Below are 57671 nucleotides of genomic sequence, written 5' to 3' on the forward strand. Positions count from 1 at the left end.
TTGAACAGATAAAACCAGGAACGATTTCATACAGGCCAGTGTCAGCAAACAGGTTCTTCCAGAAAATAACCACGACTGCACCCACAATCATACCTGCCAAAGCGCCATTCAAGGTCATGCGTTTCCAGAACAGTGACAGGATAATTAAGGGACCAAAGGCGGCACCAAAACCTGCCCAGGCATAGGCCACTAGACCCAGAACTTTAGATTCAGGATTACCCGCCATCCAGATCGCCAGCAAGGCAATCAGTAGCACCATCAAACGGCCAACCCAGACCAGTTCTTTTTGTGAGGCATTTTTACGCAGGAAAGATTTATAGAAGTCTTCCGTTAGAGTACTTGAGCAGACCAATAGCTGACAGCTTAAAGTACTCATTACTGCGGCAAGAATGGCAGCAAGCACCACACCGGCAATCCATGGATTAAACAGGATTTTGGTCAGTTCCATAAATACCGTTTCAGGATTGGCATTCACTGCAGCGGCCAGTTCCGGATGCTGCTGGAAATAGGCGATCCCGAAGAAGCCGGCTGCCACCGCACCACCCAGACATAGAATCATCCAGGTCATGCCAATACGGCGTGCATTTGGAATGGATTTGACTGAATCTGCAGCCATGAAGCGCACCAGAATATGCGGCTGGCCAAAGTAACCCAGACCCCAGGCAAGCAGAGAAATAATCGCAACAAAGCTCAGATCACCCAGAATATTCATTGCTTGAGGACGAGCAGCTTCCAGTGCCAAAGTCACCTGCGACATATCCGAGAACGCCATCAACGTCACGATTGGCGTCAGCAACAGGGCAAAGATCATCAGACCGGCTTGAATGGTATCGGTCCAGCTCACAGCCAGGAAGCCACCAATAAACACATAGCTGATGGTGGCAATGGCACTGATCCAGAGTGCGGTGCTATAAGACATGTCGAACATGCTTTCAAACAGGCGTGCACCTGCGACCATGCCGGAAGCACAGTAAATCGCAAAGAAAATCAGAATCACGAAAGCCGAAACAATACGCAGGATTTTCTTCTGGTCGTTAAAACGATTCGAGAAATAATCCGGCAGGGTCAGGGCATTGTGCTGGACTTCGGTATGCACCCTCAGACGGCCAGCAACCAGCAGCCAGTTGAGCCAGGCACCAATAATCAGGCCGATGGCAATCCACATTTCAGACAGACCGGAAAGATAAATCGCACCCGGTAGCCCCATCAGCAGCCAGCCACTCATGTCGGAAGCCCCTGCAGAAAGTGCAGTTACGAAACTCCCTAAACGTCGGCCCCCTAGGATGTAATCGGAAAAGTTGCTTGTCGCGCGATAAGCCATCAGGCCGATCACCACCATTGCGACAATATAGAAAAGAAAAGTAATTAAGGTTGGATTTAGGGAGCTCATACGGTATCCATTTTTAAGTTGGACAGTAGATCGAAACAAGGAATAAGACAGCTGCGAAAAGCTTTAATCCGAAAGCCAGGCAACATCAAATCCAGTAGATTTTAAAAATAAACGCGAAATTTAACCATAAATTCACATTTTTTGCTGAGATTTTCTTGCACGAATAAAAATAGGCAACCCTCGGGCTGCCTATGTATAAAGTCAAAAGATAAATTAGTTAGGACGGCCCATGACACCACGGATCGTATTTAATACATCGGCTGGAAGTACTACTGTCTTGGCATTTGGCGATTTGGCCATATCCTGCATGGCTTTAATATACTGTTCACCGAGTAAATAGGCGACCGGAATTTCATTATCACCAATGGCAGAAGTCACCATGTCAATTGCACGTTGTGAAGACTCAGCCAGCACCACTTGTGCTTCAGCATCACGGCGTGAGGCTTCCAGACGGCCATCCGCTTCCAGAATCGCGGCCTGTTTTTCACCATCAGCTTTGGTGACGGTTGCACGACGCTGACGTTCAGCAGCGGCCTGTTCTTCCATCGCTGTTTGCATAGTGATTGAAGGTTTAATATCCTGAATTTCTACAGTTTTTAAGGTAATACCCCAGTCCGAGATATCATCGGAAATACTGGATTTCAAGCGTGCCTTAATATGATCACGCGAAGATAAAGCATCATCCAGATCCATTTCCCCGACAATCGAACGCAGTGAGGTTTGCACAAGGTTCTGAATCGCCCAGGAATAGTTTTCAATCCCGTACACGGCTTTTTCTGGTGTGGTCAGATTAATATAAGCCACGGCATTCATCAGCAGGACCGCATTATCACGGGTAATCACTTCCTGTGAGGGAATATCCAAAACGATATCTTTAGTTGTGACTTTATAGGCGACTTCATCGACATAAGGAATGACAAAATTCAGGCCCGGATTTAGGGTGGTGTGGTATTTACCCAGACGCTGTACAATCCATTTGTAACCTTGTGGCACAATCCGCACACCTTTAAAAATGGTAATCGCAACAAAGGCCAGAAACGCGATAACAATGATAGAACCACCAGACATAGCTTATTCACCTTATTGATTTTGATAATTCGTGCTGTGAGGTTGTACGACCAGGTCATTACCCAGAATATCCACGACGCGAACGCGGTCTCCGACCTGAACTGGGTCCAGAGTTCGGCATTCCCATTCATCCGAACCTAAAACTGGCATCGGAAAGCGCACCCGGATTTGCCCATGATCCAGATTAGTCTGAATCACCATGCCCACCTGACCAATGGTCGCTTCACGCGATAGACCGGCTTTGGTCTTATCAATGGAAAGTGGCTTGATAAACTTAAACCAGAGCAGCGTACACAGAATAGAAAGTACGATCCAGGTCAGGAGCTGGGTCGTCAGTCCCATCATCGGGAACATCCAGTACAGGACGCCAACCATGATGGCACCGATCCCGAACCACAGGGCAGCAAATGCGGGCAGTAGTAATTCCGATAGAATCAGAAGGATGCCTAATACAAACCAGTGCCAAGGTTCAAGAACTAATTCCATATCGTGACCTATATCGCTAAGTATTTAATTAATCATCATCTTTATATGATTGATCTTCAATGTAGCAGATGCGGCCGCAGATGAATATAAAAAATTCATGCATCAAAATTTTGCCGGACGTGGCGGTTTAAATGCCGCGGGAGACTGCTTGAAGTTGCTAATGGCTTTTTCAATAGTACGGATTTTCAGCTGAGCAGCCTTTTCACCTTCCAGAATGGTGGCATTGCTGGCTTTCAGGTCTAAAGTACCAATATGGCCGACTTTGGGCTGGATCACCACATTGGCCTGACTCAGTTCCTCATGAATGCTTTGCTGTCCCATAATGTTCAGGGTCTGATCCAGTACACCCCACATGTTCAGGGCTTTATTGCCATCTGGGCGTGCAGAAATATCCACAGCAATCACAATATCTGCCCCCATATCTTTGGCGGTCTTGACCGGAATCGGACTGACCAGACCGCCATCGACATATTTGGTGCCGCCAATCACGGCAGGCACAAACACATTCGGAATACTGCAGGACGCTCGGACCGCCTGTCCGGCATTGCCTTTAATAAAGTCAGCTTTACGGCCATTGTCTAGGCGAGTGGCAACTGCAGCAAAACGAATCGGGAATTGCTCAATCGGTTTGTTCGCTACATTCTTGTTGACGAAATCCTGTAGTTTTTGTCCGGCAATAATCCCTTGTCGATTTAAAGTTAGGTCACGGATATCCGACTCTTTAAAATTCAGGGCAATCTGCTGTAACTGATAAGGCGATTTGCCACTGGCATACAGGCTACCGACAAAACTGCCGGCACTGGTACCGGTGACGATTTTCGGTTTGATGCCGTGTGATTCGAGCACTTTAATGACGCCAATATGGGCAAAACCTTTGGCACCGCCGCCACCGAGGGCAATGGCGACGACAGGTTCACGGGCTTTTAATGGCGTGGCAGGCGTAGGTGTTTTAGTGGCTTTGTCACAGGCTGCAAGACTGAAACCAAGGCAGCCAATTAAGGCATAACGGGCTAATTTCATTATAAAAACTGGTGATTAAATCAACAAAATTCAGGCTATCACATCAAAAAAAGCCGTATTTGCCTAGTCTTTTTTCAAAAGCTTTTGTAACGGCTTGGCCACCCAGTCCGGATTTTTGGCCGAGAATTTACCTTGATAATGCTGATAAATCTGTTCCAGATCGTATTCATAATCACCGGTCAGATGGTAGACGCCCAGGATATGAATGGTCTTGATATCATAATCAAAGGAAAACATCACAATCGGCAAATGGGCCGCCTTGGCAATATGATAAAAACCGCTTCGAATTTTTTCTGGTGCCTTACGTGAACCTTCCGGTGCCATACCGACCCAGATCTGCTGCGATTTTTCAATGATGTCTACAATCTGTCGGGTATGTTCTTGTGGACTATCTCGGACGACAGGAACCACACCAATCCATTCCAGAACCGGTTTGAGTGGAGTGTGAAACAGGCTGTCTTTACCGAAAATTGTAATCTGAATACCGAGACCAAGCAGGGCATTAAAACCCAGCCATGCATCAATATTGGAAGTGTGCGGGGAAATAATCGCCACAGCTTTAGGTAAGTCTGGAAATTCGCCTTCCAGACGCCAGCCCTGTGCCAAAAAAAGCTGCCTAAAAAAAGTCCGGCTCAGTTTGCTGCCACGAGCCGGGACATGCGGCGGGAGTTGGGGGAAACGTATTTGGGCCATTAGTTTTGTCTCTTCCTGAAACTAATTTTTCTTTATTTTTTATTATATTAGACTGTTGTAAAATCCGGATCATTGGCAAAATGTATAGCATCTTAAATGCTGGTGATGCATTTTCACCTTAAGGACTTGGCCTGCATATGCGGAATACCTATATTTTACTGTTTTCCCTATATTGGGCACAGGGGCTTCCGGTCGGATTTATGACGCATGCCTTACCGGTGATTCTGCGGGCTGAAGGGGTATCGCTGGCGCATATCGGTGGTTTTGGCCTGTTAATGCTGCCTTGGTCGATTAAAATATTCTGGGCACCTTGGGTTGATCGTTATGGGAAGAAATCCCAAGGTCATTACCGTAGCTGGATTATTCCCTTGCAATGGCTGTCAGTTGCTGTATTGATTGGGCTCTCATTTCTACCGATTCAGGCCTTGAATCAGCCGCTGTATTTAGCGCTGTTTTTTATCACGCTTTTACTGATGAATGGCATTGGCGCGACGCAGGATATTGCCACCGATGCACTGGCAGTCAATATTCTGAAAAATGAACAGCAACACTGGGGCAATACCTTTCAGGTTATCGGTTCGCGTCTGGGATTCATTGTCGGAGGCGGGGCCATATTATGGTTGTTAGATCTGCTGCAATGGCAAGCCACCTTTCTATTATTGGCGGCTTTGGTCTTTCTTAATACTTTACCCATTTTACTTTTTAGAGAACCTCAGCATTCAATAATTATCACGCCATCTAATAAAGGACCTGTGCTCAGTAATATTAAAACCTATTTTCAATACTTCTGGTCAAATATAACCTTGGCGAGGTGGCTTCTGGTTTTACTGACCTTTAAAATCGCCGATGGTTTATCCGGGCCTTTATTAAAACCTTTAATGGTAGATCTCGGACTGAGCTTTAGCCAGATTGGCCTTTATGTCACCATGCTGGGAGCCTTGGCTTCCTTGATTGGAGCAGGACTGGCGGGCTGGTGTCTGAAGTACTGGTCTCGCAGCTCGAGTTTGATCGTTTTCTCAATTTTAAAAATATTAAGTTTAATGGCTTATGCCTGGCTGGCTGCGCAGTATGATGCTCAAAACAAAGTACAAAACTGGATGATATATCTGATCAATGCGGCCGAAGACATGATTTCTGCCATGCTCTTGGTGGTCATGTTGACCTTGGTCATGCAATACAGTCGCAAGCATCTGGCAGGGACAGATTTCACCTTCCAGGTGGCGCTGATGGCCACGGTGAGTGGGGGACTTTATAGCCTGAGTGGCATTTTGGGAGATACTTTAGGCTATCAAAATTATCTGAATCTGATCGTGATCGTAGCAATTATGTGTTTAATTCCAATTTTCCGATGGATGAAAGTTGCAAAAAAAGTATAAAATTTCTAAATAATCAACTATTTGGTTAAATGTTAGCCTAAAGTACTAAATAGAATATATAAATATTAATTTAATAATTTTGTAATATAAGCGCCGTGTGTATTATTTGTTACAAAATAAATTAAGGATATTTTTGATGAAAACTAAGTTAGCAACAGCAATTGCATTCAGCCTTTTGGCGGGGACAACTTTTGCAGCACCAACTTTCTATGGTGAGATTGATGCGTCAGTAGATTACTTACCTGAAGATAATGCCAATGGTAATCGTGATGTTGTGGAAGTAAACAGCAACAATTCATTTCTTGGTTTAAAAGGCGATGAAAAACTGACTGACCGTTTAAGCGCACTTTATCAAGCTGAATTCACTTTCTATACAGATGATGGTGAAAATGTATCTGCGACGGATGATGACGCATTTGTTCCAAGAAATATTTTTGTAGGTATTAAAGATGCAAAACTTGGTACATTAAAAGTGGGTAAAATTGATACTCCTGTAAAACAGCTATCTTCAGTAGTAGATACTTTTAACAACTATATTGATAATAAAGCAGATATGGCAGGTATTTTTACCGGTGAAAATCGTGTTGATAATGTAGTTGTTTATGAGTCACCAGCGTTCGCAGTTGCAGGTGGTAAGTTAAATGCTAATTTATTGCTAGCAACAGGTGAAGCAGATGGTATTGATAAGTCAAAAGGTGGTGTGAAAGTTGCGGGCCGTGGTTTAGGCGATGCTTTCTCTACTTCTCTTATTTATGATAATAAAAAAGTAGTGGCCGGTCTTGGTTATGATAAAGCGATTCCATCTAACTTCGCAGGTCGTGGCTTCGTAAATGCTTCTACTCCAGAAGTAACAGGTGGAGTAGCAGGTAGTGCGTTTGCTGCTGCAAATACGATTCGTGCGATTGGTCGTGTAAATTTGGATAGTGGTTTAGCACTTAAAGCATTATACCAAACATCAGAAGTTGAAGATGTTGCAGGTAATGACGCTGCAGCAGCATTTATTGATGATCAACAAGCTTGGTTAATTGGAGCTGAATACAATCTGCCAACAGCAAAAGCATGGACAGTAAAAGGTCAATATAGTCAAAGTACAACCGAATTTACTACTGCCAAAGCTGATTATGAAGCTCAACAAATTCTAGTTGGTGCAGACTATGCATTCAGCAAGCAGGTGAAAGCATATATTATGCGGGCTACCTAATGTTAGAACAAGGTTCAAATGAAACGGATCAGCCAGTTGTAGGTACAGGTGTTGAATACAAATTCTAATTTAGATTTTGTACTCTAAGAAAAGGCGATGCTTTGGCATCGCTTTTTTTATGCTTAAAACAACAAAACTTAGCAATTTTATGTCTGATCTAACAAGTTTCGGACTGTTAACATGATTGAAAGTTTCAGCATTTCGTTTTAAAAATTATGCCTATTCAAGCTGTTTTATTTGACCTCGACAATACCTTGACCCATCGTGATCTGACTGCACAGGCTTATAGCCGTTATCTGGCAGAATACTATGCGCCAGCATTGAAACAGGTCGATTCAGATAAAATTATCGAGATTGTAAGACGCATCGATAATGGCGGTTATCCTAAAAAGGAACTGCTGACGCATGGTAGTATCGGGGCTTCGGCTGCTTATGCGTTGTTGCAGGAACTGTCTTGGTTAAATCCCCCAACCATAGATGAACTGGCCCAATTCTGGTTTAGCCAGTTTGGCCGTTTCGCCGTAGAAATGCCGGCAGCAGAGCAAGTATTAACGCAGCTGAAAGATGAGGGTTATCAGCTGGCCATTGTTTCCAATGGCGGACATGACACCCGTTTAAATACGATTCGGGGTTTGGGTATTGAAACTTATTTTGATGAGATCATCAGTTCGGGACTAGTAGGTTTTAACAAGCCGCAGCCGGAAATATTCCAGATCACTGCAGAGCGTCTAAGCGTGCAGCCTACACAGTGCCTGTATATTGGCGACCATCCAATTAATGATGTACAGGGAGCTACAGAGGCCGGAATGCATGCATTATGGATGCAAGGCTTTCATGCAGATGCTGAACATATCCAATATAAAATTCAGCAACTGCCGGAAATTTTTGCCCATTTGCAGTTATTAAATCGTGCTTAAGTAATTCTTAAACAGTCAATCGTTTCGGCCCATTGCGAAGAATCACAGCGCGGACATTGCTGGTTGGCATGTGAAAGGGTTTGTACCTGTCCACAGTAAATGCAAGCATATAATTGCCCGGCCTTGACCTGTTGGACTATAGAGCAGGTTTTAGGAAAAAGTGGCAGCCCAGGCCGGACCTCATCCGATTTGAAAAACAGGATACTGAACTTACCGTCAGTTTCCAGTAAACCGGTGCGTACCTGACCCAGATGTTCTACGCCTTGCTGGCGCATTTCGGCAAAGAATTCATCATGTGACATTTTACCTTTTTTAATCTCTTCAACGACCAGCACGCCATCTTCTACGATATAAATCGGTTTACCTTCCAGCAGGTCTTCGAACCACTGATATTTCATCATAAGCCAAGTGGTCAGACGGTACATGATAATAATCACCGACATCACCAGAACTGCCTGAATCAGGGGAATATCTTCGGTAAACATCGGGTCACCAGCAATCGAACCCAAGCTCAAAATGATAGCGACTTCGAAGATGGAAAGCTGACGTACCCCGCGTTTTCCAGTCAGGCGAAGAAACAGGATAATCATGGTGTACATCAGGGCACAACGCAGCAAAATTTCTGCAGTAAACTCCCAGGTGGTGTCATGTATAAATATCGTGGCCCAGTCCATTTAAATTCTTTATCCTCATTTTGCTCTTTGGCTCGAGTCTAGCAATATCGGTATTTTATTTGCTGCTGTGTTTATGTAAGTTTATGAATAAAGATAGATTCTATTTAAAAAAGAAGCTTGAGCTTAAAAATACAGCTATTTAATTTATTCAGAATAAGATAGAGATTTCATGTAAATAATGCATAAAAAATCAGCAGATTAAATTTGAAGGAGATCACATTCTTTGCTGTCTATTTTTAAATCTATAAATTTTTTATCCATTTGAAATTTATCAATATAAGTTACGAATAACTTATTTTGAATATCTAGTAGTATTTAGAAATTTGTAAGCAAATCACCTCATTTCTATAAACATCTGTAGTTTGTGGCCTGAAAAATAGAGTGATTACACCAGGTTAATAAACTGTTTTTAAATTAGAAATTGTGATTTTGACTTCCAACAAGGGATGTATTGTGAAAAAAATATTCACGCTTTTAACGGTTATGGGTTTAAGTACAGCGGTCTGGGCAGATGCGGATTGGGATTATACTCAGCCTGAGCAATGGTCGACTTTGAGCCAGAAATATTCGGCCTGTAATGGTCTGAACCAGTCACCAATTAATATTGAGCGAACAGTGAAAGCAGAACTGGAACCGCTCAAGTTCAGCTATAACACCATGATTCATGCGATCGAAAATAAAGGTCATACCGTTCAGGTGGATTTTGCGCAAGGTGGTGAATTGCAGCTAGATGGCGATACCTTTGTACTGAAGCAGTTTCATTTGCACAGCCCGAGTGAAAACCTGATCAAGGGTAAAAGCTATCCACTGGAAATCCACTTTGTCCATGCCAATGCCAAAGGTGAGCTGGCTGTGGTGGGGATGATGTTCGAGCAGGGTGCAGAAAGCCAGATGCTCAAACGCATGTGGAATCGCCTACCAAAAAAACAGGGTGAAAAAGTGGTTTTGAAAACGCCACAAGCGGTGAACCAGATGTTGCCTAAGAATCTGGATTATTATCGCTTTAGCGGCTCGCTGACCACACCTCCATGTTCGGAAGGAGTACGCTGGCTGATCCTGAAAGATATTCAGCAGGCTTCTGCCAAGCAGATTTCGGAATTTGCCAAACTGATGGGACACCCAAATAACCGTCCGGTGCAGTCATTGAATGGCCGTGTAGTGCTGGAATAATCAATATGAGAGCGAAAAAGCAGACTTTGATCTGCTTTTTTTAATTCTGATACAAATTTCGAAAGGGCACACTGAAAAGGACTTTGTGACGAAAGCTGAAAGATTTAAGATAGATATTATTTCTTCTTTGACCTTCTCCTGCCATGCTCTTTGACTTAAAAACCATGATTCAGCCATTCACAGCGCTTTCGCCACAGCAGAAGAAGCTGGATCATCTGATTGATAAAATCGAGCAACAGAAACAGGAATTACAACAATGGCAACAGGCTGAAGAAGAGCTGCAGCAATATACCCATAAAACCTTCATGCCGGTCTATCATGAATTGCATGGTGTACTGTTCAAGCAGCTGGAACAGCTCTGGAAGCACCTGCAGGAAACCACATTTTCCAAGGCAGAACTGGTGGTGCTGGATGAAAAGATTCAGTACCTTGCAAATTATCTAAAAGACTCTCAGGCGATGTCGGTGCAAAAAAACCATAAAGTGAATGAAATTTTCACTTACTATCAGCAACGTGCCGAACACACCCAATTCAGAAAAAGCCAAAAGAAAATAAATGAACTGGAAACATTCTTTAAAAATGAGAATCTCTCAGATCTTGCAGATGCAGAAGTATTTGAAGAATGGGAATCAGATCATTTTCAGCAGGCACGTGAGCAAGCCAGATTAAAACGCCAGCAGGAAAAACAGGAACAGGCAACAGCAATGGCAGAGCAGTCATTGAAAACCGTTTATTTAAAAATTGCTGCCATCATTCACCCTGACCGTGAAGTGAATGATGTCAAAAAAATCAAGAAAACTGAATTACTGCAACGTGCCAATGAGGCGTATGCAGAGCAGGATCTGTTTACGTTACTGCAAATGCAACTGCAGATTGAACAAGATCAGGATGTTTCAAAAAAAGGTTTAAGCGCAGAGCAACTCAAGTTTTATCAACTGGCTCTGGATGCACAGAGTCAGAAATTACAAGAGCAGATCGATACATTGATTCATAGATTGGTCTGGTCATCGAAAACCAGAATTGCAGTGAAAAAGGCGAAGGGCAAGGTCCAGATTGCAGACCTGTATAAGCAGATTGATGAAGATACTTTAGCCATTAAACAGCAGATTAAAGTAGAAAAAGAACGGTTGATGTATATCAAAAAGGTAAGTGGCTTAGAGATGTTTTTAAGGCATGGAATGCTTTAAAGTTTTTCTCCCTCTCCCTTTGGGATGAAAAGCACTGCTTCGCAAGGGGGTGAGGGTTAATCATCTAAATCATCATCTTTTCCATTAGTTTTAGCTTCTATATTTTTCTTAAACATTTCTATTAATTCTTTTTCCTCTTCTGAAAGAACAGAATGATCAGCAGAGTCAATTATGTTTGATATGCGTGGAATATCTAAAAAATTTTCTACAGTATCAGCTTTAATTTTTTTTGAAACATTCGATATTGTATAAAAATCATTGGATGATCGAGTCACTTGAATCATCTTGCTGAGTATTTTTAAGACTCCATTTATATCTTGAGTTTGTTTTTCGAACCAAGTGAGTACATCAGAAGAATTCCCCCATTCTTTCCAACGATACATGAGTGAAAGGAATGATGTATTTTTTAATAGACTTTCAGGATTTGAATTAGCGAATTGATTTAATTGATTTATAAAATCATTTTTGAGTTGTTCAAAATCATATTCTTCGAATATTGTTTCATTATTCTTTTCTTTGTTTTGATGTTCTGCGGTTAGAATGTAATCAATAATTGAAAAATTAGAATTTTGATTAATGTAATTCTGTAATATTTTAGCCCGAAATTTTATATCGGGTATATCTTCTAAGGACCAAGAGCATAATCTGAATAAATAAGTTTGGGCTGAAAAACCAAAAAATTTACTAGATTCATGATTAATTTCATCACCAGCATCTAACATTGCGTAAATTTATGAATTAATATTTTCTTGAGGAACTTGTTTACTATATGCTTCAAATTTGGATAGAAAGTCTTCAAGTAAATTTCTGGCATCTAGGGCAAGAATTTTCTCTTTAAGCTGTTCTCTATTAGCAGTTAGTTGCAGGAAATTTATAAAGTCTGACGTAGAAAAATCTTCGCTATCAAAACTAAGTTTGAAATATTTATCAAAGTGGTCTTTATGGCATACTCTGAGTTGAGTAAACCATTCTTGATATGAACTATGATCATGATAATAGTTACTTATGATCCACTGAGTAGTAGGAAAGAGGGTTTTCAAAATACCTTCGACAGATTCTCTATTGTTCTCAGATGCGCTCTTGAAAATATCTTCAATTATTCGTGAATACTTTACTTTATCTGTTTGATTGTTACTTGAGACAGAACGTAAAGTGGTAAAAGCTTCTTTAGAGTTGGAGAGTTTGCTATAAACATTCGGCTCAAACACTCTTAAGCATTCAATGGCTATCAAATCTATTGGATCTGCTTCGAAAATATCATTATTTTTAAAAAGATTGAAGTTAAAGCATAGAGTCGAGTTGAATCTATAGACATTTCTTAAATTATTGAAATAGTTTTTTAAACCGTTATGATAAATTTCCACCCATCTTTTTTGATCAAATTTTTTGTCTGCATCAGTATGACTATTTATCACATCTTCTAGTAGATTAACTAGAACTTCATGGACTTGTTTTAATTGAATTTGTGGAATTGTAAAAGGTATTTGAATAATTTTTTCTAGATAGTTCTCGCCAGATTGCGTAGTATCAGTGAGCTTTTTTTCAACTATATCTTTCTGAAATAAAAGTAAAAATATTACATTAGGAAAATCAGTATTTGCTTTAATTAATTGAAAGATCATTCGCAACTCTACAGTTGTTAAGCGATCAATATCATCCATAACGATCAAAAGAGGAGTTGTCCTACTCTTCAAAGCGGTAATTAATTCCTCACGAATTTCTGCTAAGGTTTTTTCATTCAGTTTAGCCTTTTGACTAGAATTTTCTGACATTTTACCTAGTATGTCACTTCCTTTCTCAGTAACTGACATAAGGATAGGAATGAGTGATGTTAAGGTCGTAATGAGTAACACTAATTGTGTATTATCAGTAAAATAGCTACTTACTAGTCCTGTACCTAAAATTGCAGTAGTTAATAAAGGAACGAAAAGATTAGCACTTTTAAAAATCGTGTGAGCTGTAGAAAGGTGATTACCATACTTAGCAAATATATTTGCCAAATTTTGATCTTCTTTAGATGAGTCTTTCCTTCCAATAGATTTTGATATTTCATCAAAAAAAGCTTGAACAATCTTATCCTGAGCTGACCATTCCCAAGGTGAAAACTCTATAATTGTGGGTGAGTTATCTTGCTTTTTTGAATAAGACAATGCCATATTTTTAATTGATGATTTTCCTGAGCCCCAATCTCCATGCAACGCAATAACTAGACTTTCATCACCTTTCCATTGAGAAATAGCATCACTTAAGTTTTTTGCAAAATCAGCTCGACCTAATAAGTCTTGTTCTAAATTTCTAATTGGTCTATCAGCAGAAAATGCGTATTTATCTATATTTGTCATGTTGGGGTATTTATAAAGTTTTAATCAAATAATTCTATCAAATATCATTATGATTTTAAAAAAAAATCCCCTCACTAAGAGGGGATCTTTTTGAATCAAACTACAGCATTAAAGCGCTGCAATTTGCTCCATATTCGCTTTAATCGTCGCTAACTGATCCGCAAACTCAGCAAGTTTTGCTTTTTCGCCTTCAACCACAGCAGCAGGTGCTTTCGCCACAAAACCTTCATTAGCAAGTTTAGTTGCAATTTGGTCATGCTGTTTTTGAACCTTGTCTAAGTCTTTTTGTAGACGACCCAATTCCGCTTTAGGGTCAATTAAACCCTTCATTGGAACGAACACAGATACGTGACCGACTACAGAAGAAGAAGACAATGGTGGTTGTTCGCCATCCGCCAAGAAGGTGATGCTTTCAACTTTTGCCAATGCTTTAAACAACGGCTCAATACGAGAAATTTGGGCAGTTTCAGCTTCAGTGGTGTTCTGTAAAAGTACAGGCAATAAACGCGCATTGCCTAGACCCATCTCACCACGGATGTTACGTACCGCACCAATCAAACCTTGCAGCCATTGCATATCTGCTTCAGCTTGGTCATTAATCAATGCTTGGTCAGCAACCGGGTACGGCGCCAACATAATGGTTTCGCCAGTAATACCGAGTTTAGGCGCAAGCGTTTGCCAGATTTCTTCAGTCAGGTAAGGCATCAACGGATGCGCCAAACGTAAAGACGCTTCCATCACAGAAAGAAGAACACGACGTACTTCAGCTTTACGCTCTTCCGATACATTTTCATCATTCAGAACCGGTTTGGTTAACTCAACATACCAGTCACAGTATTCATTCCAGATGAACTCGTAAATCGCTTGCGCAGCCAGATCTAAACGGTAGGTTGCAAATGCTGTTTGCACCGCTTGTTCCGCTTTTTGCAGACGGCTTACGATCCATTGTTCAGGCAATTCCCAAAGGTCTTGACGTGCTTCTGAACCAATCGTTTGACCTTCGACATTCATCATCACGAAACGCGTTGCGTTCCAGATCTTGTTGGCAAAGTTACGGTAACCTTCAACACGTTTCATGTCGAACTTGATGTCACGACCAGTGTTTGCAAGCGCACAGAAGGTGAAACGAACTGCATCGGTACCGTAAGACTGAATCCCTTCAGGGAATTCTTTACGCGTTGATTTTTCAATCTTCGCTGCCTGTTTCGGGTTCATCAAACCTGTAGTACGTTTTTGTACTAATGTTTCAAGATCCACACCGTCAATCAAGTCTAATGGGTCAAGTACGTTACCCTTAGATTTAGACATTTTCTGACCTTCGCCATCACGGACCAAACCGTGTACATACACAGTCTTGAACGGCACTTGTGGCGTACCATCTTCATTCTTCATGAAGTGCATGGTCAGCATGATCATACGTGCTACCCAGAAGAAGATGATGTCAAAACCTGTCACCAGTACATCTGTTGGGTGGAATGTATTTAAGAAGTAGTTTTCTTTGTCTTTTGCTTCATCGCCAGTCCAACCTAAAGTTGAGAATGTCCAAAGACCTGAAGAGAACCATGTATCGAGTACATCTTCGTCTTGGTTCAACTCAATATCGGCAGGGATGTTGTTTTTCGCACGCACTTCAGCTTCGTCACGACCTACATATACATTGCCTTCCGCATCGTACCAAGCAGGAATACGGTGACCCCACCACAATTGACGAGAGATACACCAGTCTTGAATGTTGTTCATCCATGCCATGTACATGTTGCTGTACTGTTCAGGTACGAACTTGATGTCGCCATCTTTCACAGCTTTAATTGCAGGTTCAGCAAGTGGTGCAATCTTCACATACCATTGGTCAGTCAGTAATGGCTCAACGATCACGCCTGAACGGTCACCGCGAGGTGGTTTCAGCGTATATGGTTGGATCTGGTCTAACCAGCCTTCAGCTTCAGCCTGTTCAACTATTTTTTTACGTGCTTCAAAACGCTCTAAACCAATGTAGTCTGCAGGTGCAGGAATGGTTTTAGAAATTTGTTCGCCCGCTTTTGCGATGTATTCAAACTCAGCCAGTACTTCAGCATTTTTGTTGAAGATATTGATGATAGGCAATTCACAGCGTTTACCTACTTCATAGTCATTGAAGTCGTGAGCCGGGGTGATTTTTACACAGCCAGTACCGAATTCTTTGTCTACATATTCGTCTTTAACGATTGGAACCGCACGACCAGTGATTGGCAGGATAATATTTTTACCCACCAAATCTGCATAGCGTTCATCATCAAGCGCAACGGCAACAGCTGTATCACCCAACAATGTTTCAGGACGCGTCGTTGCCACAACGATATAATCTTTACCATCGTGCGTGCGAAGTGATTTGTCTTCAAAGAAGTATTTGAAGTGCCAGAGTGAACCTGCTTCTTCTTTATCAGACTCAACTTCTAAGTCAGAAAGGGCAGTTTGCAGTTTAGGATCCCAGTTCACCAGGCGCTTACCGCGGTAGATCAGGCCTTCTTCATGCAGTTTTACAAACACTTCTTTTACCGCGTTTGATAAACCATCATCCATGGTGAAGCGTTCACGAGACCAGTCTACAGAAGAACCCAAACGACGAATTTGACGGGTGATGTTACCGCCAGATTGTTCTTTCCATTCCCAAACTTTTTCGATGAATTTTTCACGACCTAGGTCATGACGGCTAACCCCTTGCGCACCCAACTGACGCTCTACAACCATTTGCGTTGCAATACCTGCGTGGTCAGTACCCGGTTGCCATAAGGTATTTTTACCAGACATACGGTTAAAACGGGTTAAGGCATCCATGATGGCATTGTTAAAACCATGACCCATGTGCAGGCTACCAGTGACATTTGGTGGCGGAATCATGATACAGAAAGATTCGCCTTTTTCAGACGGCTTAAAGTAGCCACGCTCTTCCCAAGTTTGGTACCATTTTTTCTCGATCTCGGTCGGATCGTAGGTTGTCGCGATATTTTGCGCTGAGTCAGTCATAGTCTAAACAGATCAAAAGTGAATGAAAAATTGGCTCTATTGTAGCAAAAAAAATAGTGCATGCGGCAGCTTAACCAAATGCAAACTTTAGCCAATTGGCATGTATAGCAACTCATCGTATGATAGAACGATAAAAAAACGCGACTCATCGCAGCATATCAAAAAGGATAATAAGATGAGCTATAGCATTTCCCTGAAGCTTCAACCTGAAACTCATCAGCGCTTTAAAGACCTTCATTTCCGATTAAATGCGGGCGAGCAAAACAGTCTGGCCAGACCCTTAGGTGAAAATCTGGCCGATATGGCCTGTGAAATTATTGACCAGATTTTTGGTCAGGTGGTGCAACTGGCCAACTCACCGGACAGTGAGTCTGAAAAAGTGATTCAGCAGATTATTCATACAACGCGTAAATATATGCCCTGGTCGGTTTCCTTATTTGGCAATGAACGGCTCATGCCAATGGTGAATTACCTGCATCAAATGACTTATGAACAGGCCGGTGATGCTTTTATGCGTTATCCGGTGGAAAAGATGCTGGTGATGGAACTGCTCGGCTGTGTTGACCAGATGAAAAATGGTAATCACCAGTATGTATCACCCGCTTTAAAAGCTTTTACTCAGGTGGTCGATCAAGGGGTGACGCATTTAATCCGTGAACCGAAAAAAATGTTGAAATTTAATGTGGTGGTCGATAAAACCTTGAATGGGGTGATTCATTTAACCACCCAGTTAGGCTATAAACGTTTTGACAAGCTCGGTAGCATCTATGATGCCGATACCATGAGTTATTATTTTGAGCATTTGCTGGCATTTCTGGAAGATGAAATGCCGCACCATATTCATTAAAACAAGGGAAATAGGATTTCATGGCGAAAGTTGAAGACTTAAATGGAAAAGTGGTCTGGATTACCGGCGCATCTTCAGGAATTGGCAAGGCGATCGCACAGCAATGTGCTGCACTCGGAGCACAGGTGGTACTGACTGCACGCCGGCATGAAGAACTGGAAAATGTTCGCCAAAGTCTCACCAATCCGGGTCAGCATATTTCAGTCATTGCCGATATCACGGATGAAAGCCAGGTTCGTCATGCCTATGAACAGGTTTTGCAACAAAAAGGCCGGATTGACTGGCTGATTAACAATGCCGGACTTAGCCAGCGTGCCCTGATTGCAGATACCACCATGCAGACTGAACGAGCCATTATGGAAGTCGATTACTTTTCTCAGGTGTTTCTTACCAAAATGGTATTGCCAACCTTTCTGGCACAAAAATCAGGTCGTATCGTCTTTATTTCCAGTGTGGCAGGTTTGCTCGGCACCCAGTATCGCGCATCCTATTCCGCAGCCAAAGCAGCGATTCATATGTGGGCTAACAGCTTGCGTGCGGAAGTTGCTGATCAGGGTGTTCAGGTCTCGGTGATTTTTCCGGGCTTTGTTCAAACCAATGTCTCATTTAATGCTTTAAATGGGGAAGGCAAGCCACAAGCCAAGCAGGATGAAGCGATTGAAAATGGGTTGTCGGCAGAAGATTTTGCCCGTCAAAGCGTACAAGCCTTGCAGTGCGGCGAAGAATATATTGTGATTGGCGGCAAGAAAGAAAAACTCGGTGTGCTGGTTTCGCGTATTTCACCCAAGGTGCTATACAAAATGATTCGTAAAACCAACGTTAAATAAATCATCCAGAGTAAAAAAGGGCAGTAGCGCCCTTTTTTATGTCTCTTAAAACATCAACAAAAATAACAATACTTAAAAATGCAATTCATTTCTGGAGAATTGCCCATAAAGGGAATGCAGCCGATAACATGGATATGCAGAAAATTACCTTTTCACTCTGGTACTTAAGCCAAAAGCCGGTATGTTAATTAAAAATAACAGCCAACTGGAATAAGCTCATTCGATGAAAACCCCGGTGCCCGATTATCTCCAGCATGTATTAACGGTCTGTCATGATAATGATCAGGACGCTTTGGCTGACTATATCCCTGAACTGGCAGCGGTAGATCCAAACAAGTTCGCTTTGGCGCTGACTACGGTGGATGGCACGATCTATTCTACGGGAGATGATGCAACCGAATTTACCATGCAGTCAATGTCCAAACCTTTTGCCTATGCCTTGGCATTGCAGCATTTGGGAATTCCAGCAGTACTGGAAAAGGTCGGCGTTGAACCTTCAGGAGAGGCTTTTAATCAGATTTCACTGGATAAAGAAACCAATCTTCCGAAAAATCCAATGATTAACTCGGGTGCGATCACCACGCATTCTTTGATTCCGGTACAAAAAGGCATTTCACGTGCGGAATGCTTGCGCCGTTTTTTAAGTGAGCTGGCAGGCCGTCAACTGGAATTCGACAAGCAGGTATATAAGTCGGAAGTCAAAACTGCATTCCGGAACCTATCGATTGGCTATATGCTGCGTACTGTAGGTGTGCTTGATTCGGATCCTGTGGAAATCGTCAATGGATATATCAAGCAATGTGCGATTAAGGTAACGGTCAAAGATCTGGCAAATATCTGTAGTGTGCTCGCTAATGGTGGTGTTCAGGCCAAAACTGGCAAACAGTTGTTAGAGCGTGATGTAGTGCGCCAAGTGCTCAGCGTGATGATGACCTGTGGCATGTATGATGCGGCGGGTGACTGGCTGACTACGGTGGGCATTCCTGCCAAAAGTGGTGTGTCGGGTGGAATTATCGGGGTATTGCCTGGGCAGGTGGGAATTGTGGTTTTTTCTCCTAAAATTGATGAGCATGGGCATAGTGTACGTGGGGTAGATATTTTTGAGCGTTTGTCGCGTGACATGGGCTTGCATCTGATGGAAGGGACGCCATCGGCACAGACCATTTTGCAAAGTCGTTATACAGCAGGTAAGAACAATGACATTATCGTGTATGAGCTGCGCGGTGTATTGCAATTTACCGAATCGGAAATGTTGCTGCGGATCTTGCAGGATGAGCCAGATGCTAAAACACGTATAGTCATAGACCTGACCAATTTGACTCTGATTCATGATGTGGGTGCACGCATGTTATTTGAAGGCGTTAAACGTTTACAAGCAGCTGGACACAAAGTGGTAGTCATTGATTCTGAAGGCGTATTGAGTGAAGAACAGGTAAAAGGCAATAAGCGGGTAGTAGTGACAGAAGAACTAGAGCGCTATTTGGACAAGTTTCATTAAGCCACATCCATAGGAATGAGTATGCCTTTCATTATTTGTGCTTTTAAACTTACTCAGTAGAGGAAATGAAATATAAAAAAGCCCCGAACAGTGTCGAGGCTCTTTTCAAATCTTGAAAAGTTTATTTAATATGCTCGGCAATGTCCGTAAAGATCACGCCTAAGCCGTGTGCGCCTGCGTCCGGATAGCTTAAGCTACGATCACCGACTGTACCAGCACGGCCCATACGCGCCACGATCTCTTTGGTGGATTCTGCACCTTTTACTGCGGCCTCTGCACCTAAGACAAAGTTTTCTTTAAACCTCTTGTCGGTATTGGCTGACCAAGAGTCTGCGCAAGGAACCAAAGCATCAATCAGGGTTTTGTCACCGACCACAGCACCACGACCAAATGAACGCTCACCTGTCACTTGAATACCTTTCACTGCTGCTTGCAGCATCTCGGCAAAATCTGCCACAGTTAATGTGGTTTTGCCTTGAATGGCTTTGCTCGCTGCACGAAACGCTGAACCCCAGATTGGACCTGATGCACCACCACAATGCTCCATGATAATCATGGAACTGTTCAGCAAAAATTCATCCATGTACTGCGCTTGAATCAGGCCTTGCCATTCGCGTTTCAGTTGTTTAAAGCCTTTGGCTACACTCATACCAAAATCACCGTCGCCTGCATGGGCATCCAGCTCACAGAATGGCACTTCATTTTTGATAATGCAGGCCGCCATCACATCGACCACATAACGCATGTTTTCAATCGTGAATTGCTCGTTCTGAATTTCAGCATGTTCTGCTGCGGTTTCGACTTGAATATTAGCATGACTTTCTGCTGCTACGTCTTGTGCTGCAAATTCAAATGGTAGTGCAGGTGAGCCATCCAGCTTAAAGGCAGGGGTATTGGCTTCCGCATCCAGATAGGTTTTCAGTTCATCATCCACAGCAAGCAATGAAACCGAAGCCCCATTCATGTCGATACTGGTCATGTAGTTGCCAACGAATGTGCGGTAAATCTTGATACCTTTACGGGCCAGATGTTCGCATACATCATTGTTAAACACATACAGTTCTTGCATTGGCGTTGAACCAAAGCCATTCACCAACACCGCAACTTCTTGCATGTCAGGACGGTCAAGGAATAAGTCATCGATAATACGTTGTGCCAGCTCTTTGGATGGCAGGATTTTTTCACGACGGATACCCGGTTCGCCGTGGATGCCGACGCCGTATTCCATTTCATCATTCGCCAAGGTGAAGGTGGGTGTGCCTTTGGCAGGAACGGTACATGAGGTATAGGCGAAACCAAGACTAATCACGTTATCTGCTGCTTTTTGAGCCACGGCTTTGACTTCCGCAAGCTCTAAACCTTTTGATGCTGCTGCACCTGCAATTTTATGTACAAATACAGTACCCGCCACGCCACGACGACCAACCGTATAGAGGCTATCTTTAACGGCAATATCATCCGCCACTTTGACATAATCGACTTTAATGCCATCTTCTGCTGCCAAAGCTGCACCATTCTGGAAATTCATCATATCGCCAGAATAGTTTTTGATGATCATCAGTACACCTTTGTCTGTCGCGACATGTTGCAGGGCTTTGTAGACCTGAATTTGAGAAGGTGATGCAAATACATCACCACACACGGCCGCGTCTAACATGCCAGTACCCACAAAGCCTGCATGTGCAGGTTCGTGACCACTGCCACCGCCACTGATCAGTGCCACGTTGTTGTGTTTCTCTTTACGTGAAATGATTTTATGGGATTCGGTAAATTGTAGTTCAGGATGGGCAAGGACAAAGCCTTTGCACATTTCGACAACCAAGTTTTCAGGGTTGTTGATGAGTTTTTTCATGGAGGAAGGCCTTCACGTATTCTGGGAGATGTGTAAAGTCTTATTATTATGGAAATGTTTGAAATTTGCAGACTGAAAAGTGTAAAAACAGATGATTTTGGGGTGAGCGGTTAGAAAAGGGGCAGTTTCAGATTTTTTATTGGTTGTTAAATTTTACCTCTCCCTAACCCTCTCCTAAAAGGAGAGGGAATGTCTATTCATAAATTTATGTCAGCATTTAAATAGTAATGAATGCTCCCTCTCCCATTGGGAGAGGGTCGGGGTGAGGGATTTTGTAAAGTAAATATGAGGTTTGCAGTTCTATCGGCAAAAGCCAATTTTAAATTACATCGTGAATTTTTACTGTCCTGCTGTGAATTTGGTGATTGAGTGCGATGGCAGTCAACACTTTACAAATGAAGGCTTAGAAGCGGATCGGGTCCGAGATGAAGCCTTGGCTCAACTCGGATTGAAAGTGCTTAGGTTTGATAACGGGCAGGTGATCGAACAGTTGGATAATGTGGTAGAAGTGATTTATCGATTTATTCAACAAGAATCTCCCTAAATCCCTCTTTGAGAAAGAGGGACTTCATGCGAATTTTATGATGGTTTTGGATTCGTGCTGTTCCTCCCTTTTCAAAAGGGAGGTTAGGAGGGATTATATTTGCCCTTCATACATTTTTTTAGCTTCAATTACTTTGTCTAATTTTCTATGAATTAAAGATACTGTTGATAATATATCTAAGGCATCTTGTTCATCTATACTCCATGTAATTTTGGGAGCATGGGCTGTAGTATTTCTAAATGTTCCAAATATGCCTTTGAGTAAATGCATAAAACCATTCTGTTCACTCTGATAGCTCGGTGTGGTTAAATTATTTAAGGCTAAATAAGGCACTTTATTTTTATACGAAAAAGCTTGATCAACTAATTCAGCTCCATCAGAAGTTAGATTCGTTTTAAGTCTGATTTTCTCAGCAATACTTTTAGTAGCTTCAAATACTGCATGAAAATAGTTATCTACAAGTAATTCTGCTTTGCAGAAAGTAAGTACATCAGGATGAATTTTTCTATCTAATAATGATTTTCTTAAATTTTGTGCTCGTGCTTCAGCCTCACTGAAAGTTTGAACTTTTTCAGCGTACTTGATTTCCCCACTTTCTGTTAATTCAAAACCTTCGAAAGATAAAGCAAAATTTAAATCATTTTTTATGTATTCAAACCACTCTTTCCTATTTATGTGTCTTGATGGGCGCATAACGTGCTTTATAAAAGCTAAAATATGATTTGAGCAACGGTCATTGTGTTGTTTGCTATTTAAAGCTTCGTATAGACGTTTCCATTTGGTGATATTCGGTTGAAGGTCAGGGATATGACATTCTGCTAGATATTTGCCTATCTCAGTTCCAGAAAGTCCATCATTCGTTTCACCGAGAATTTTACATATTGACTCTAAACTTCCTGAATCTAGAATTTTTATGATAGCCATTATTTAATGTTCAATTTTTAGTATTTATTCATTTTAAGTAATTGTTTTATTTATATCAATTAATCCCTCCCAATCTCCCTTTAAAAAGGGAGGAGTTGTCACGTAAATAATTTGATACGTGGAAGTCCCTCTTTAACCTAGCGACATATATGGCTCAGGATTTAGGGGGATTAAAAGATTAAAAACAAAAATCCCCTCGATTGAGGGGGATTTTTTATTCGATACGAATGGATTCTTCCCCCTTTATCAAAGGTGAGAAGCATCGCTTCGCAAGGAGGGGGATTACACCACAGAATCATCCAAATTCGGTGCTAACCAACGTTTCGCTTCATCTAACGTCCAACCTTTACGCTTCGCATAATCTTCCAACTGGTCGCCAGAGATTTTACCCACGTTAAAGTATTCAGTTTCAGGGTTTGCATAATAGAAACCGCTCACTGATGAAGGTGGCCACATCGCAAAGCTCGTCGTCAAGTACGTACCAATCTTGTCGGTTGTACCTAACCAATCAAAGAGTGGTGCTTTTTCAGAATGCTCAGGACAAGCAGGGTAGCCCGGTGCAGGACGAATACCGACATACTTCTCTTTGATCAATTCTTCATTTGAAAGCTGCTCATCTGCTTGGTAGCCCCAGAACTCTTTACGAATACGCTCATGTAAGTGCTCCGCAAATGCTTCTGCAAAACGGTCACCCAAGGCTTGAACCATAATTGCGTTATAGTCATCGCCTTTGGCTTTGTATTCTTGAGATAACTCTTCCGCACCGAAGATTGACACGGCAAAGCCACCCAAGTAATCCTGAGCTACATCTTTTGGCGCAATAAAGTCAGCCAGAGAGTAGTTTGCTTTGCCAGTGACTTTGTCAGACTGCTGACGTAAGTGTTCGAAGCTGTGCGTTATATTGCCTGATTCATCAGCAACGGCAACTGTATCTGCTGCTACACGGTTTGCAGGATAAATACTAAACGTCGCACGCGCATCGAAACGTTTATTCTCGATGATGTCTTTCAGCATTGCTTGCGCTTGTTCATACAAGTCACGCGCTGCTTCACCAACAACTTCATCTTCAAGGATTTTCGGGAATTTACCCGCCAAGCTCCATGAAATAAAGAACGGCGTCCAGTCAAAATATTCCACCAAAGCTTCAAGCGGATAATTTGTGAAAGTTTCTGAACCGATGAAGTTCGGCTTAACCGGTGCATTCTTGTCGAAGTCGATCTTGAAGCCGTTTTCAACCGATTCTTGATAAGACAATTTAGCCGCTTTCGGTTGCTTGTTCGCAAGACGGGTACGGATTTTTTCATAATCCGCTGCATAGTCAGCCAAAAGCTTAGGTTTCATCTCAGGAGAGAGCAACTGCGTGGCTACACCCACGGCACGCGAAGCATCCGCGGTATAAAGCACGCCATCATTATGATATTGCGGTGAGATTTTCACTGCGGTATGCGCTTTAGAAGTCGTTGCACCACCAATCATCAGTGGAATGTTAAAGCCTTTACGTTGCATTTCTTTGGCAACAAAGACCATTTCATCCAATGACGGCGTGATCAGACCAGACAAACCGATGATATCAACTTTTTCATCAATCGCAGTTTGCAGAATCTTCTCGCAAGGTACCATCACGCCAAGGTCAACGATGTCATAACCGTTACAGCCCAATACTACGCCAACGATGTTCTTACCGATGTCGTGTACATCGCCTTTCACCGTAGCCAGCAGGATTTTACCTTTGGCCTCAGCTTGAGTTTTCTCGGCTTCAATGAACGGGTTCAACCAAGCAACAGCCTGTTTCATTACACGTGCAGATTTCACCACTTGCGGCAAGAACATTTTACCGGCACCGAACAAGTCACCGACCACGTTCATACCGGCCATCAATGGACCTTCAATCACATCCAGTGGGCGTGTAGAGTTTAAACGCGCTTCTTCGGTATCCTGGTCAATATAAGTCGTGATGCCTTTTACCAATGCATATTCAAGACGTTTCTCAACAGACTCATTACGCCATTCCAGGTTTTCTTCGGCTTTTTGCGTACCACTTTGACCACGGTATTTTTCAGCAACAGCAAGCAGTTTTTCTGTCGCTTCCTGACCACTTTCACCTTGGTTCTGGTTTAAAACAACATCTTCAACGGCTTCTTTCAGTTCTTTATCGATGTCATCGTAAATCGCCATCTGACCGGCATTTACAATACCCATAGTCATGCCTTGCTGAATGGCATGGTACAGGAACACTGAGTGAATCGCTTCACGTACCGGTTCGTTACCACGGAACGAGAATGATACGTTCGACACACCACCAGAAATCATCGCATTTGGCAGGTTCTGTTTAATCCAGCCAGTCGCTTCAATAAAGTCCACGCCATAGTTGTTGTGTTCTTCAATACCGGTCGCAATCGCAAAGACGTTCGGGTCAAAGATAATATCTTCAGACGGGAAGCCCACTTCATTCACGAGAACATCATATGAACGCTTACAGATTTCTTTTTTGCGCGCAGCTGTATCGGCCTGACCATCTTCATCAAATGCCATCACGATAACCGCAGCACCATATTGACGGCAGAGGCGGGCACGTTCGACAAACTCGTCATGACCTTCTTTCAGGGAAATCGAGTTCACCACAGCTTTACCTTGCACACATTTCAGGCCCGCTTCGATAATCTCCCATTTAGAAGAATCCAGCATGATTGGCACGCGTGAAATATCCGGCTCAGAAGCAATCAGATTCAGGAAATGCACCATCGCACCTTGCGAATCGAGCATGCCTTCATCCATGTTGATGTCGATGACCTGCGCACCAGCTTCAACCTGTTGACGGGCAACATCAAGCGCTTCGGCGAAGTTTTCTTCACGAATCAGACGCAGGAATTTTTTCGAACCGGTGACGTTGGTACGTTCACCGACGTTCACGAACAGTGAATCTTTGGTGATGTTAAATGGCTCTAAACCACTTAAACGACACGCAGGCTCAATTTCAGGAATTTGACGAGGGGTAATGCCTGCAACAGCATTTGCAATCGCACGTATATGATCCGGCGTAGTACCACAGCAACCACCGGTAATATTAATTAAGCCGCTTTCTGCAAATTCTTTAATAAATGCTGCGGTTTCTTCCGGCGTTTCATCATAACCACCGAAGGCATTTGGCAAACCAGCGTTTGGATGCGCTGAAACAAAGGTATCAGCAACGTCAGACACGGTTTTCACGTGTGGACGCATCGCATCTGCACCTAGGGCACAGTTAAAGCCGATAGATAACGGCTCTGCATGACGCATTGAGTTCCAGAAGGCTTCAGCGGTTTGACCAGTCAATGTACGACCTGATGCATCCGTGATCGTACCTGAAATCATGATTGGCAGTTCATAGCCCAATTCTTTAAAGACTTTTTTCACCGCAAAGATCGCGGCCTTGGCATTCAAGGTATCGAACACAGTTTCGATCAGGATGATATCTGCACCACCTTCAATCAATGCTTTGGTTGATTCGATATAGTCAACTTTTAAAGCATCAAAGGTGATGTTACGGAACGCCGGGTCATTCACGTTTGGAGAAATAGATGTTGTGCGTGATGTTGGTCCGATCACACCGGCTACAAAACGCGGTTTTTCAGGCGTTGAATATTTGGCACAGGCTTCTTTGGCCAGACGCGCTGCTTCACGGTTAATTTCAGGAACCAGATCTTCCATGTGGTAATCCGACATTGAAACGCGGGTACCGTTAAAGGTGTTGGTTTCAATAATGTCGGCGCCAGCTTCCAAGTAAGCTTCATGAATGCCTTGAATGATCTGTGGCTGAGTCAGTACCAGCAAATCATTATTACCTTTGAGATCATAGGCCCAGTCAGCAAAACGCTCACCACGATAATCGGCTTCTTCCAGTTTATGGCGCTGGATCATGGTACCCATCGCACCATCGATAATTAAAATTCTTTTGGCAAGAAGTTCTTTTAAAGTGGTAAGTGTAGACATTCAAACTTTCTCAGCAGAAATCAAAAAAAACGATGCTAATCTTAGCAGATTAGTTGGCTGATTTCTGCTGGCATTGCTCAGAATGATGGATAAGCATGATATGAAAATTTGATAAGTCATCTAGATAAACAACAAGTTTTAAAATCCGGATCAGAAAATATTGCAATTTCGAATCTGATTCGATGTCTTTGAGGCAGTAAACAAAATCAAAAAATTAAGCTGATGCTTTCATTCATGAAATTGTCATATTGATGGCTTATGCTGTGTAACTGAAACTTTTACTCAGCTTGATGACAAGCAGGGTGTGAATCGTTTTAGTAGCAAATTATGTGCGGTTTTTAAGCTTAAATAAGCTGGAATCTTATCTTAAGTAAATGATTTATAAAATCAAAATCTAGTGTTTTAGTCGGAATTAAACAGGACGAATAGCAGCAAGAAAATCCAAATAATTGCTTCATATGACAGCAGTTTGTCATATAATTGTCACAATTTAACTGAACAATATGGGGATTCTTGAATCCTCTATTCCTGCTTGCATGAATCCTAATCAAACTCCCGTAGATTCAGCACACGGGTCGGCTTCCCAAAAGTCGACCAATGTTCATGTGCCAACACCGAAATTTTTTATGCCGGTGTTCCTGACTCTTATTATCACTACGCTGATTTATATCGGCTTCCAGTTGTCTGCAGATTTAGCGCATGTACCGGCCTTGGGCTTGTATTCAGTTATTTTGTTAGCGACGGCACTTTTTATTGCGTTGAGCTTTGAGTTCGTCAATGGCTTCCACGATACCGCCAATGCAGTTGCCACGGTCATTTATACCAATGCACTTTCAGCTCCTGTCGCAGTGATGTGGGCCGGCTTCTGTAACTTCCTTGGGGTTATGGTCGCCAGTGGTGCGGTCGCTTACGGTATTATTGCGTTATTGCCGGTCGAGCTGATCATGAATGTTGGCTCCGGAGCAGGCTTTGCCATGGTCTTTGCCATGCTGATCGCGGCTATTCTCTGGAATCTGGGAACCTGGTTCCTCGGTATTCCGGCATCCAGTTCACATACCCTGATCGGTTCGATTCTGGGTGTGGGCATCATGAACTATATTCTGAATGCCGGTACTGGCGCTTCAGGGATAGACATGGAGCAGGTAATGAAAGTCGGTAAGGCGCTGTTATTCTCGCCTTTAATCGGTTTTGCATTTGCTGCGATTGTGTTCCTGCTGGTGAAAAAAATCTTCAAGCGTCAACTGGAACTGTTCCAGCCACCTGAAGGTAACAAGCCACCACCACCATTGATTCGTGCCATGCTGATCTTTACCTGTACTGGGGTGAGCTTTGCCCATGGTTCAAATGACGGTCAAAAAGGTATGGGCCTGATCATGCTGATCCTGATCGGCTGTGTGCCTTTGGCGTACTCGCTGAACAAGAATCTGGATGCACAACATATTCAGTCTTTTGGTCAGTTATCTGCACAAACAGCGGATGTGATCTATCCAAATCATCAGGATATTCCGGATGAGCAAGCTCGTGATGTCATCACCAAGTACATTCAGACCAAGGAAATTACCCCTGAAGTCGTGCCTGCCTTGGCAAGCTTGACGGATCATCTGGGTGAAAAAGTTGGTAGCTATACCAGTATTAAGGATGTTCCTGAAGCTCAAGTTTCTGAATTCCGTAATGACATGTATCTGAGCACTACAGCATTTAAACGTCTGGATAAAGCAGAAGCTTTACCGGCAATGAGTGCTGCGCAGGAAAAAACAGTGGATGAATACCGTGACAATCTGGATTCATTCCTGCAATACATTCCGACCTGGGTGAAGGTGGCAACAGCCTTGGCACTTGGTCTGGGTACGATGGTCGGCTGGAAGCGTATTGTCGTGACGGTTGGTGAGCGTATTGGTAAACAGCATATGACTTATGGTCAGGGTATGTCTGCCGAGCTTGTTGCGATGTCGACCATTGCTGCAGCAGATGGTTTCGGTATGCCGGTATCAACCACCCATGTATTGAACTCTGCAGTAGCAGGTACCATGGTGGCGAACAAGTCCGGCTTGAACTTCCAAATGGTGAAAACCATTCTGTCTGCCTGGATCTTTACTTTACCAGCAACGATCTGTCTTTCAGGTGGTTTGTACTGGGTACTGTTAAAAGTGTTCTAAAAAGATGTGATGTAAAAAAACGCTGCTACGGCAGCGTTTTTTTATTGGATTTTTAAAGTCCTTTCCCTTTGGGAGAGGATTTAGGAGAGAGAAAATGCTTATGTGGGGCTTCTGTCATTTGCAAAAATGACCTCTGCCTAACCCTCACTTGCGCTTCGTTTTAAAAGCGGTGCTTTAAAACTTGCTCAGGAGAGGGAACTACATTAATTATTCAAATAGACAGTTTAAGTTAAATAGTATTCATTTTATTAAAAAACGTTTCTTTAGATGCTTAATACTAATTTGAATCCATTGGGGAAGCTCCCTCTCCCTTTGGGAGAGGGCTGGGGTGAGGGGATAAACATTAAATAAAAGTTTATCTAACGTAGAAGAAGTCTCGAAAGAAGGAAATAAATTACTTCTTTAACTTACTCAACAATCCCTTTGGTAACTTCTCCATCGTAAAACCATACAGCGCAGCAAAAGGCAATGCAGTACGCGCCAGATAAGCAACCCGCCACAAACCACCATGATTCGCACCATGCATCATTAACTCAAGCGGATGGTTAAGTTTTACTTCAGGATTGGCCACTGATTCTGGATTACGCAGATCATGAATCCATAGTGCTGCCATAATTGCATTGGTGGTTTCAGGCGCGAAAGCTTCAACATCAAACAGGCTGGCGCCATTGAACGCAGCTTTTAATAGCGGATTCTTGGTGACTGAATAAGTGGTCGTAGAAGGCGCAATATTGATGCTAACTCGTTGGCCTTGAGCACGCGCTAAGGTAGCACGCCATTGCTGGATACGTTTTGCCAGCGCGTAGTTTGGGCCTTGTTCAACGACCAGGCAGTCACAGATACCATAAGCCTGATCACCAGACTGAATCAGCTCATGGCCATTTTTCTGGAAAAAGTGTTGACGGCTTAAAGTCGAAACACCTTTGGAAATCAGGGTTTGTACCTTAGAGCGTTCCGCATATTTTTCTTTTGAGGCTTCGATCACTTCAGCTGGAACAGCATATACATCGGTCGGCGTACACATGTACATCAGGCTGGTATTGGCTTTGTGCTGGCTGACATGCTGCATAATGGCATCCATTGCCATCGAAACACGGACATGCTTTTCACCATCAAGATAAGCAATTGCAGCCAGATCCAGATCCTGTTCGAATTGTAATAACCATTTGGCAATTTCGGGAATCTGGGTCAGCAAATTTGCGCCCAATTTTTCTTTTAAAGTATCAAGTGAAGTGTCAGCAGGCAGGTCTTCAGTACATGGCGCATACAGTGTGGCATTGCCTTGGCTAATGGTATCGACAATCTTGCCCCAAACCCGGGTGTTCGGCAGATCAATCGCCACAATATTGGCTTTCCATTTCGCCAGCCAGGTCAAAGGGCCGGCTTCAGATGCTGCACCAAACAGCACAGTGGTCCGATCGGAAAGATCAAACCATTCAGGATGCACGACACATTCACGTAGGGCATTGGCATGACTGGTTTCCACGATGCCTTGGCTTTCCCAGCGCTCAATTTGCTCCAATAAGGCGTCACCTTGCAGTTTTTGACCGTGGTAGGGCACATACCATTCTGATGTCGATTTGCTATTACCTGTCAGCTTGACGGTATGCAACTGACCTGCGGGCAGAGTTAAAGCATCTTGCAATACATACTTTTGACCATCACGGTAAAATTCAAAAGTCTGATGAGCCTTTGCCAATCCATCTTCGGCAATTTTCAAGCTGGCTTCAGGGGAACTTAATCCTTGCTCGACCAGCTGCTTAAAATGCACAGTATACTGTTTGCGCCAGTTTTTTCCTGATTGTGCCTGTTGAGAACTGCGTGAATCGACATTGGCTAAGGCGGCTGCGATGATCGCGCGTCCTGCTTTGGAGCTACTCGGTTTTTGTTGCGGAGACTGAAGAGGAAATTGAAGACCGTCTGGTGTAATGGACATGCAAAATATCTCGTAATTGACAGTAATTAATATACAGATGTATACATTATCGCTGCAAAATTCACTCCAAGATTGGCATTAAGTGACATCATCACTTTCTAATATATTACGAGATGTTTCAAACAAATAAGAGAGCAGTAGCTCTCTTATCAATTTTTAGCAGAAATATAAGGCTTAACTCATATGTAGCTTTATTCCCTCAGTATTTAAAAAACCTAATTAAAACGGAACCTGCATCAGTTTATTCAGGAAATGCGGAATCAGGCGTGGTTCCAGAATAATCGTCATGACCACCCCGTAAGCCGCTCCCCATAAATGCGCGCTGTGATTAATATTGCTATTGCCTTTTTTGCCTGACCAGATGCTATAGGCCACATACAGCACAGCAAAAATAATTGCAGGAACCGGAATGAAAAACACAAAGATCAACTTCCAAGGTTCAAACAGAATATAGGCAAACAGTACAGCCGACACTGCACCGGAAGCGCCTAGACTGGCCCAGCGCGCATCATTTTTATGCTTTAGGTAACTTGGCAGAATCGCTGCGATCAGACCACCGAGGTAAAACAGGATAAAACCCAAGTCATACAGATATTGACGATAAAAGCTTTCAATCACGCTGCCAAAAAAGAACAGGGTAATCATATTGAACAAGAGATGCGCTCCATCCGCATGGATAAAGCCATGCGTAATAAAGCGATCATATTGTCCACGTTGCAGTGCCGGTGGCCAGAAAATCAGGCGATTCATCACCGTCTCTTTGGAGAAAGCAATAAATGACACAATACAGGTGATCAGAATAATGGTAACGGTATGATTAAAAGGTAAATCAAGCATATAAATGATTCTAATGGTGCCTATTTGCCAATTATCATGCCATTAAAATTGAGCTAAAGTTGTACTTTTATAATAAATCCGACAATTTTAGTTGATTTTTAAAAATTACCCCGCATCTTCAGTTAAAATGGCCGCTTGAGCTTGAGGAAATTATTGTTATGTCGACTGAGAACAGCAGCACTCCAGTTGTTGGTGAAATTCCCAACTTATTGATTACACCAACAGCACAAGAGTATTTAAAGGATCTACTGGATAAACAGAACACCCCGGGTATTGGTGTGCGTGTTTTTGTAGAGCATCCGGGTACTCCTCGCGCTGAATGTTGCATGGCCTATAGTGCACCTGATGAAGTTGTACCGACAGATTATAAGCAGGAATATCCTGATTTCCCTGCTTTTATCGACTCGCCATCTATTCCGTATTTACTCGATGCCGTGATTGACTACAACAAAGACCGTTTTGGTGGTCAGTTGACATTCCGTGCACCGAATTCCAAAGTACCACGTGTAGGTCCAGATGCATCGGTAGAAGAGCGTATTACCTATGTATTACAGTCTGAAATCAACCCGGGCCTGGCAGGTCATGGTGGTAACTGTGCACTGGTTGAAGTCAAAGAAGACCCTGAAAAAGGTTTAACCGCTGTACTTAAATTTGGTGGTGGTTGCCAGGGCTGTTCAGCGATTGATATCACTTTAAAACAAGGTGTTGAAACCACATTAAAACAACATGTACCAGAGTTAATGCATGTCGTTGATGAAACGGATCATAGTCAGTCTGAAGGTGCGTATATGAAATAAGCTGTTCTATATAACAGTTTATTTATCGCATTTTAAAAAACCTCGAAATTTCGAGGTTTTTTTATATCTGGCTTAAAAACCAGTGAATGTTAATGATAATAATTATCAATATTAATTGCATTCAATTGAAAAGATGTTACACTTCGCAACCGAATAAACATGATCTCTTCATAAATATTGGGGCGTACAAAGTATGAATAAGCCATTCTTAAAAACAACTTTAGCTTTTGCCGTATTCACAGCAATGACTGTTTCAGTACAAGCGCAGGACCAAGTTACTGAAGAAAAAGAAGGCGTAGTGCAATCTGAGACGACCAAGTTACAAACGATTGTGGTGACTGCGAGTGGGCAGGCGGTGGATGTTAAATCTGCCCCAGCTTCAATTAGTGTCATTACTGCCGAAGAAATTCAAAAACAACCCGTTTCAAGTCTGGCAGATATTTTAAAACGTGTACCTGGTGTAACAGGGGGACTTAGTTCAAATGGGGCTGGCTCAAAAATTCAATTACGTGGCATGCCTGAAAATTACACACTTATCTTAATTGATGGAAAACGTGTAGGTTCATCCAGAGATACCAACTATCGTGCAAACTTGGGTCATCAAGATCTAAACTGGGTTAGACCAGAAATGATTGAACGCATTGAGGTCGTACGTGGGCCAATGTCTTCTTTATATGGTTCTGATGCGATGGGTGGCGTGATCAATATCATTACCAAAAAAATCCCTTCAGAATGGGGAGGGTCTTTTACCTTAAATCATACTGTGCCGACTACATCTTCTGATTTGGGCCGAACGATACAATCAGGACTAGTCGGATATGGCCCTTTAACAGATACGCTCGGCATGCGTGCCACAGTCGGGATCACTGAACAGGAAGCAGATCAAGGCTATCAAATTTCTGATCGTAATATTCCTGGAATGGTGGGCAGTAAGGCAACAGGACAATCGGGTAGCCGTGATCAAAATGCGAATTTAAAATTTGATTATACGCCGAATGATATTCATAGCCTGTCTTTAGAACTGGGCTATGGGTTGCAGCAAGATAACCCGTCTACCACATCACAGGTGGTAGATGGCCAAGAACAGGCTGTATTATCTTGGGGTCCGTCAGAGTTAGAACACCGTTCAATTTCCTTGTCACATGATGCCAAGTTGGCTTTTGGTGATTCAAAAATTACTGCTTACTATAATGATTATGATCAAAGTCAGGTGACAGAGACGGGGCCGACCACACAAAAATCCAAGGAAAGCATTGTAGAGGGTAATCTCAATATTCCGTTTCAGTTAGGGGTTGAGCATATCGCTACAGTGGGAGGCCAGTGGAAATCAGAAGAGTTGATCAATACACGTAATATTGGGCTTTCTATTCCAAGTTATGATGGAAATGAATATGGTTCAGAGCTAGAAGGAGATACTTGGGCGCTGTTTATTGAAGATAAAATTATTTTTAATGATCAAGTACATTTAACACTGGGGAACCGTTTTGATCATCACGATAAATTTGGCACACATAATAGTCCCCGTGCTTATCTGGTGCTGCAACCAAATGAAGCCTTGACTGTCAAAGGGGGTGTTGCTCAGGGCTTTAGAGCACCTTCATTAAAAGAGAATACTGCAGGTGCCGCGACTCGTTCAGGGGGGAATGGATGTACATCACTTAAGCCTTTGGGTTATGTATCGGGCGGATGTTATATGGCTGGTAATGCAGACTTGCAGCCTGAAGAAAGTACTAACTATGAAATTGGATTTAATTTTGCTCAAAATGACTTTGATCTCGGTTTAACCTATTTCCACACAGATTTTAAAAATAAAATTGAATATCGTGCTTTAGGCGAAATTAATGGTGTCTGGTGGACACAATATCAAAATGCTGAAAAAGCGCGTGTACGAGGCTTGGAGGCAAGTGTAGCATTACCACTTTTAGATAGTTTGAGCTGGAAAACCAATGCAACCTATTATTTTGAGTCAAAAAATTTAGTGACAGGCAAAAATCTCTCAACGATTCCAGAGTTGTCAGTTTATAGTGCACTCAACTGGACGCCCACTGATCCACTTTCCTTGGAACTTGCAGCGCAATATACTGGTGAGCAATATACAGCAAGTGCTGAAGATACAGTGGTGATGCAAAAGCCACATACCGTATTTAATCTGTCTGCAAATTATGAAGTGAATGATCAAGTCACTGTTCGAGCCGGATTAAATAATTTATTTGATAAAAAACTGTCAAATGCTTCAAATGATTATTATCTGGATCGTCAGCAAGTATTTGCCGGATTAACCTATAATTTCTAATTTAAGCAGATAAAAAAGCCGCTATAAAGCGGCTTTTTTATCTAAATTTTAAGGATTTTTAAAGTATCTTCATGATAATAAAATTGTTCCAGATATTTGCGTGCACGTTCACGTAAATGACCCTGTGAAACCATCTGCTGGATTACCGGACTGAGCAGTTGCTGCAATTCATTCTGAATTAGCGCTTCATCAATATTCAAATCACGTAATAATTGATCAAAAGTATGTTCCTGATTGCGGACATACCAAGTATGAATTCCGTCATGCACTTGCTGCTGTAAATAGTCTGTCTGACGTATGTGATCCCAGATGTCATGACCTAAGCCGACCGTCTGATTCAGGTCCTGCAACTCAATATAATTCTTCAAGACAGATACTGGCATGTCCTTGATTTTATGCCAGAGATTGGCCTGAAAATGATAGAGTTTCTCGTCGTCAAAATGTTGGTTCAGCACATGCTCACTCATCTGGCTAAGCTTCAGAATGTTCTTTTGCAGATAACGTGCAATGGTGCTATCGAGGTTGGTATCGGTGACATTTTCCAGTACCGATTTGCCCATTTTCATAAAGCGGGAAACCCCGGGTACACTTTTGGCAATCATGGAGTTATCCAGATAATCCTGAATGGAATGCTGGATCAATTGGGTAATCATGGCTGAAAATGCCGGATTATTGACTACGGTTTTAATCAGACGCTGCCGATGGCCACTTTTGCTGGCCACATACTGGGCGATCTTGTCTACGGTCAGGACTGGGATCAGATCGGCAATTGTGGTGGAATCATTGGCCGGATGCACCAGGGCAAAACGGATATGTTCGGCAATCTGTTCAATCAGAAAGCTGCTGGCAGCAGTACCCAGAATCTGTTTTTGCAACAGCTGATTGATCAGTTCACAGTTCCACAGCTCTTTTAGAGTTTGTTTACGCAGCCACAAATAAAACGCATGAAACTCGCTTTGAATCGTTTCAGATTGAGAAAATGCCTGATCGAGAAAATCAAGTTGAGCATCGATCAACTGCTCAATCATCGGGTGTTTCTGCATAGCATCTCTGAAACTTAATTTAAAGGAATGAGTTTATCAGCAAGCGGGTTTTTTAGGGTCTGTGTCTTGGCCAGAAAAGGCAAATAATGTTGTGCGACCTGTTTTTCTGCTTCCAGAATCGGCATATGCCCGACATTATTTAGAATCACCGGTTTTTCGGCACGTTTCAGCAGGGCATGTAGTTCTTTGACCACTTCGACATTAATGATCCGATCCTGTCTGCCCCATAAAATCAAGGTTGGCGCTTCGACCGTGCGGGTCAGGCGGGCGAAGGTTTCCGGTGTATAAATCCGGTTTAGCATCACCACCTGATCAATTGATTTACTGGTTTGTTCAGCGCGTGAAATCAGCAGTTTTTCCTGTGCATGTCGCAACTGATAAGGAATCACTGGCGGGTTCTGCATCAGCTGTTTGGAAACATCTTGAAGATCACCGGGTTTGCTGACGATCAGATCTTTTAAGGCCTGTGGATCTTTGGTATAGGGCGTATTCCCCATTTTATACAGGCCAGCGCTATTGATTAAAAAAAGACTTTGCGTATCGAAAGGGTATTGCGAGGCATAGACTGTGGCAATCGAACCACCCAAGGAATGTCCAGCAATATGTAAATTCTCGTCCACATTTAAGGTTTCAATAAATAAACGTAGCTGAGAGGTCACATTGGGCACAGAAACATCAAAATTGTCCGGAACTTTGGTGTCGCCGTTGCTCGGCAGATCCGGAATAATGACATGATAATAGGGCGTCAGAAACTGCGCGACCCGGTTCCAGTTGTCACGGGTGCCGGCCAGACCATGAATCAGTAGAATGGATGGTTTGTTCTTGGCACCGCCTTCGCTATAGCTCCAGGTGACCTCGCCAATTTTGAGGGTCTTGGATTTGAGTCCGGCAAGATTACGTTCTTGCAACAGATGCTGCTGCAAGACTTTGGCAGAAGTTTCATTTTTCTGGCTAAACAGTATTTGAGCCTGTGTCAGGCCCGGTAATGCCATGCTTAAGGCAACCAAGGCTGAACAGATCATTTTCGAGCGCAATTTTATTATTTTCTTCATTGGCCATTCCCCAAAACAAACCCAGTGAGCAAATTGCTCAATCAAAATACTTCCATGTTATAAATTTGCAATTTTCATTCAAATAAAAACATTATTCTTCACCCTATTTTAAATCAATCCTTGCGCTTGTCACCCATTAGTTTTTTGCTAGATTGCATTAAATGGCTGGAAAGTGTGATGTATTGCGCATAATTTCCCTGCGGAAATGAAATTAAATAAATGCTAAAAATTTAATCAGCTAAGATTTTTTGCAAGTGACATTCAAAAAAACTGGCAGTAAGATATTGCAACTAAAACCATCGGTGATAGAAAAGAATGCTCACAGCTCAAGAAGCTTTAGAACGTCTTAGACAGGGTAACCAACGTTTTGTCAGTGGCGATACCACGCATCCAAAACAACTTAGCCACCAACAGCGCGCAGAAATGGCAGAGGATCAGAATCCGTTTGCGATTGTTTTGGGATGTTCAGATTCGCGCGTTCCAGCCGAAATGGTTTTTGATCAGGGTCTCGGCGATCTTTTTGTGATTCGTGTTGCAGGTAATATTGTTGCACCCTCACAGGTCGGCAGTGTTGAATTTGCTGCGGCACGTTATGATTGCGCGATTGTGGTGGTGTTAGGTCACAGTCACTGTGGTGCGATTAAAGCCACTATTGATACCTTGATGTGCCCAGATTGCCCGCCATCGGCAAACCTGATGTCGATTGTGAACCGCGTACGTCCTTCCGTGGAAACTTTAATGCAAACTGAACTGAAAAATGACTTGGCAAAATTATCCAAGCATGCAGTACGTTCCAACGTATTTGCTTCGGTAAATCAGTTGCGTCATGGTTCAGCCGTTCTGGAAAACCTGATCGGACAAGGAAAATTAAAAGTCGTGGGTGCTGAATATTCATTGGAAACTGGTGAAGTGATATTCTTCGACTTCTAATCACGATTCATCTGAATACATTCTAAAATAAGTTAAAGGCGCTTTATAAAGCGCCTTTAATATACGGATAAGCATTATTTAACAGGATCGTCTGTGCTTTGGCATTCGGATGAATCAGATCCTTTTGCATCAATATTTTATTACCGGCGACACCTTGCATAAAGAAGGGCAATAACTTCACCTTATATTGCTGACTCACCACTTTATAATTATTTTCAAAAGCCTTGCTATAGGCCTGCCCGTAATTAGGCGGCATTTTCATACCAAATACGATGACCTTGGCTTTGGTTTTCTGACTCTGTTGAATCAGGCTGGCTAAATTTTTTTGAATCATTTGCGGTGGTTGTCCACGCAAGCCATCATTGCCACCTAACTCAATGACCACAAGGTCTGGACGATGCGTCTGCAGCAATTTTGGTAGTCTGGCCAGTGCTCCGCTGGTGGTTTCGCCACTGACACTTGCATTGACCACTTTATGCTGTTTCGGATACTGTTGCTCTAAACGCTTTTGTAATAAATGTACCCAGCCTTGCTGGGGCTGGATACCATAACCTGCACTTAAACTATCACCTAAAATCATAATCGTCTTTGCTGAAACCCCAAGAGGTAACAGGCACAGACTGAGCAAAAAAAAGTAAGGCAATAGCCGAGTTTTCTGATTAAGATCTTTCATATAGGACACGTATGATTCAAAGCAGCAACGATTCGACCATCATGCCACAGGCTATTATTTCTGCCCAGAAATTGACACAAAAGATACAACTTTCACAAAAACAGCTCACCATTTTTGAGGATCTTGATCTGGAGATTCAGGCCGGGGAGCAGGTGGCAATTACCGGTCGTTCCGGTTCCGGAAAATCCACATTACTGGGTATTCTGGCGACACTGGATCAGGCAAGTTCAGGTCAGCTTATGGTCTGTGGCGAATCAGTGTCTAACTTGAATGAAGAACAACGTGCACTGGTACGTTTAAGAAATATCGGGTTTGTCTTTCAGTCTTTTCAGCTCTTACCGCACCTGACTGCACTTGAAAATGTAATGCTGCCATTACGTTTGCAACCTGGTTTTAAATATGCAGAAGCTGAGCAAAAGGCGTTGGCATTACTACATAAAGTCGGTCTGGATCGACAGGCGCAGCAAACGCCGAAAGTACTGTCTGGCGGTGAACAACAGCGTGTAGCCATCGCTCGTGCACTGGTCAGTGAACCAAAAATCATTTTTGCCGATGAACCTACAGGCAATCTCGATGGTGAAACGGCCAGAGAAATTGAACAACTACTCTTTCAACTAAACCAGGAACTGGGGACGACTTTGGTGCTGGTCACGCATGATCGCAAACTGGCACAGCAGTGTCAGCGGCATTTTGAACTGCTGAATAGCGAGCTGATTGAACATCCGAGTGGAGGATGAAATGAATCCATTATTTCGTCCTTTACTGACGCAAAGCTTTAAAACCACCGGGATTTATCTGCTGATTATTGCCTTAACACTGGCGATCAGTGCGACTACTGCACTCAAGTTTAGTAACGAGCAGATCCAAAATGCAGTCGCCTTGCAGGCAGCAGAAATGTTGGCTGGTGATCTGGTGCTTTCAGATAATGAGCCGTTGCCAAAGCAGTGGCGTGATCAGGCCAAGCAGCTGGATTTAAAGCAGTCAGAAGTCACTTTCTTTAGCAGTATGGCCTATACCGATGCGCAGTTTGTCATGGTCAATGTCAAAGCCATTGATCAGGCTTTTCCTTTGCGTGGCGAACTGCGGGTGCAACCGGCAAAAAAGTCGATTCAGTCTGGTGAAATCTGGCTCAGTCCACGAGCCATGGATTTGCTCAAAGTCAAATTGGGGGATCAGCTCAATATTGCCGATGCAGCATTCAAAGTCACCGCCAAGATTGAACAGGACTCCAATCAGGAGCTTGGATTTTCCGGATTTTCACCAACGGTGATTATCTCCCAGGCGGATGTGTCACGAACTAATGCCATTCAGGTAGGGAGCCGGATTGAATATCGCTTACTCATGGCTGGCCGTCCGGATGATACCCAACAATATGAAGCCCTGTTCAAGCAGCAGGTCAAGTCAGCAAACGGCTCGGCTGAAACGCCAGCGGAAGTACAAGGGCAGGAGTTTGAGGAGCAAAGCAGTCTCAGGTTACGCAATGCCAGTGAAGGCAATACCCGCTTGATGAAGCCAATCGCCAATCTGGACACTTTCCTGCAACTGGCCAATATTCTGACCATTCTATTATGCGGGATTGCTATAGCCTTAACCGCGCAGCGCTATGTGCAGCAGAATCAGGATCATATTGCCTTGATGCGTTGTATCGGTGCCACCAAGCAGCAGATTCTGTCGGCTTATCTGGCTTTACTCGGGATGGTGCTGTTGATTGCGATGCTAATTGGTACCGTGGTCGGGATCAGTCTGGGTTATGGCCTGTTACAGTTGATGTTGCAGCTGATTCCGAATTTGCAGATTGAGTTTTCCGCTATCGCAATGTTGCTCGGCCCATTGCCGGTCGCGATGCTGACCAGTGCTGTAGTGTTACTCGGTTTTGTGATGCCAAGCTTATTGCAACTGCTGAATACGCCACCGATTCGGGTGATCCGCCAGCAGGAAAAATCAGTGCAATCTATGCTGTGGATGCTGCTGACCGGAACGCTCAGCCTGATTATTTTTAGTGTGATTTTGACTGAAAATCTTTTGCTGACCGCCTGGGTGATTGGCGCGATTATTGTGTTATGTGCGGTGTTGTATCTGACGGTATGGGGGGTGTTGAAACTGCTGCGGAATATGAAGCTGAATCTGTCAGCCTATGTACGCACACCTTCTCAGACCGCCTTGCAGATTACGGCTTTAGCCTTGGGCTTGAGCCTGATTACAGTATTGGCAGTCTTGCGTACCGATCTGCTAGATCGTTGGCAGCAACAGTTACCGGAAGGTACGCCGAACCAGTTTGTTTATGGCTTACCGCCTTTTGATATGCCGGATCTCAAAGCCCAACTTGAGCAGAATGGCTGGAAAAGCACACCGCTATATCCAAATGTCCGTGGGCGTCTGGTCGCCAAAAATGATCAGCCATTTGCCGAAGAGTTGGTTAAAAGTAGCAATACTTTAAGACGTGAGCTGAATCTGACCCAGTCAAACCGCTATCCTCAGGATAATGTGATTGTCAGTGGTGACGCGGTATTAAAACAAGTCGGCACCGTATCGGTCGAAGCCAATACTGCTGAAGAGTTAGGGATCAAGATTGGAGATAAACTCAGTTTCAGCCTGCCGGAAGGGATACTGGAAGCTAAAGTCGTTAATCTAAGAACCGTCGAATGGGAAAGTTTTAGTCCCAACTTTTTCTTTATCTTTGCACCCAATACCATGGATGCCAATGCCGGCAGTTATCTGGGCAGTTTTTATGTCCCGGAGGTAGATAAGGGCAAACTGGTGTCTGTGATCCAGCAATTTTCCAACACGGTGTTTATTGATGTCAGCCTGATTCTGGAAGAGATCAAACGCATTGTGAATGTGCTAGTGCAAATCGTGACCATTCTGGCAGTACTGGTCAGCATTTCCGGTTTTCTGGTGCTGATGGCCTGTTTGAACCTGTTGATGGACGAACGCAAACGTGAAGTAGCTTTGCTCCGATCATTCGGTAGTTCCAAGCAGAAACTGAAAACCATGATGAGTCTGGAAATTGGTTTTATTGGGCTGTTTGCCGGAATAGTTTCCTGCCTGTTTGCCGAAGTGATCAGTGCGATTGCCAGTTATAAAATGGATTTAATGATTCAGCCGCATTGGGAAATCTGGATTATCCTGCCGATCTTTATGACCGCTTTATGTGCGCTGATTGGCCGATATCGTCTGAGTTATCTGTCGGATATTCCGCCTTTACAAAGCTTGCGCGAGATGAATCAATAAGATTCATCTCCGCGGTTTTAAACTGACTGAAAGTTAAAGTTTTAGTTGCTGTTGCATCATTTCCAGAATCTCTTGCCACAGTGGACGAATGGGTTCGAGTAAGGCCAAGTTATGTTGATAAAGCATCACACAAAGGCCGAAACCGACAAGCAGGGCAATCAGATTGAACAGGTGGCTACGCTGCATTTTTTGCCCGATGTACCAGAGCAAGGTGAGAAAAGCCCCCATCAGCATGCCGCCAATATGTGCGGCATTGTTGATTCCGCTGATCATAAAGCCCAGCGCGAGGTTTAGACCCATCACCGTCACCAGGGTTTTTTTATCCAGAATAAAACGTTGCTGTGGCAGCATTGGCAATAAGGCCAGCACCGTAAGTGAAGCCCCGAGTCCCATCACAGCACCAGATGCGCCGGCACTGACTGCAGGCAATAAATCGGGATTAGCCACACCGCCTTCGATCAGGCTATAGCTGTCCTGAATGTTCATATAGCCACTGAGCAGGCTGCCCATCAGTCCGGCACACACATACAGGCCAATAAAATACATCCGGCCAAACAGTTGTTCGGCAACACTACCAAAAATATACAAGGCCCACATATTCAACATCAGGTGAATCAGGCCAAAATGAAAAAACATGCTGCTAAACAAGCGCATGGGTTCCGCTAAATAGGTTAAAGGTGCATAATCGGCACCCCAGAGAATAGCGTCTCGGGTACTCGGCTGGCTAACATCCATGCCATTGATGGCTTGCCAGCCAAATAATCCAACATTGATCCCGATTAAGATGGCGGTGATCCACCAGAGATGCATTTCAAGTTTGCGATGTTCGACAGGGGGAGAGTATTCAGACATGCTATTTTTTTGCTGTGATTGTATATTTCGAATAAGCTTAACACGAAAAATTAAATTTTCAGGAGTAACGCACTGACATGAAAGCCTTTCTGATCCGCACGATGCTCGTCATCGTCAGTGTGATTCTGCTGGTTCAATTGTGGATCTTTGCCAGTCTGGCCTGGTGGCGAACCAATCCGGTGAACACTACCATGATGATGCGGATTGATTACTGGACAGAACCTTCCAAAGCGATTCAGCATCAGTGGCGTCCCTATGACGAAATCAGCCTGAATCTGAAACGTGCCATCGTCACTGCAGAAGATGGAAAATTTATTCATCACCATGGTTTTGACTGGGACGGAATTCAAACTGCGCTGAATAAGAACAGAAATCAGGGCCGTGTAGTGGCCGGTGGTTCGACAATCTCCCAGCAATTGGCGAAAAACCTCTTCCTTGTCAACAAGCGTTCATTTGTACGTAAAGGACAAGAAGCTGTCGCGACCTGGATGATGGAACGCATGTGGTCGAAAGAACGGATTCTGGAAGTCTATTTAAACTCGATTGAGTTCGGGGAAAATATCTACGGCGTTGAAGCGGCGGCCAAACATTATTTTGGTAAAACTGCGCAAAGCCTGACCCGGGATCAAGCCATCTTTCTGGCTGCCATTTTGACCAATCCGAAATATTTCCAGGATCATCGCAATTCCTCTGCATTAAATGCACGTAAGCGGATGATTCAGCGCTATATGCGCTATGCAGAATTACCTTAATTGATGATTTGAAGAGAAAGCCCAATTATTTGGGCTTTTTTTTATGAAATTGTCATCAATTTGAAGCATACTTGGAGCGATAAGCACAATTTTAAATCCGCATAGGTTTGATATGAATACGGCAGCCAGCACAACTTCAGCACAGCCCGAATATACATATAATGATCGTTATATTAATCGTGAACTGTCTATCCTAGACTTCCATTTACGTGTCCTGGAACAGGCTGTCGATCCTTTACATCCATTGCTCGAACGCATGAATTTCCTGTTGATTTTCTCGCGTAATCTGGACGAGTTTTTTGAAATCCGGGTCGCCGGGATGATGGAACAACTGGATCTGGACAATGAAAGCCGGAGTCCGGATGGCTTGACTCCAAAGCAGGTTTTAGAACAGATTTCTAAAACGGCGCATGCCGCCATTGAACGTCAATACCGTATTTTAAATGAAGAAATTTTGCCAAAATTGCGTGAGGAAGATATTTGCTTCTTGCGCCGTGGTGAATTGACCCCAGCACAATCTGCCTGGGTCAAAAAATATTTTCAGGAGCAGGTGGCTCCCGTCCTCACGCCAATCAGCCTAGACCCAGCGCATCCATTCCCGCGACTGGTGAATAAATCACTGAACTTTATTGTCACGCTGGAAGGGAAAGATGCCTTTGGCCGTCAGATTGATCTGGCTGTGGTACCTGCACCGCGTTCACTGCCACGCGTGGTGCGTTTACCGGATGAACTGACCGATGGAAAAGAACATCATGTGATGCTGTCGGCGATTATTCATGAGCATGTGTCTGATCTGTTCCCGGGGATGACGGCGACTGGCTGTTATCAGTTCCGTGTCACTCGAAATGCCGATTTGGCCTTGAATGAAGATGTCGAAGATCTGGCCAAGGCGCTCAAAGGCGAGCTCAGTTCACGCCGTTTTGGTCGTGCGGTACGTCTCGAAGTGACAGAAAATTGTCCGCAGCATATTTATGAATATCTGCTCAATGAATTTGATCTGGACGACGAGCAGCTTTATAAAGTTGCTGGCCCGGTCAATCTGGCACGTTTGCTGTCTAACTTTAAGCGTCCACATTTACGTTATGACTCGCATACGCCGATCATTCCCAAAGTACTGAAAAAATCTGAAAATATTTTTAGTGCGATGCAGAAGCAGGATATTTTGCTGCATCATCCCTTTGAATCTTTTGCGCCGGTGATTTCATTATTACGTGAAGCGGCACGCGATCCGCAAGTGCTGGCGATCAAGCAGACCTTATACCGTAGTGGGCCAGATTCTGAAATTGTCCAGGTGCTGGCTGAAGCTGCTCGTAATGGCAAGGAAGTCACCGCAGTCATTGAATTGCGTGCGCGTTTCGATGAGGAATCCAATATTGAAGTCGCCAATGTACTGCAAGAAGCGGGTGCGGTCGTGGTCTACGGCATTGTCGGTTACAAAACTCACGCCAAGATGATTCTGGTCGTGCGCCGGGAAAATAACAAACTGGTGCGTTATGTGCATCTGGGCACCGGTAATTATCACGCCGGCAATGCGCGAATCTATACCGATTATGGTCTGTTAACGACGGATAAGGATCTGTGTGAAGATGTGCATCGTATTTTCCAGGAACTGACCGGTATGGGGAAAATGGCCAAGCTGAAAAAGCTGCTACATGCGCCATTTACCTTGCATGCCCAGTTACTGAACTATATCGATAATGAAATTGCCTATGCTCAAGCAGGGAAACCGGCGCAGATTATTGTCAAAGTCAATGCGCTGACCGAAATGCAGTTGATTAACAAACTCTATGAAGCCTCTCAGGCGGGGGTGCAGATTGACCTGATTATTCGCTCGATTTGCAGTTTGCGTCCGGGGTTGCCTGGTCTGTCGGAAAATATCAGGGTGCGTTCAATTGTCGGACGTTTCCTGGAACATACCCGCGTGTATTATTTCAGCAATAATGGCAATTCACGTATTTACTGTTCAAGTGCAGACTGGATGGATCGTAACCTGTTTAATCGGGTCGAAGCCTGTTTCCCGGTCGAAGATGAAGCCTTGAAAAAACGTATCTATCAACAAGGTCTGTTGAATTACCTGAAAGACAATCAGCAATCCTGGTTATTGCAAGGTGATGGCACCTGGCTGCGGGCACAGCCAAAAGAAGGTAACAAACCGCATAATGCACAACGTATTCTGTTAGAGCTGTTTAAATAAGTTTAAGTATTTAAAGGGGCTGAATATTCAGCCCCTTTTTTATTCCAAACATAGAATTTAACTGTTCAAGCTGAGTCTGAACAGTTTTCGATAGATGTGTTTGACCCGACTATACATCTGATAATCTTTCATCTCGAGCTGATCTTGTCGCTCGGCTTGCAATTTATGTTGACTCAATAATTTTAATAACTGCAATTCAGCGAGGTTAAGACAGGTTTTAGCAATGGGCTGGTGCAGGATATAGTCTGCCAGTTCAGTATGAATGTAGGCTCCGCCGCGTAAGACAATTTTTAGACTCTCAGCGAACTGCTGTAATGAATCATGATGCTGCATATAGCTATCTGCTCCGGATAATAAAGCAGAATAGATCGTTGCTATGGAATCCGTATTGAATATGGCAATAACAGGCGGGTACGGGCTTTGCTGTTTCAGCTGAAGGATCAAACTGATCTCTGAAGTTGTTGCTGCATGATAAAGAATCAGGTTGGGCAGATGTTCAGTAATCATGGATTGTGCGGACAGCATATTGTCCGCATACAGCAGCATATCTGGCTGATAGCCGAGTTGCTGTAGCACGGTCTGGATTTTTGACAGGTCGAGTCCAGTCGGTGAACGAATCACTAAAACCGGTGCAGGCAAAAGGCTAGCCAATAAAACGCGATCCTGTAGATGCGATAGAGAGCTATACTGTGAATCAGGCAGATGCAAATGCCTATCCCAAAGAATAGTGATTTAGCTGAAATGTAGAGATTCTAAGTTTCTAGGCGGACTGGATGCATTCAATTCAAGATATAAAAAAGGAGCAACATGTGCTCCTTTTTATTATCTATAGATCAGGCAGCATCGTGCTGAGTGATTTTCTGGAAAATCTGTAATAGCACATCAAACTCGCTTTGCAGCGGTGTGCTTTTACGGGTTACCAATGCCAGGGTACGACTTGGGGCTGAATCGATCGCTTTTACCTGAATCTCAGGATTGGCTTTCACCATATTGGTATGAATCGCAATTTCAGGCAGCAGGGTAAAGCCCAGATTTGCAGACACCATTTCGATTAAAGTCGGCAGTGAGCTGGCTTTTAAACGGTGATCATTTTTACGCTCACCAATCGGGCAGGCACTCAAGGCATGATCACGCAGGCAATGACCTTCTTCAAGTAACATCAGGCGAGACAGATCCAGATCTTCTAAAGAGTTTGCTTGTGCAGCATGCTGATCAGATTTTTGGTAAACCAGATACAGATTCTCTTTGGCAATTTCAGCAACTTTCAGACCACGGGTGTCGAAAGGCAATGCCAAAGCCACCATATCCAGGTTGCCATGTTCCAGCTTTTCTACAATCTTTTCACTTTGCGCTTCATGCAGATGCAACTGGATTTTTGGTAATTGCTTATGCACTTCATCCAGCAGCTGGGACAATAGGAAAGGTGCAATTGTTGGAATGACGCCGAGATGTAGATCACCGGTTAAAGGTTCACTCATCTCACGACTTAAACGCATTAGGTCCTGAGCATCGGCCAGTAGAACACGTGCGCGTGCAACCACTTGTTCACCAAGAGGCGTTAAACGAACATTCTGGCGGTCGCGTTCAACAAGTACGCCACCGAGTAAACGCTCCAGCTCCATGATGCCGCCAGACAAGGTAGACTGGGTGACAAAGGAGCGGCGAGCAGCTTCTGTAAAATGTAGCGTCTCTGACAGTGTTACGAGGTATGACAGCTGTCTTAGGGATGGTAATGCAGCCATAGTGTCCTAATGTTTATGATTTAAAATGATCAGCAAATAATTCGCTAAGATATGGAATAAAATGCGGTGGGATATCATGCCCCATTCCATCAATTAATTCAAATTTAGCCCCTGAAATTGCTTTCGCAACGGCCTTGCCATGGCTAGGAGGCAGCAATCGATCTCGAGAACCATGGACCACCAGGGTTTCTTGTTTGATTTGCTTGTCCAGTTGCAGCAATGAGCCTGTACATAATATTGCTAAAAACTGTTGAAGTACACCAGCAGGATAGTAACTTCGCTTATATAATTTACGGGCGGTCTGCACCGCTTCCAGATGATTGACATAACCTGGTGAGCCGATGATCTTAAACAGTTTCAAACTATGATCAACAATGCCATCTTCATCTGTTGAAGCCGGTTTGTCAATCAAACTAAAGAGTTGCTTAGGGAAGGGCGGTGGCAACATCGGCTGGTTATTACTGGTAAACAGTAAGCCCAGTTTTTTGACTTTGTCCGGATAACGCGCGGCCAGAATCTGGGCAATCATACCGCCCATCGAAGCACCCAGCACATAGACTTGTTCCAGCTGCATTTTTTCAATCAACAGACTGACATCTTCGGCCATATCATACAGATCATAAGGTGCACCCTGATTACCCAGACCCAGCACAAACCGGCTCATCATTTTCAGAGTATTCAGGCGTGGACCTTTGTGATGAACTTTTGAAGACAGGCCAATATCACGATTATCAAAACGGATGATGTGATAACCATTGTCAATCAGTGACTTACAGAAAAAGTCAGGCCAGTACAGCATTTGCCCACCCAGCCCCATAATCAGCAAAATGGTGGGATGTTCCGGATTTCCACCAACCTCGACATGTAGTTGGATCCCATTGCCAAGATCAACCTTGGTTTCATGCATGAACGAGGTATAAGGGGAAAGATTAAACTGTGCTGCGCTGTACATAGTCGCTGTCCTAATTAAAGGATATTTCGTTTAAAAAATATCCTTGCTATTAAACCTCTAAACCGCAGCAGGAATCAAGTCAGGAACCTGTTTGGTCAAGGCCAGACGCTGTTTGGCTGCAGTGGCGCCCAAAAGCACGAAACCACGTAAGGTGCCGTTAGCATCGAACGCTTTAGCCAGCATGCCATCGTCAAACTCTTCAGTTTCCCAGGTGACATCAACATCAACTGGTGCAGGTAATACCGTTAAAGGTGCAGCAGGCGTTTTGACTGCCACTGGCATAGCCGGATAATGTACAGCGGTATGTTCACCGTTTAAGGTTTTTGCCAAAGCGCGGGCTTGTTGCATGATCGGCATGACATAAGGCAATAAAGTTCCATTGACCTCGGCACAGTCACCTACAGCATAGATGTCGGCCTGGTTGGTTTCCAGTTGTGCGGTGGTCAAAACTCCGCGACTGGTATGTACGTCTGCCTGTTTCGCCAAAGAAATATTCGGCTGTAAGCCCACCGCAGATAACACTACATCAGCGACCAAAGACTGACCGTTGGCCAGCGTGACCAGATAATCACCATTGTCCGCACGAGAGACTTTTTCGACTGTTGTGCCCAGGACAAAGTGAATGCCGGTTTCTTCAAGATTCTTCTGGAATGCTGTGGCAACATGTTCTGGCAATAAACGGCCAAGCGGCTGAGGCGCCAAATCAATGACCGTAACCTGATGATCGGTATTTTGCAGGTCATTGGCAAATTCACAGCCAATCAGGCCTGCACCTAAAATCACTACACGTTTGTCTTCACGTGCTGCCAGGTTGCTACGGAAAGCTTTATAGTCACTCAAATTATTGACGACATGAATGTCATCGCTGGCATCACCAGCAATCGCCAGACGTACCGGATTGGCACCGACGGCTAATACCAGTTTGCTATAATGTTGCGTGCTTTCCTGACCATCTTTTTCCACAACCAGCTGATGATCTTCCGGATGAATCGCTTTGACCCAAGTATGCTGTTCAATGTGCATATTCAGCTGTGCTGACATTTTAGCTGCATCGCCCAGTGGAATTTGTTCAGGTGCTTTATTGCCGGCCAGAGCGTTGGAAAGCGTCGGTTTGGCATAATTGACCGCATCATCCGCACAGATCATCAGCAATTCATGTTCTGGATTGAGTTTACGAAATTCACGTGCTACGGCATAACCCGCCATACCTGAACCAATAATGACGATAGGATGCATAGTTGTTTCCATATGGTAGAGCTCCATGCTGTATAAATGATTGAAAGGCATAAAAAAAGACCATATGGATATGGTCTTTAACTGGACGTGATTAGACTTCGATCATTTCGAAATCGACTTTAGACACGCCGCAATCCGGACAGGTCCAGTCATCCGGGATATCTTCCCATTTGGTGCCTGCCACGATCCCGTCTTGAGGCCAACCTTCTGCCTCATCATAAATCCATCCACATACGATGCATTGAAACTTTCTCATGTAACTCTCCAAAACTGAGCAACTGTAGGCGTCAGCTTAAAATCCATAAAAGGCAAGACTCTAAAAGAATATGACTTTTTAACAGTGAACATATTTGGCTAAATTTTTACGCAGTTCTATTCAGAAAGTAAAGTGAATAAAAGCTTAATCAGCGAAATTAGCAGCAGAATTGCCCCGAGATAGCCGATTTATGTGGTAATCCGTCTCAGTCCTCGCGCTGGTACAGTTTATTGCAGGATTTGGTGTCGAGACAATGACCAAATTCAGCACAAATAAGCGGCTATAGACCAAAGTCGTGCAGTAAAAATCTCAATATTTAGATATTTTAAGATAAGAAAAATCTATATTAAATATTTTTAAAATAAATCAATATAATAAAATCAATAGCTTGTGATTAAATTTCGGGTTTTTATTAGACAGCTTGGCTTGTCCGCTCTACTCAAATAGGTTTAAAATTCCCATATTCCTTTTCTTTTTTTAAGATCTCCCATGAGCAATTTGTCTACTTCTTTGTGGTCTCACATTCGTACGGTCCAAGATTTTCCAAAACCAGGAATTTGCTTCTTTGATTTGACCCCACTTTTCATGAGCAATATTGGTCCATTGACTGACGCTTTGATTGCCAGCATTCCTGCTGACAAACTGGCAGAAGTAGAAAGCTTTATTGCGGTTGAAGCGCGTGGTTTTGTGTTGGCAAGCTTGTTGGCACAACGTACAGGCAAAGGCTTATTGTTGGTGCGTAAAGCAGGTAAATTGCCACCTCCAGTGGTCGGTGTGGGTTATAGCCTGGAATATGGTCTGGATCGTTTAGAAATGTCTGCGGAAGTTCAGTCCCAGAAAGTAATTATTGTGGATGATGTTCTGGCAAGTGGCGGAACCTTAAAAGCAGTGAATGAACTGGCTCAAAAATGTCAACATGAAGTACTTGGTGCAAGTATCTTCCTTGATCTTCCTGACCTGCATGCTGAATTAGGCCTGGATATCTGGTCAGTATTGGATGACAAATCTCAGCCTGAAGCTGCAGTTGCTTAAGTCATAATTTTTTGTAAAAAAGCCCCGAAATTGTGGGGCTTTTTTATTGCCTGATAAAATGATCTTCGATTTCCTGAATCAGCGTATTAATTTGCTCAGGATGTTCCAGACGATGATGGCCGCCATCAACTGCCTGAATTTGCATATAGTCTTCAAGTTGTGTCTGAACCGCATGCATATCCAGAATTTCATCGCCCAGTTCAAGATAGGCAAATTGAGGAATGTCATGCTGTAAATCGTGATGCCCAATCGGCGGATAATCATCGCGGAAGTTAGGCTGCAAAATGGGATTAGCCACTACACAGGGAATTTGATACGCCTGTGACATTTTCAGTGCCCAATAACCGCCAAGACTGTGGCCGACCAGAATATCTGGTTTGATGGTTTCAATCATCTCATGATAAAACTCGGCGACCGAACTATAGCTCAGATTTCGGTAATCGACATCGATACAGTACTTGTGTACCACATCAATGGCATGGAACTTGGTGGATTCTCTGGAGGAATCTAAGCCATGTATAAACAAAATCTTAGACATAGTACATTACTCATTTTTATGGGACATGCCATATTGGTTATTTGTTGATTGGCACATCATCTTGAAGCTGAGCGTCATTGTAGAACGTCTGGGTATACAAGGCAGTTAGCTATTGGTCTAAGCCGCAGATTTGTAGTGCGATGATTTTATATAAGACCTGTCTGGTTTAGACTTTAATCCCAACAGAGAGCAGCTGGGTGCTGCAAAAGGTTGAAGAAAGGCAATTTAAAAGAGTGACAGAAGGGCTGAACCGAATGGTGTAAATAGCAGGATAGTGGATTTTTCCAAAGAAAAGCCGGTTCCTGAGAGTGTTTACGCTACGATTTGAGAAGGATTTCTGCTATTCTATGCAACTTCTATTTTTTAACTAATCTTATTCGAGGCAGAGATGACGCAAACTAACGCTCAATCGACTTCTGAACAAATCATTTCCGAAAACGATTTAATTGCACAGCGTCATGCCAAGTTAAAGCAAATCGAAGCTCAGGCACAAGAAACAGGTAAGAGCCCATGGCCGAATACCTTTAAGCGTGAGCATTATGCCCAAGATTTACAAGACCAGTTCGCTGATAAATCTAAAGAAGAAATTGAAGCAGGCGAAAAGGTCTACGTCAAAGTTGCCGGTCGTGTGATGTTGAACCGTGGTTCATTTATCGTGATCCAGGACATGACAGGTCGTATCCAGCTTTATGTTGCGCGTAAAGAACTCGCTGAAGATGTACTGGCTACCATTAAAGGTCTGGACCTTGGCGATATCATCGCAGTCGAAGGTTATATCGGTCGTTCGGGTAAAGGCGATCTGTATGTACACATCGAACATTTTGAATTACTGACCAAATCATTACGTCCGCTTCCAGACAAGTTCCATGGTTTGAACGATACTGAAGTAAAGTATCGTAAACGTTATCTTGATCTGATTGTTAACGAAGAAACACGTAAAACTTTTGAGATTCGTGCCAAAGTCGTAGCGGGTATCCGTGCCTTCCTGACCGAAAAACGCTATATGGAAGTTGAAACGCCAATGATGCATGTGATTCCAGGCGGTGCATCGGCACGTCCTTTCGAAACACATCATAATGCACTGGACATGTCATTGTTCCTGCGTATTGCGCCAGAACTCTACTTAAAGCGTTTAGTGGTGGGCGGTTTTGAACGTGTGTTTGAAATTAACCGTAACTTCCGTAACGAAGGTGTTTCTACGCGTCATAACCCTGAATTCACCATGATCGAATTCTACCAAGCTTATGCAGATTACAAAGACTTGATGGAATTGACCGAACAGATGCTAGAGCGTCTGGCGATTGATATCTTGGGTACCACTGATGTGCCTTATGGCGATGAAGTGTATAGCTTCAAAGGGCCATTCAAGAAAATTTCAATGTTCGATGCAATTCTGGAAAATAACCCGCAATTTACCCCTGAAAATGTCAATGACCGTGAGTTCCTGGCAAAATTCCTTCAGGAAGAATTGAAAGAGCCGGTGAAACCAGGTTTTGGTCTGGGCAAACTGCAAACCATGGTATTTGAAGAAACCGTAGAAACCAAATTGCGTCAGCCGACGTTCATTACAGAATATCCAGCGGAAACTTCTCCATTGGCACGCCGTAATGATCACAATCCACACATTACCGACCGTTTTGAATTCTTTATTGGTGGCCGTGAGTTGGCCAATGGCTTCTCGGAGTTAAATGATCCAATCGATCAGGCTGAGCGTTTCCAGGCACAGGTTGCGGAAAAAGATGCGGGTGATGATGAAGCCATGCACTACGATGCAGACTTTGTAGAAGCATTGGAATACGGTCTTCCTCCAACAGCAGGTGAGGGTATTGGTATTGACCGTTTGGTGATGATCTTTGCTAATGCAGCAAGTATCCGCGATGTGATCTTGTTCCCGCATATGCGTCATAAAAATGCTTAAATGCTAAATTCAAAATAACCCGCTCTGGCGGGTTTTTTTATACTTGAAATAAAATAGATTCAAAAATTAAAGACAAAAAAAACGCAATGATTGGGGTTGTCATTGCGTAGAAAAAGGAATGTCTTTCAAACTACTTCATTAACTGTGGAGAAAGTTAAATCTGATTCCTTACTGGATATGACCATAATAGGACGCATTCTCATATGACTCATCAGTATTCATGTTAATACATGTTAAATAAGGTTAAAACTATGGAGATTATGTGGGGATATTTGCATTATTACTGCGCATTTTCAACTTAAATAAAAAAGCTCTTCATCAGAAGAGCTTTTAAAAGCAATTTTTTATATTTAAAAATGGAATACGCCGAGTCCAGATTTAACTTCATCCAGAGTCGCCTGAGTAATATCGCGACATTTATCAGTTCCGGTTTTCAGAATATCCATGATGTAGTCTGGATCTTTAGCCAGTTCAATACGACGCTCACGAATCGGACCGATCAATTCTTTTAAAATGCCTTCCAGACGTTTTTTCACTGTACCATCGCCTAAACCACCACGACGATAATGGGCTTTAAGTTCTTCCAGCTCTTCTTTATTTGGATCAAAAGCATCTAGATAAGTGAATACCACGTTGCCTTCGACCTGACCTGGATCTTCAATACGCAGGTGATTTGGATCGGTATACATGGCGTTGACAGCTTTCTTGATATCTTTATCTGTCGCATCCAGCACAATGGTATTGCCCAAAGATTTCGACATCTTTGCTTTACCATCAAAACCAGGTAAACGGCCTACATTGGAAAGCAATGCTTTACATTCTGGTAGCAGGTCATGACCAATTTGACGGTTTAAACGACGCACGATTTCGTTGGTCTGTTCGATCATTGGAATTTGATCTTCACCCACAGGAACAACCGTTGCCTTAAATGCTGTAATGTCAGCAGCTTGAGCCACCGGGTAGCACAAGAAACCGGCTGGAATATCACGCTCAAAACCACGCATCTGGATTTCAGATTTAATGGTCGGGTTACGCTCAAGACGTGAAACAGTCACAAAGTTGAGATATAGCATGGTCAGTTCATTTAAGGCAGGTAAGCATGACTGAACACAAATTGTGGTTTTAGTTGGATCAATACCGACAGCCAGATAATCCGTCGCCACTTCAATAATGTTACGACGTACTTTTTCAAAATTATCGGCATTATCGGTGAGTGCTTGAGCATCAGCAAGTAACAAGTGTTGATGGTGAGAATCTTGCAGGCCTACACGAGAGCGTAATGAACCGACAAAGTGGCCGAGGTGAAGTTGTCCGGTAGGACGGTCGCCCGTCAAGATCACTGGACGATTATCTTGATTACTCATTATTTATTCCAAAGGGTAGTCAGTACTACAGCTGTATTTTAACGAATGGCAACATTGTACGGTATTCTGTTTTTGATTGTCAGCCAGAAAAAAAGCTGTATTAAAAAAATCTTATTAATTAAACAAGTGAATACAATATTTTTAAGAATTTTGATTAAAATAAACTGAAATATGATAAGGATAATAAATATGGCGAGCAGTTTATTACTATTATTAGATGATATTGCGACGGTCTTGGATGATGTGGCTGTGATGAGTAAAATGGCAGCCAAAAAAACAGCAGGCGTCCTCGGTGATGATCTGGCTTTAAATGCACAGCAAGTGTCAGGCGTACGGGCAGATCGTGAATTGCCGGTAGTCTGGAAAGTGGCCAAAGGTTCTTTTGTCAATAAGCTGATTTTAGTGCCGCTGGCCTTGTTAATCAGCTTTATTGCCGGCTGGCTGATTAACCCCTTATTGGTGCTGGGTGGTTTGTTTCTGTGTTATGAAGGCGTGGAAAAAATCGTACACACCTTGTATACACCGAAGGCCAAGGATGCTGAACAGGCCCGTGAGCAACTGATCCAGACTGAAACAGATTTGCACCAGTTTGAAAATGAAAAAGTCAAAGGCGCGATTCGCACCGACTTTATCCTTTCGGCTGAAATTATCGTGATTACCTTGGGGACGGTGGCAGCAGCCTCTATGCTGACCAAAGTTACCGTTTTAAGCCTGATCGCGATCGTGATGACCATCGGGGTCTATGGTTTTGTTGCCCTGATTGTCAAACTGGATGATATCGGTCTGCATCTGACCGAGCAGCAGTCCGATTTTAAACAACAAATAGGACGCGGCTTGTTGGCATTTGCCCCGATTCTGATGAAAATTTTATCAGTTGTTGGAACTGCTGCGATGTTCCTGGTCGGTGGGGGAATTATTAATCATGCTATTCCTGTTATTCACCACTTTACTGAAGATAGTGTTAGCTATGTACAGGATATTCCCAGTATCGGAAATATTGTAGGTGCCCTGACACCGACCTTGATTAATTTCGCCGTGGGAATTTTAGCGGGTCTGCTGGTGATGCTGGTCATCAGCCTGATTAAAAAAATCTGGCCCAAATCATCAAAAGCTTAAGATGCAAAAATATCTGCAAATTGAGCAGATGAAGAAAAGGAAAAAACTATGCGTTGGAAAGGTCGTCGTGTCAGTAGTAATGTAGAAGACCGTCGCGGTGGTGGTGCCAAAGCTGGCGGAATCAGTATTATTGGGTTGATTGTGGCTTTTGTGGCCTGGAAATTCTTCGGCGTCGATCCACAGCAAGCTTATCAAACCACCAAACAGGTCACCCAAGGCGTATCGGGTACGGCGGAAACACGGGGGCTGGAAAATCCGACACCGGAACAGCAGGAGTCGATTGATTTTGTCGGCACCGTACTGGCAGATACTGAAGATACCTGGACTCAGGTGTTTCAGCAGCAGTTAAATCAGCAGTATGTTCCCCCGAAACTGGTTTTGTTCAATGGCATTGTGAATTCGGGTTGTGGTACGGCTCAGGCGGCGATGGGACCTTTCTACTGTCCGGCAGACCAGAAAGTTTATATCGATACGGCATTCTTTAAAGATATGCGCAGTCAAATGGGCATCACTGGAGAACAGAATGCGACTGAACTTTCTCGTAATGATCAGGCTGGGGATTTCGCGCTGGCCTATGTCGTGGCCCATGAAGTGGGGCATCATATCCAGACGATTTTAGGTATTTCTTCTCAAGTACAGCAAGCACGTCAGCAAGCAAGCGAAGTGCAAAGTAATCAGCTTTCAGTGCGTCAGGAATTGCAGGCAGACTGTCTGGCCGGCGTCTGGGCTTACCATAATCATGAGCGAACCCAATTTTTGGAACAGGGTGATGTGCAGGAAGCGATGGATGCCGCCCATAAAATTGGCGATGACTATTTACAGAAACGTGCTCGCGGACAGGTGGTGCCGGACAGCTTTACTCATGGCAGCAGCGCGCAGCGGGTACAATGGTTTAATACCGGCTTGAAATCCGGTCAGGTTGCGAATTGTGATCCCTTCAATCAAAATATTTAAATGACTTCGATAAAAAAAAAGGAGCAGATGCTCCTTTTTTTATTTATTCAGAAAACGCTGGAAGTTTCTTAATATTTTTATACTGACAAATAAGGCAGCCAAAGCAAACAGGGCAATTGCAAAGACTGTATATTTGAGGTTGCTCATGTCATTTTGATAAAATTGCTGAATATCTTGTTTGTTATATTCTAAAGCAGTTGCTTTGCCGGTCCGGCTATCTCTGAACTGGATTTTTTCAATATAGAACAGATTTCCCGCTTTGATTAAGTCAACGCTCTGGATTTGTCGGGTATGCGATTGATTGTCTTCATCGCTACATAAAGCGCTGTAATGCTCACAATTGATTTTGGCCACATAACCATTTCCTGCAATCAGAATAAAAATGGCATTATCTGGTCGCTGGTTATTGGACACCAATACATACTGCTCGCCGGCTGTACTTTTTAAGGGAATGCTGGTGGCTTGCTGATAATGCTGTTCTGCTTGCAGAATTTCCTGAATTTTAGCAAAGCAGGTAAAACATAAGGACAACGTGATCAGAAAAATCACGCTGGCAAAACAGAGACGAAAAATGGTTTTGACAGTTTGATGCATGGGAGAAAAATTCAAAATAGAATGATGGGAAAGCAAAAGCCGAGTGCTGATCTGTATGTTAAATCATCATTCGAAAATACTGAAAAGAAACTTAACTCAATTCGATAAAAAAGCGGACTAAACTTGTTTTGCCAGAATACCTTGCTATTTAAATCTCTATTTTAACAACGCCTCTCGGCGCATAGTGCTCCATATCGCCCGATTTTAGGAAACCGAATGGGAAATTTCTTTTTTC

General features: G+C 43.3%; 46 protein-coding genes and 2 pseudogenes (1 of these 48 running past the window's edge). 22 read left to right on the plus strand and 26 right to left on the minus strand.

Annotated elements, in window-relative coordinates; all coding sequences use genetic code 11:
* The 5 genes from putP to ACNPNW_RS11525 all read right to left on the minus strand — a co-directional run.
* Positions 1-1390: sodium/proline symporter PutP (gene putP / locus ACNPNW_RS11505; RefSeq protein ID WP_448766981.1), on the minus strand; the 1390-nt coding region annotated here is incomplete at its 3' end.
* 213 nt (positions 1391-1603) lie between these two features.
* Entirely contained in the window at positions 1604-2458 is an 855-nt protein-coding gene (locus tag ACNPNW_RS11510; RefSeq protein WP_004279377.1) for an SPFH domain-containing protein, read from the minus strand.
* A gap of 12 nt (positions 2459-2470) precedes the next feature.
* Complete coding sequence (locus tag ACNPNW_RS11515) at positions 2471-2944, minus strand: NfeD family protein (protein ID WP_005247004.1); 474 nt, start codon at positions 2942-2944, stop codon at positions 2471-2473.
* Positions 2945-3046: 102 nt separating this feature from the next.
* On the minus strand, positions 3047-3964 hold the full coding sequence (locus ACNPNW_RS11520) for a patatin-like phospholipase family protein (protein ID WP_420938054.1): 918 nt from the start codon (positions 3962-3964) through the stop codon (positions 3047-3049).
* A gap of 63 nt (positions 3965-4027) precedes the next feature.
* Complete coding sequence (locus ACNPNW_RS11525) at positions 4028-4657, minus strand: 1-acyl-sn-glycerol-3-phosphate acyltransferase (protein ID WP_278357181.1); 630 nt, start codon at positions 4655-4657, stop codon at positions 4028-4030.
* A gap of 137 nt (positions 4658-4794) precedes the next feature.
* Here ACNPNW_RS11525 and ACNPNW_RS11530 point away from each other — a divergent pair, with 137 nt between their 5' ends.
* The 3 genes and pseudogenes from ACNPNW_RS11530 to ACNPNW_RS11540 all read left to right on the plus strand — a co-directional run bounded on the left by ACNPNW_RS11530 (position 4795) and on the right by ACNPNW_RS11540 (position 8151).
* Positions 4795-6033, plus strand: a complete 1239-nt coding sequence (locus ACNPNW_RS11530) for an MFS transporter (RefSeq protein WP_420938055.1) — start codon at positions 4795-4797, stop codon at positions 6031-6033.
* A 136-nt stretch (positions 6034-6169) separates the two neighbouring features.
* Positions 6170-7302: pseudogene (locus ACNPNW_RS11535) on the plus strand (porin).
* 147 nt (positions 7303-7449) lie between these two features.
* Entirely contained in the window at positions 7450-8151 is a 702-nt protein-coding gene (locus ACNPNW_RS11540) for an HAD family hydrolase (protein ID WP_420938057.1), read from the plus strand.
* Here the strand turns inward: ACNPNW_RS11540 and ACNPNW_RS11545 are convergent.
* Entirely contained in the window at positions 8148-8825 is a 678-nt protein-coding gene (locus tag ACNPNW_RS11545; protein WP_420938058.1) for a DUF421 domain-containing protein, read from the minus strand. The two genes, ACNPNW_RS11540 and ACNPNW_RS11545, sit on opposite strands and share 4 nt — an antisense overlap.
* A gap of 483 nt (positions 8826-9308) precedes the next feature.
* Here ACNPNW_RS11545 and ACNPNW_RS11550 point away from each other — a divergent pair, with 483 nt between their 5' ends.
* Both ACNPNW_RS11550 and ACNPNW_RS11555 read left to right on the plus strand, forming a co-directional pair.
* Positions 9309-9995 carry a carbonic anhydrase gene (locus tag ACNPNW_RS11550; protein WP_114541195.1) on the plus strand — a complete coding sequence of 229 codons (687 nt, stop codon included), beginning with the start codon at positions 9309-9311 and terminating at the stop codon, positions 9993-9995.
* A gap of 143 nt (positions 9996-10138) precedes the next feature.
* On the plus strand, positions 10139-11182 hold the full coding sequence (locus ACNPNW_RS11555; protein WP_420938059.1) for a molecular chaperone DnaJ: 1044 nt from the start codon (positions 10139-10141) through the stop codon (positions 11180-11182).
* Between the two features lie 56 nt (positions 11183-11238).
* On the opposite strand, the gene ACNPNW_RS11560 is transcribed toward ACNPNW_RS11555, so the two are convergent.
* From ACNPNW_RS11560 to ACNPNW_RS11570, 3 genes are all read right to left on the minus strand, one after another.
* Entirely contained in the window at positions 11239-11904 is a 666-nt protein-coding gene (locus tag ACNPNW_RS11560) for a hypothetical protein (protein ID WP_448766982.1), read from the minus strand.
* 9 nt (positions 11905-11913) lie between these two features.
* The gene (locus ACNPNW_RS11565; protein ID WP_420938208.1) at positions 11914-13524 is read right to left on the minus strand and encodes a KAP family P-loop NTPase fold protein; all 1611 of its coding nucleotides are present in this window, start codon (positions 13522-13524) and stop codon (positions 11914-11916) included.
* A 108-nt stretch (positions 13525-13632) separates the two neighbouring features.
* Positions 13633-16527, minus strand: a complete 2895-nt coding sequence (locus tag ACNPNW_RS11570; RefSeq protein ID WP_420938207.1) for a valine--tRNA ligase — start codon at positions 16525-16527, stop codon at positions 13633-13635.
* Positions 16528-16702: 175 nt separating this feature from the next.
* On the opposite strand from ACNPNW_RS11570, the gene ACNPNW_RS11575 reads away from it, so the two are divergent.
* The 3 genes from ACNPNW_RS11575 (at position 16703) to ACNPNW_RS11585 (ending at position 19699) form a co-directional block, all read left to right on the plus strand.
* On the plus strand, positions 16703-17374 hold the full coding sequence (locus ACNPNW_RS11575; protein ID WP_278356815.1) for a hypothetical protein: 672 nt from the start codon (positions 16703-16705) through the stop codon (positions 17372-17374).
* Positions 17375-17394: 20 nt separating this feature from the next.
* A complete protein-coding gene (locus tag ACNPNW_RS11580) occupies positions 17395-18201 on the plus strand; it encodes an SDR family oxidoreductase (protein ID WP_420938206.1) in 807 nt (268 codons plus the stop codon).
* A 223-nt stretch (positions 18202-18424) separates the two neighbouring features.
* The gene (locus ACNPNW_RS11585; RefSeq protein ID WP_420938205.1) at positions 18425-19699 is read left to right on the plus strand and encodes a glutaminase; all 1275 of its coding nucleotides are present in this window, start codon (positions 18425-18427) and stop codon (positions 19697-19699) included.
* A gap of 121 nt (positions 19700-19820) precedes the next feature.
* Here ACNPNW_RS11585 and dhaK read toward each other — a convergent pair whose 3' ends face one another.
* Positions 19821-21551 (minus strand): dihydroxyacetone kinase subunit DhaK, encoded by a 1731-nt coding sequence (dhaK, locus tag ACNPNW_RS11590; protein WP_420938204.1) that lies wholly within the window; start codon positions 21549-21551, stop codon positions 19821-19823.
* A 289-nt stretch (positions 21552-21840) separates the two neighbouring features.
* On the opposite strand from dhaK, the pseudogene ACNPNW_RS11595 reads away from it, so the two are divergent.
* Positions 21841-22095: pseudogene (locus tag ACNPNW_RS11595) on the plus strand (endonuclease domain-containing protein); the annotation flags it as partial.
* A gap of 93 nt (positions 22096-22188) precedes the next feature.
* Here ACNPNW_RS11595 and ACNPNW_RS11600 read toward each other — a convergent pair.
* Positions 22189-23019, minus strand: coding sequence for a TIGR02391 family protein (locus tag ACNPNW_RS11600; protein WP_420937230.1), 831 nt, complete (start codon positions 23017-23019; stop codon positions 22189-22191).
* A 282-nt stretch (positions 23020-23301) separates the two neighbouring features.
* Positions 23302-26988: a methionine synthase gene (metH, locus tag ACNPNW_RS11605; protein ID WP_448766983.1), complete on the minus strand. Its 3687-nt coding sequence runs from the start codon at positions 26986-26988 to the stop codon at positions 23302-23304.
* Positions 26989-27524: 536 nt separating this feature from the next.
* Here metH and ACNPNW_RS11610 point away from each other — a divergent pair.
* Positions 27525-29144, plus strand: a complete 1620-nt coding sequence (locus tag ACNPNW_RS11610) for an inorganic phosphate transporter (RefSeq protein WP_044111639.1) — start codon at positions 27525-27527, stop codon at positions 29142-29144.
* Positions 29145-29538: 394 nt separating this feature from the next.
* On the opposite strand, the gene ACNPNW_RS11615 is transcribed toward ACNPNW_RS11610, so the two are convergent.
* Both ACNPNW_RS11615 and ACNPNW_RS11620 read right to left on the minus strand, forming a co-directional pair.
* Positions 29539-31080 (minus strand): hypothetical protein, encoded by a 1542-nt coding sequence (locus tag ACNPNW_RS11615; protein WP_420937228.1) that lies wholly within the window; start codon positions 31078-31080, stop codon positions 29539-29541.
* A gap of 219 nt (positions 31081-31299) precedes the next feature.
* On the minus strand, positions 31300-31917 hold the full coding sequence (locus ACNPNW_RS11620; protein ID WP_004646259.1) for a rhomboid family intramembrane serine protease: 618 nt from the start codon (positions 31915-31917) through the stop codon (positions 31300-31302).
* 158 nt (positions 31918-32075) lie between these two features.
* Here ACNPNW_RS11620 and nfuA point away from each other — a divergent pair, with 158 nt between their 5' ends.
* On the plus strand, positions 32076-32714 hold the full coding sequence (gene nfuA / locus ACNPNW_RS11625; RefSeq protein ID WP_004279400.1) for a Fe-S biogenesis protein NfuA: 639 nt from the start codon (positions 32076-32078) through the stop codon (positions 32712-32714).
* Between the two features lie 193 nt (positions 32715-32907).
* Positions 32908-35007 carry a TonB-dependent receptor domain-containing protein gene (locus ACNPNW_RS11630; RefSeq protein ID WP_448766984.1) on the plus strand — a complete coding sequence of 700 codons (2100 nt, stop codon included), beginning with the start codon at positions 32908-32910 and terminating at the stop codon, positions 35005-35007.
* Positions 35008-35048: 41 nt separating this feature from the next.
* Here ACNPNW_RS11630 and ACNPNW_RS11635 read toward each other — a convergent pair whose 3' ends face one another.
* Both ACNPNW_RS11635 and ACNPNW_RS11640 read right to left on the minus strand, forming a co-directional pair.
* Positions 35049-36050, minus strand: a complete 1002-nt coding sequence (locus ACNPNW_RS11635; protein ID WP_420937227.1) for a hypothetical protein — start codon at positions 36048-36050, stop codon at positions 35049-35051.
* 14 nt (positions 36051-36064) lie between these two features.
* Positions 36065-37102: an alpha/beta fold hydrolase gene (locus ACNPNW_RS11640; RefSeq protein ID WP_420937226.1), complete on the minus strand. Its 1038-nt coding sequence runs from the start codon at positions 37100-37102 to the stop codon at positions 36065-36067.
* A 315-nt stretch (positions 37103-37417) separates the two neighbouring features.
* On the opposite strand from ACNPNW_RS11640, the gene ACNPNW_RS11645 reads away from it, so the two are divergent.
* Positions 37418-38032, plus strand: a complete 615-nt coding sequence (locus ACNPNW_RS11645) for a carbonic anhydrase (protein WP_420937225.1) — start codon at positions 37418-37420, stop codon at positions 38030-38032.
* 43 nt (positions 38033-38075) lie between these two features.
* On the opposite strand, the gene ACNPNW_RS11650 is transcribed toward ACNPNW_RS11645, so the two are convergent.
* The gene (locus ACNPNW_RS11650; RefSeq protein ID WP_420937224.1) at positions 38076-38705 is read right to left on the minus strand and encodes an arylesterase; all 630 of its coding nucleotides are present in this window, start codon (positions 38703-38705) and stop codon (positions 38076-38078) included.
* Positions 38706-38716: 11 nt separating this feature from the next.
* On the opposite strand from ACNPNW_RS11650, the gene ACNPNW_RS11655 reads away from it, so the two are divergent.
* Complete coding sequence (locus tag ACNPNW_RS11655; protein WP_420937223.1) at positions 38717-39442, plus strand: ABC transporter ATP-binding protein; 726 nt, start codon at positions 38717-38719, stop codon at positions 39440-39442.
* A gap of 1 nt (position 39443) precedes the next feature.
* Positions 39444-41936: an ABC transporter permease gene (locus ACNPNW_RS11660; RefSeq protein ID WP_420937222.1), complete on the plus strand. Its 2493-nt coding sequence runs from the start codon at positions 39444-39446 to the stop codon at positions 41934-41936.
* 33 nt (positions 41937-41969) lie between these two features.
* Here ACNPNW_RS11660 and ACNPNW_RS11665 read toward each other — a convergent pair whose 3' ends face one another.
* Positions 41970-42788, minus strand: a complete 819-nt coding sequence (locus ACNPNW_RS11665) for a rhomboid family intramembrane serine protease (protein ID WP_168386777.1) — start codon at positions 42786-42788, stop codon at positions 41970-41972.
* Between the two features lie 77 nt (positions 42789-42865).
* Between ACNPNW_RS11665 and mtgA the strand changes: the two genes are divergently transcribed.
* Positions 42866-43540, plus strand: a complete 675-nt coding sequence (mtgA, locus tag ACNPNW_RS11670) for a monofunctional biosynthetic peptidoglycan transglycosylase (protein ID WP_155861858.1) — start codon at positions 42866-42868, stop codon at positions 43538-43540.
* Between the two features lie 112 nt (positions 43541-43652).
* On the plus strand, positions 43653-45734 hold the full coding sequence (ppk1, locus tag ACNPNW_RS11675; protein WP_420937221.1) for a polyphosphate kinase 1: 2082 nt from the start codon (positions 43653-43655) through the stop codon (positions 45732-45734).
* A 57-nt stretch (positions 45735-45791) separates the two neighbouring features.
* On the opposite strand, the gene ACNPNW_RS11680 is transcribed toward ppk1, so the two are convergent.
* The 5 genes from ACNPNW_RS11680 to rubA all read right to left on the minus strand — a co-directional run bounded on the left by ACNPNW_RS11680 (position 45792) and on the right by rubA (position 49920).
* Positions 45792-46385, minus strand: coding sequence for a response regulator (locus tag ACNPNW_RS11680; protein WP_420937220.1), 594 nt, complete (start codon positions 46383-46385; stop codon positions 45792-45794).
* Between the two features lie 182 nt (positions 46386-46567).
* Positions 46568-47476, minus strand: coding sequence for a LysR family transcriptional regulator OxyR (gene oxyR / locus ACNPNW_RS11685; RefSeq protein WP_005096255.1), 909 nt, complete (start codon positions 47474-47476; stop codon positions 46568-46570).
* A gap of 13 nt (positions 47477-47489) precedes the next feature.
* The gene (gene estB / locus ACNPNW_RS11690) at positions 47490-48428 is read right to left on the minus strand and encodes an esterase EstB (RefSeq protein WP_004646272.1); all 939 of its coding nucleotides are present in this window, start codon (positions 48426-48428) and stop codon (positions 47490-47492) included.
* A 57-nt stretch (positions 48429-48485) separates the two neighbouring features.
* A complete protein-coding gene (gene rubB / locus ACNPNW_RS11695) occupies positions 48486-49664 on the minus strand; it encodes a rubredoxin reductase RubB (protein ID WP_420937235.1) in 1179 nt (392 codons plus the stop codon).
* A gap of 91 nt (positions 49665-49755) precedes the next feature.
* Entirely contained in the window at positions 49756-49920 is a 165-nt protein-coding gene (gene rubA, locus ACNPNW_RS11700) for a rubredoxin RubA (protein WP_004279415.1), read from the minus strand.
* A gap of 489 nt (positions 49921-50409) precedes the next feature.
* On the opposite strand from rubA, the gene ACNPNW_RS11705 reads away from it, so the two are divergent.
* Positions 50410-50952, plus strand: a complete 543-nt coding sequence (locus tag ACNPNW_RS11705) for an adenine phosphoribosyltransferase (RefSeq protein WP_004279416.1) — start codon at positions 50410-50412, stop codon at positions 50950-50952.
* Positions 50953-50995: 43 nt separating this feature from the next.
* On the opposite strand, the gene ACNPNW_RS11710 is transcribed toward ACNPNW_RS11705, so the two are convergent.
* Positions 50996-51490, minus strand: coding sequence for a YqiA/YcfP family alpha/beta fold hydrolase (locus tag ACNPNW_RS11710; RefSeq protein WP_004730287.1), 495 nt, complete (start codon positions 51488-51490; stop codon positions 50996-50998).
* 388 nt (positions 51491-51878) lie between these two features.
* Between ACNPNW_RS11710 and lysS the strand changes: the two genes are divergently transcribed.
* Positions 51879-53408 (plus strand): lysine--tRNA ligase, encoded by a 1530-nt coding sequence (gene lysS / locus ACNPNW_RS11715; RefSeq protein ID WP_155861861.1) that lies wholly within the window; start codon positions 51879-51881, stop codon positions 53406-53408.
* Positions 53409-53758: 350 nt separating this feature from the next.
* On the opposite strand, the gene trpS is transcribed toward lysS, so the two are convergent.
* Positions 53759-54772 (minus strand): tryptophan--tRNA ligase, encoded by a 1014-nt coding sequence (trpS, locus tag ACNPNW_RS11720; protein ID WP_064095663.1) that lies wholly within the window; start codon positions 54770-54772, stop codon positions 53759-53761.
* A 189-nt stretch (positions 54773-54961) separates the two neighbouring features.
* Between trpS and ACNPNW_RS11725 the strand changes: the two genes are divergently transcribed.
* Together ACNPNW_RS11725 and ypfJ are read left to right on the plus strand one after the other, a co-directional pair.
* Positions 54962-55888 (plus strand): DUF808 domain-containing protein, encoded by a 927-nt coding sequence (locus ACNPNW_RS11725; RefSeq protein ID WP_086044017.1) that lies wholly within the window; start codon positions 54962-54964, stop codon positions 55886-55888.
* Between the two features lie 48 nt (positions 55889-55936).
* On the plus strand, positions 55937-56842 hold the full coding sequence (gene ypfJ, locus ACNPNW_RS11730; RefSeq protein ID WP_448766985.1) for a KPN_02809 family neutral zinc metallopeptidase: 906 nt from the start codon (positions 55937-55939) through the stop codon (positions 56840-56842).
* A 39-nt stretch (positions 56843-56881) separates the two neighbouring features.
* Here ypfJ and ACNPNW_RS11735 read toward each other — a convergent pair whose 3' ends face one another.
* The gene (locus ACNPNW_RS11735; protein ID WP_004279422.1) at positions 56882-57436 is read right to left on the minus strand and encodes a hypothetical protein; all 555 of its coding nucleotides are present in this window, start codon (positions 57434-57436) and stop codon (positions 56882-56884) included.
* Positions 57437-57652: 216 nt separating this feature from the next.
* Between ACNPNW_RS11735 and ACNPNW_RS11740 the strand changes: the two genes are divergently transcribed.
* A protein-coding gene (locus tag ACNPNW_RS11740) for a cation:proton antiporter (protein ID WP_004279423.1) crosses the window boundary here: on the plus strand, positions 57653-57671 show its start. 1481 nt of this gene lie beyond the right edge of the window; only the first 19 of its 1500 coding nucleotides appear in the window; the start codon lies at positions 57653-57655; its stop codon lies beyond the right edge, outside the window.

The sequence above is a fragment of the Acinetobacter endophylla genome (genome assembly GCF_053543775.1).

Bases quoted from the DNA above. Each gene is read 5' to 3' on its own strand.
- ACNPNW_RS11710 (WP_004730287.1), bottom strand. From the start codon at position 51,490: ATGTCTAAGATTTTGTTTATACATGGCTTAGATTCCTCCAGAGAATCC.
- metH (WP_448766983.1), bottom strand. From the start codon at position 26,988: ATGTCTACACTTACCACTTTAAAAGAACTTCTTGCCAAAAGAATTTTA.
- ACNPNW_RS11575 (WP_278356815.1), top strand. From the start codon at position 16,703: ATGAGCTATAGCATTTCCCTGAAGCTTCAACCTGAAACTCATCAGCGC.
- ACNPNW_RS11600 (WP_420937230.1), bottom strand. From the start codon at position 23,019: ATGGCTATCATAAAAATTCTAGATTCAGGAAGTTTAGAGTCAATATGT.
- ACNPNW_RS11645 (WP_420937225.1), top strand. From the start codon at position 37,418: ATGCTCACAGCTCAAGAAGCTTTAGAACGTCTTAGACAGGGTAACCAA.
- ACNPNW_RS11635 (WP_420937227.1), bottom strand. From the start codon at position 36,050: ATGCAGAAACACCCGATGATTGAGCAGTTGATCGATGCTCAACTTGAT.
- ACNPNW_RS11510 (WP_004279377.1), bottom strand. From the start codon at position 2,458: ATGTCTGGTGGTTCTATCATTGTTATCGCGTTTCTGGCCTTTGTTGCG.
- ACNPNW_RS11615 (WP_420937228.1), bottom strand. From the start codon at position 31,080: ATGTCCATTACACCAGACGGTCTTCAATTTCCTCTTCAGTCTCCGCAA.
- ACNPNW_RS11585 (WP_420938205.1), top strand. From the start codon at position 18,425: ATGAAAACCCCGGTGCCCGATTATCTCCAGCATGTATTAACGGTCTGT.
- ACNPNW_RS11525 (WP_278357181.1), bottom strand. From the start codon at position 4,657: ATGGCCCAAATACGTTTCCCCCAACTCCCGCCGCATGTCCCGGCTCGT.
- ACNPNW_RS11570 (WP_420938207.1), bottom strand. From the start codon at position 16,527: ATGACTGACTCAGCGCAAAATATCGCGACAACCTACGATCCGACCGAG.
- estB (WP_004646272.1), bottom strand. From the start codon at position 48,428: ATGTACAGCGCAGCACAGTTTAATCTTTCCCCTTATACCTCGTTCATG.
- ACNPNW_RS11540 (WP_420938057.1), top strand. From the start codon at position 7,450: ATGCCTATTCAAGCTGTTTTATTTGACCTCGACAATACCTTGACCCAT.
- mtgA (WP_155861858.1), top strand. From the start codon at position 42,866: ATGAAAGCCTTTCTGATCCGCACGATGCTCGTCATCGTCAGTGTGATT.
- ACNPNW_RS11580 (WP_420938206.1), top strand. From the start codon at position 17,395: ATGGCGAAAGTTGAAGACTTAAATGGAAAAGTGGTCTGGATTACCGGC.
- ACNPNW_RS11515 (WP_005247004.1), bottom strand. From the start codon at position 2,944: ATGGAATTAGTTCTTGAACCTTGGCACTGGTTTGTATTAGGCATCCTT.
- ACNPNW_RS11630 (WP_448766984.1), top strand. From the start codon at position 32,908: ATGAATAAGCCATTCTTAAAAACAACTTTAGCTTTTGCCGTATTCACA.
- ACNPNW_RS11705 (WP_004279416.1), top strand. From the start codon at position 50,410: ATGAGCAATTTGTCTACTTCTTTGTGGTCTCACATTCGTACGGTCCAA.
- dhaK (WP_420938204.1), bottom strand. From the start codon at position 21,551: ATGAAAAAACTCATCAACAACCCTGAAAACTTGGTTGTCGAAATGTGC.
- ACNPNW_RS11655 (WP_420937223.1), top strand. From the start codon at position 38,717: ATGATTCAAAGCAGCAACGATTCGACCATCATGCCACAGGCTATTATT.
- lysS (WP_155861861.1), top strand. From the start codon at position 51,879: ATGACGCAAACTAACGCTCAATCGACTTCTGAACAAATCATTTCCGAA.
- ACNPNW_RS11560 (WP_448766982.1), bottom strand. From the start codon at position 11,904: ATGTTAGATGCTGGTGATGAAATTAATCATGAATCTAGTAAATTTTTT.
- ACNPNW_RS11665 (WP_168386777.1), bottom strand. From the start codon at position 42,788: ATGTCTGAATACTCTCCCCCTGTCGAACATCGCAAACTTGAAATGCAT.
- ACNPNW_RS11550 (WP_114541195.1), top strand. From the start codon at position 9,309: ATGGGTTTAAGTACAGCGGTCTGGGCAGATGCGGATTGGGATTATACT.
- ACNPNW_RS11565 (WP_420938208.1), bottom strand. From the start codon at position 13,524: ATGACAAATATAGATAAATACGCATTTTCTGCTGATAGACCAATTAGA.
- ypfJ (WP_448766985.1), top strand. From the start codon at position 55,937: ATGCGTTGGAAAGGTCGTCGTGTCAGTAGTAATGTAGAAGACCGTCGC.
- ACNPNW_RS11610 (WP_044111639.1), top strand. From the start codon at position 27,525: ATGAATCCTAATCAAACTCCCGTAGATTCAGCACACGGGTCGGCTTCC.
- ppk1 (WP_420937221.1), top strand. From the start codon at position 43,653: ATGAATACGGCAGCCAGCACAACTTCAGCACAGCCCGAATATACATAT.
- ACNPNW_RS11620 (WP_004646259.1), bottom strand. From the start codon at position 31,917: ATGCTTGATTTACCTTTTAATCATACCGTTACCATTATTCTGATCACC.
- ACNPNW_RS11640 (WP_420937226.1), bottom strand. From the start codon at position 37,102: ATGAAGAAAATAATAAAATTGCGCTCGAAAATGATCTGTTCAGCCTTG.
- ACNPNW_RS11545 (WP_420938058.1), bottom strand. From the start codon at position 8,825: ATGGACTGGGCCACGATATTTATACATGACACCACCTGGGAGTTTACT.
- ACNPNW_RS11650 (WP_420937224.1), bottom strand. From the start codon at position 38,705: ATGAAAGATCTTAATCAGAAAACTCGGCTATTGCCTTACTTTTTTTTG.
- ACNPNW_RS11530 (WP_420938055.1), top strand. From the start codon at position 4,795: ATGCGGAATACCTATATTTTACTGTTTTCCCTATATTGGGCACAGGGG.
- trpS (WP_064095663.1), bottom strand. From the start codon at position 54,772: ATGAGTAATCAAGATAATCGTCCAGTGATCTTGACGGGCGACCGTCCT.
- nfuA (WP_004279400.1), top strand. From the start codon at position 32,076: ATGTCGACTGAGAACAGCAGCACTCCAGTTGTTGGTGAAATTCCCAAC.
- ACNPNW_RS11735 (WP_004279422.1), bottom strand. From the start codon at position 57,436: ATGCATCAAACTGTCAAAACCATTTTTCGTCTCTGTTTTGCCAGCGTG.
- rubA (WP_004279415.1), bottom strand. From the start codon at position 49,920: ATGAGAAAGTTTCAATGCATCGTATGTGGATGGATTTATGATGAGGCA.
- ACNPNW_RS11660 (WP_420937222.1), top strand. From the start codon at position 39,444: ATGAATCCATTATTTCGTCCTTTACTGACGCAAAGCTTTAAAACCACC.
- rubB (WP_420937235.1), bottom strand. From the start codon at position 49,664: ATGCATCCTATCGTCATTATTGGTTCAGGTATGGCGGGTTATGCCGTA.
- oxyR (WP_005096255.1), bottom strand. From the start codon at position 47,476: ATGGCTGCATTACCATCCCTAAGACAGCTGTCATACCTCGTAACACTG.
- ACNPNW_RS11520 (WP_420938054.1), bottom strand. From the start codon at position 3,964: ATGAAATTAGCCCGTTATGCCTTAATTGGCTGCCTTGGTTTCAGTCTT.
- ACNPNW_RS11555 (WP_420938059.1), top strand. From the start codon at position 10,139: ATGCTCTTTGACTTAAAAACCATGATTCAGCCATTCACAGCGCTTTCG.
- ACNPNW_RS11725 (WP_086044017.1), top strand. From the start codon at position 54,962: ATGGCGAGCAGTTTATTACTATTATTAGATGATATTGCGACGGTCTTG.